Origin of the sequence: Paenibacillus sp. J2TS4 (genome assembly GCF_018403245.1) — a bacterium.
Classification (GTDB): domain Bacteria; phylum Bacillota; class Bacilli; order Paenibacillales; family NBRC-103111; genus Paenibacillus_L.
The window spans coordinates 1-57,671 of the sequence record NZ_BOSH01000022.1; the positions used below are offsets into that span (position 1 = coordinate 1).

Sequence of the window (57,671 nt, forward strand, 5' to 3'; positions counted from 1 at the left end):
TACTGAAAGTAGCAGGCATCCGCCTCGCCGCTTTCTTACAGAAACAAAGGCGAAAAAAAGTTGGACGGAAAACGTGCCTGTTTTCCGCCCAACTTTTTATTTTAGGGACTTATTGGACAGCCCCTTTGTCTTTTAATCCGCTGGAGACCGCACTTCCTTGACCTAAGCCAAATAAATTTGGGCTGTATAAATCGCAGCGGCTCTCCATATATTGCTTTACAAACCGCTATTTTGAAAATTTTGGGGAGTGCTGCTTTGTGGCGGAGGACTGCCCCCCGGGGTGATATCTTTCGGAACCTGGGGCATAATCCGTCCGATAATATCTCCCAGCTCTTCGGCAAAGCCGGCGATGGGTCGTCCCATTTGAATATCGTTGCGAATTTCCCGGATTCTCTGTCCCATATCCAGATCTGCGGTTACGAGTGCATTAACACCGTGTTTGTCCTTCTTTAACGCTTCTGCTGCAGAATATTTAATCGAGTCTACGCGTGCGCGATCCAGTTCGGGCTTCACATTGATGCCAACGATGGCTGTATTCCCGAGGACTACACATGTAGCATCCTCTACCTGAGGAATCGATTTGACTATGTTCTCGAGGTGAGAAGCGACTGCGTTTCTGTCCGTAATGGGCTCCTTGGCTGGGGCAGCCTGTCGAGTCTGGACAGTATGCTGTCCAGTCCCTGGAGCGGCGCCCTTCTGGCCTGTATTGCAACCCGAAAGCATGACAAGAACTAATGCAAGAAACGTAAATGTGATGGTTTTCATCTTGTAATCGTCCTTTCCTGGGTAGTCAGATTACCGATAGTTTGTCCTTACATTTTTTTTCTTATGTATTCCGCTTGAAAACCGAAAACGTGGAGGGATTCCTTATGAAAAAAATTTATGTACTGGACACTAATGTGTTGTTGCAGGATCCTAACGCTGTCTTTGCCTTCCAGGATAATGAGGTGATTATTCCCGCGACTGTATTGGAAGAGATGGATTCGAAGAAAAGATTGGCGGATGAAATTGGCCGTAACGCTCGATACGTTTCCCGGCTGTTAGACGGCTTCCGCAGTCAGGGAAGACTTCACGACGGGGTTTCATTAGATAACGGAGGAAGCCTGAAGGTGGAGCTTAATCACCGCAGCTTTCTAAAAATGCAGGATGTTTTCGGGGAAATGACTAACGATAACCGGATATTGGCAGTTGCCATGAATTATTGGACCGAGGAACAGAGCAAGCCTGAGCCGAGACCCGTTATTCTTGTCAGCAAAGACTCGCTTGTCCGAATTAAAGCGGACGTGCTCGGATTAATTGCAGAGGATTATTTATCTGATCGGGTCGTCTCCTTATCAGAAATGTATACAGGATGGGTCACCTTAAGAGTTCATCCGGCCATTATTGATGAGTTTTACTCTTACCGAAGATTAAATCTAAGCAGTCTGCAGCAGCCGTCAACATTGCGGCCTCATGAGTTTGTCATTCTCAAGGATGAGATGGGCTCTGCCAAATCGGCGCTTCTCAAAGTGAGTGCGGACGGCCGTCAATTGGAGCCTTTACATCTGAGCAATGATCCGGTATGGGGAATAACCGCACGCAACGCTCAGCAGCGAATGGCTTTGGAATTACTGTTGAATGACGACATTCCTCTGGTTACCCTGACAGGGAAGGCCGGGACTGGCAAAACGCTGCTTACTCTCGCGGCCGGTTTATTAAAAGCTGAGGACGAGAATAAATATAAAAAGCTGTTGATTGCCCGACCGGTAGTGCCTATGGGAAAGGATATCGGGTATTTACCCGGCGAAAAAGAAGAGAAGCTGCGTCCCTGGATGCAGCCGATTTATGATAATCTGGAGTATTTGTTCGATACGAAAAAGACGGGGGATATCGATAAAATTTTAGCCGGTCTTGGTAGCATTCAGGTAGAGGCGCTGACGTATATACGCGGACGTTCAATTCCGGGGCAATTTATTATTATTGACGAAGCCCAAAACTTATCGCGGCATGAAGTGAAAACGATCGTTTCGCGTGTTGGAGAAGGGAGCAAAATCGTTCTGCTGGGAGACCCGGAGCAGATCGACCATCCTTACCTCGACTCTTCCAGCAACGGGTTGACTTATGTTGTAGAAAGGTTTAAAAATGAGAAGCTGAGCGGGCACATCACTTTGGAGCGCGGAGAAAGATCGCGGCTGGCTCAACTGGCGGCCGATCTCTTATAACCTTTTATCGTATGGAATCCTCTGCATGCGTTCACCTTCTTAAAATTGTTTGATAACCGTTCATCATGAAATCCACGACGGGTGGAGGAAGGGGAGATCCGTAAAGAAGCCCCTTTCTCGCCCGTTGTGACGTTTCCATACTTGCGCCGTGCAGTCCATTAGTTATATGATTACAAAACAGGAAGCGATGACAGTGGCAGGGTCGGAAGGCCCCGAAAAATTGGGAGGAATCGGACCTTGATTTTTGTTATTATTGAACAATAGATAGAATGGCAAGCAGTCCAAATTAAGAAATGCGGGAGAAGGAGAATTTTGAAGTGACCAGGAAAAAAAGCCTAATCGTGCTATTTATAATCCTTGGATTATCGATATTGCTTATCTCTAAAGTGATGGGCCCCGGAGGGAGTCCGCGAGCCGGCTCTAACTTCGGTAAAGATACCTTTGCCAAAACCTCGGATGGGTTGGCGGACAACGAGGAGCGTCTTATTCATCTGGCGGTTTGCATGAAGCCGGAGGAATATGAGGCGCTGAAGCAATGGACGGAACAATATTCGGCTGCCAAGACAGGAATTAAGGTCGAGCTGACCAACCTGCCTTTGAACGAAGCCTATGATATTTTAAAGAAAGCAAGCCAGCTTGGAGAAGCTCCTGACTTGATGCTGTTAAATAACGACTGGGTGAACGAATTTGCCGCTCTCGGTTATCTGCAGCCCATGGATGAATGGCTTAGCAATGACCAGCAGGCGCAAAGACTGCCGGAGCTCATGGATCAGGTGAAATGGAATGGTTACCTGTGGGGGATTCCCAAGGATGTGGACCCCTACATTTTAGCCTGGAATAAGCAGAAGGCAGAAGAGCTGCAGGTCGATCATGCGCCTTTAACCGCCGAAGAGCTTTTGCAATGGAATGAAAAGTTTATGAATCCTGAAGAAAAGCAGTATGGAGTTTATTATCACCCGGATGATCCTTACTCCCTTCTATCTTTGTTATCTGCTCTGGGCGTACCTTTCTCCGAAGGGGTTAACCCGCTAGCCAAGCTGGATGATCCGGAGACGATGCATTCGCTGGAATCGTTCTTTAACCCTAAGGAAAAGAGCTGGGATCCGAAGGTGTTCCAGACCAATTTCCCGCTGCCCACGAAAGATTGGGATCCTTGGGAGCAATTATCATCAGGGAATATTGCAGCTATGATCACAACAATTTCCGATTATAAGCTGCATGAGAACGATAAGATCGCCCTAAGTGCACTGCCTATGGTAACTGAAGGCGCGGGACAAACAGGTACCTGGCTTAAAGGAAGGAGTTATGCGATTTCCTCCCGGGCGGGCCAGGAAGAGGCGGTTATCGAGCTGCTCCAGGAGCTGACCTCTCTGGGTACGGAGATGAAGCTGTGGGGAGAGGCGAAGACGCTGCCGGCGTATGTTTCCGCGTTTATGACGGAGGAGCTGCGGAATGATCCGTCCTTCAAATCCTATACATGGCTAGTAGAGCAAGGCTATATGCTGCCGGTGCAAATCGACTCTGCGAAGAAGCTCCATGCTTTGGCCGCCGAGATGGAAGCATTGCGTCAAGGAGAGCAGGATTTTAGCGCATTCACGGACAAGGCTGCCAGCCTGTGGAAAAAGGAATAAAGCTACAAAAAAGCTGAAGCTATTTAAGCTTCAGCTTTAATTTTAGTGTGAGCAGCCCGTCTTCTGTTGTGACCTCATAGGCGTTAATGAACGGAACGAAGCTTTCTGGAGAAAATCCAAGCGGGAATTCCTGCTCCAATGCCCGGTTCGTCGTATCCGGCAGCACGAAGCCGTTGAAAGTCAATTGCTCCACCCGAAACAGAAGGTGGTTTTTCGGCTTTTGCTGGATGATGTATTTTCCTTGAATGCTTACCTCCACGTCGTCTTCCTTCCCGGAAGCAGTAAAAACACCATCCTCAAAAGCAAATTCAATGTTGTCGAACAAAGGATTTTTATTACGAAAATAATCAATCAGTTCCTGGTCGCTAATTTGAAAGGTCAGCCCATTCAAATACTTATTGGTTCCCCCATTATTGAATAAATCCGATATATCATTCATCTCGTCAGCGATGGCTTGAAAATAAGTTCTGAACACAGGCAGCCCTTTATCCTTCCAGGCAGCAGTCAAGTCTACCATTTGCTTGAACACCTCTGCCGCTTCCTCAGACGCCGCCAACTGTTCGTCCAGTTCCTGCTGCAAAGCGAGCAGCCGTTCCCGCTGAAGAAGAAATTCCGCTTTCACCTCTTTCAACTCGGCTTCGGTCTCCAGCAATTGGTTATAGGTCGCTTGCAGCTGCTGATAGGAATCGCGGTAGGCGTCCAGCTTTCTCTTGTCGTTGTCCAGAATCATGCTCAAGTATTCATAGACGGCAATCGCATCGGAGAACGAGCCGGCGCTAAACATTAACAACCATAGATTATCGCGCTGTCCCATGTAGTAGGCTCTCAATATTTTCCCCGCATGCTCGCGAGTCTGGTCAACCCGTTCCTGCTCCCTCAGGATGTTTTGTTCAGCTGAGGCGATCTGTTTGCCGATCTCCGCTTCACGTTCGGTCAGCCTGGCAATTTCCCTGTCGATTTCGTAAACCGTCAAGCTTTTTTGCAGCAATTGCCTGGTCTCGTCCAGGGAAGGCTCGGCTTCGGCCAATATAAAGGGGGTCCCATATAAACAAACGATAAGGCAGAGGCATACCAAGAACGATTTGCGAATAAGCTTGGCCATGACATACCCCTTCATGTTCACATTCTTTCTCTAAATTTTATAAGAATCGATGTAAAATGATGCCAAAAACTTCCCGGTTCAGGGAAGTTTAATGGTTTGAGGCGGGAAGTTCGCCTTTTATTTCGAGCCTTTGATTAGCAGCTTGAGGATATCATCCAGAGGCTTCGTTACTTCCGGAATGTCTTGGGTGAAGGCGGGTGTTTCATTGATCCGGTCATAGGATTGTTGGGCACTCACTAGATGCGCTTTGCGCTCTCCTCCGGTAACCGTCGATAATTCGATATGTATCGATAAATCGCGAACGAAGCCCTCGCTGTCAACAGCAACAGCAAATCGGCCTAACTCCAGGCTGCTTTCGCTGCCGGCTTGCTTCCAGTCGGAAGCCTGTTCGTCGGTCAGCAGGCCGCTCTCTCCTAAGTAATCGATAATCGAAGGCCATTGTTCCCTCAGAGCGTTGGTGATTTCGGTTGAGTTGTCATCTGTAATCCGCACTTCGATGAGGGTAAACTCGCTTCCTTCCGGTGATTCCGCTTGAGCGAACCATTTCTCGTCCATCGCTTCGAATAATTTGGTAGACAAGGTAGCCATGACTTCCATAGCGCTCTGCAGTCTTTCGGTGGAAAAGGTAGAGGCATCTCCCGACAATTCCGACAAGCCTGCCAAATCAAGAGAAAAATATTCGTCCTTCTGATTGATCAATGGTATATTAACATACAAATGATTATTATTGATCAAAAACGGCAGCTCAACAACAGTAGACGAGTCGGCGGACTTGCTCTGAAGAACGGCTTCCAAACGCAAAGGCTCGATGGAGGCGGTGCCGGACCAGCTCAATTTGCCATTGGATAACATTGGAGAAAAGGACTTCGTAATCGGGTTAGTCAAGCTGTCTTCCTGGAAATCTCCCCATTTGAGTCTTGCTTCTCCGGCGAAAGAATAGCTTTTTATTTCTTGCTGCTTAGCTAAGGCGGAAAGCGCTTGTTCTTTCCACGGAGGAGTCGATGGACCGCAGCCAGCAAGCACTAGCAAGGCAGGCAGGAGCGCGATCAGCGCCATCCATTTGTAAATACGCATTACAGTAGGGTCTCTCCTTTATCTGATAAGATTGTTCAAAAAGCTTTTGAAAAGTTGGTCTTTTTGAATCTAATAAAAAACATATTGTTCATTATACCGTTTTATATGGAAAATGTCTTTACGAATCAAATCATGGTTTAAGGATTCGCAGGAGATGAGGAAAAGGAGGTTATGGACATGCAGAATGGGAACCTTCGGCTGATCGATTGGATTCGGAGCCGGATGTCAGAAGGCCCGCATAAGGCAATATCCTTCAAAGATTATATGAAGGAATGTCTCTATCATCCTGAGTACGGATATTATATGAGCGACAAAGCGAAGATAGGCAAGGATGGAGATTTTTATACAAGCGCTTCGGTAGGAGGAATTATGGGCATTATGATGGCCCGTTTGCTGAGCAAGCTATCTCGGCAATGGCAAGGAAGACCTATCGATTGGGTCGAGTGGGGAGGAGGAGAGGGACAATTAGCCAAGCAGATATTAGATGAAGTTCAGCAGTCTAATCCGGGCCTGTACAAGCAACTTACCTATATCGTGGTTGAAAAGAGCCGAAATCATTCGCAGAGTCAAAAAGAACGGTTGGCTCCGCATTCCTCGGTTGTCCGTTTTATGGATGAAGAACAATGGTGGAGAGAAGGTAGCCGAAAGCAAACGATTATTTTGTCCAACGAGCTGCTGGATGCCTTTCCGGTCCATCGCGTTCGCAGGTTTAACGGGAGGGTAGAGGAGCAATGGGTCTATTGGGACGAAGGGCAAGAACGGTTGGCCAGCTGCTGGCAGCCGGCAGCCGATCCAAGGCTGGTCCGCTATTTGAAGCGGGAGAACATACACCTGTCCGATGGACAAACGGCAGAAATCAATCTCGAAGCGGACGATTGGATCCGCCTTCAGGCCGCCCGGCTAGAGGAAGGAAGCCTGGTCACGGTTGATTATGGAGATCTCGCGGAGGAGCTTTATTCCCCGCATCGGATGAACGGCACTCTGATGTGTTATCGGAATCATGCGGCTATGGATCAGCCATTGGAGTATCCGGGAGAGCAGGATTTGACCGCTCATGTTAATTTCACAGCCTGCATCAGGGCCGGGGTGGAAGAGGGAATAGAGGAATGGAATCTGATGACTCAGAAGCAATTTTTAGTGGAGCAGGGCATTCTGGAGCTCCTGCAGAATCATTCCGGCAGCGATCCGTTTGGTCCGGAGGCGAGGCGGAATCGCGCTGTCCGTCAGCTGCTGCTCAGTGATCAGATGAGCGAGCTGTTCAAGGTGCTGATCCAAACGAAAAAAGGCGACCGTAACTAAAACGGCCGCCTTTATGTTTTATAGACGTTATTAACCGGTTTACAGCTCCATTCGGAAGAAGGACCAGTACGTAAAGCCGGTGAAGGAGATGAGCATGTACCCCCAAAACATAAGTATGTAGGTACGCTCGGAAAGATTCATATAGCCTAATAATACGAATAAAGCGGTTTGGAAAAAGAAAATTAAAGCCATCGGGACCATGCCGCCAGCGAGAGCCATTAGTCCGATTGCGAGTGTCCAAAAGCCAAGAACGCGATACATGCGTGCCATCTTGACATCCTCCTCTCTAATTGCAACGTTCGTTATCACTCATCTCATTATACAGCCCAACGCAGTAGGTGTAAACGGGAAACCGTGACGAATTCGTAAACTTTTACGGCAGCCCTGTGGGCTTAGTTTAACCTTTTCTTTCGGAAAACATGTATGGACCGCAAAAAAAATGGAAATAGCTTTAGTATCAAATAGATTCTATGAACTCTAGTATGGGCATAGAGATAAATTAACGGGAAGACCGCATAGATGGGTCACGATGCTTTTTTGGTTTGATTCCACTCTTGCAATATCTTTTTTACTATTGGTTGGGAGGTATTTAGATGTCGGCAGTTAGACAAGACGCTTGGAGCGAAGAAGATGATTTGATTCTTGCGGAGGTGACCTTACGGCATATTCGCGATGGCAGCACACAATTGACCGCTTTTGAGGAAGTAGGCGAAAAAATTGGTCGAACCGCTGCGGCCTGCGGCTTTCGATGGAACAGCTGCGTCCGTAAAAAATACGAGGCGGCTATTCAAATAGCCAAAGCCCAACGGCAAAAGCGAAACCAAATGAAGAAGCAGTCAGCCGTTCCGGTATCCAGCGTATCCTCTGTAGCTGTTTTGGAAGGGGAAGCCGGGCTGAAAGGCGATCTTCTGACCGAGGATACAATCTCTATCGACGCTGTGATCCGTTTTCTGAAGCATTGGAAAATGAACTACCAGGAAATGTCGCGGCAAACGAAGTCTATGGAAAGAGAGCTTAACGAACTCCATGAGGAAATGGATCGGTTGAGACGCCACAATGATCAGCTGAGTAAACAGGTGAACGAGGTGCAAACCGATTATCAGGTAGTCAATGATGACTATCGCGCGCTAATCCAAATTATGGACCGTGCCCGCAAATTAGCTTTTTTGGTGGAAGAAGAGGACGACAAGAAATCAAGATTCAAAATGGATGCCAACGGCAATCTGGAAAGAATCGAATAGTTTTGCCGTTTGCCAAAAGATCCGGCGTTCCTATCAGAGGGACTGCGGGATCTTTTTTACATCCGCACCCTGACAGGGGTCGGCGTCTAAACCATCCTCTAAACGCGGTCTATCTTCCTGATCTTGCTTCGATAGAGGTTTATACATTACTTTTCGGGGACCCCGTCTATCTGTTGTAATTAATCAATCAAATGAGTACAATATGGATATGCAAGAACGCATGTTCCTAATCTCGCAGGCTGTTCAAAACAGAAATGGACTGCGAACGTTTAGCCATGCAAGAATCCCACCGTCGCACGGTAATGTGCAGGGCTTCCGGCTCTAGCCGTGGGAGTCTCAATATGAGAGGATGTACTTGTCTATAATTGGGGATAGAAAAGCTATTCAGCAAAGGGGAAAGCTCTATGAACATATATATTGTTGGAGGAGGCTCCATCGGGCTGCTTCTTGCCGGAAGGCTGACAGAGGCGGCAGAAAACATACATCAGGTGAAAATGATTTGTCGGAAGGCTGCTCAAGCTTCCGAAATCCTCCGTAGCGGGATAACCGTTAATTACTCAGAGGAAGGAGAGCACTTCACGGTATTTCCAGCAGCTGCATCCTTTGAAGGTTGGGAAAAGCATCGAGAAGCGGAAAAACCGGATTGGATTCTGCTTGCCGTCAAGCAAAAGGATATTGATGACGATCTTGCGGCATGGCTAGCCCATTGGTCAGGAAGCCATACGGGGATCGTTTGTTTTCAGAACGGACTGGGACATGAGGAACGGCTGGCATTGCATCTGCCCCGCTCATCGATTTATATGGCGGTGACTACCGAAGGAGCTCGCAAAAGCTCTCCGACCGAGGTCAGGCATACAGGTAAAGGAATAACTCGAATTGGCAGGGCGTATGGGTTCCCAAAAGCGTGTGCCGGACATGCGGCCGGCCACGGGGATCGGGAGCAGGCTTTGCTCCAATTCCTTTGTCAAGCAGGATTTGATGCGAGATGGACGGATCATATTCATCGTTATGGCTGGAATAAGCTCGTTATCAATTCAATCATCAATCCGCTGACCGCACTGACCGGAATTCCGAACGGAGAATTGATACGGAATCAGCATTTGCTTCAGCTGGCACAATCTTTGTTTGCGGAGGCCAAGGAAGTGGCGGGGAGGCGGGGAATTGAGCTTGACGCTCATTTGTGGGAGCAGGTCTTCGACGTATGCGAAAGGACAGCGGCTAATGAGTCCTCTATGCTGCAGGACATTTATTCCGGACGTACAACAGAAATTGACTGGATCAATGGAAGCCTTGTTCGAATAGCAGAAGAGGAGGGATTGGAATTACCGACTCATCAAACTCTCTACCATCTGATCAAGTCAATGGAGAACGGAAGAAATAGTCGTTAAGCTTTTGGACGCGTCATTTCAGTCATATGGGGTGAGGCGGCCAAAAAACAGCGAACTAAATACTCGGCAATAAGGATTTTACTGTTTTGACTAAAATAACAACGATGTGTACAATCAAATTGAACCTTAAACCTATATACATACCTTATGACGAGGGGGCCGTTCGATGAAGTTGGAGCCTTATGAACGGAGTACCGGCCAGTCGTTGGCCGAGGATTACAAGCATCGATTCGAACGGGTACGGGATTTATACGTATATAACGTATGGGATGAGACTTGCTGGGAGGAAAGAGCAGCCTGGCTCGATCAATCCCGATTTTCCGCTAACCGGACCGAATTGGTACACAGCCTTATCCGTTATAATGATAGACTTGGGAATGATCCGGAAAGCTTCGAGGCGCTGGAACAGCTTCGCCGACCTGAGACGCTTGTCATTGTAGGAGGCCAGCAGGCCGGATTGTTCACCGGACCGCTGCTTGTCATCTACAAGGCAGCGACAATCATTCAAGCGGCGAGACAGGCTTCCGAGCAATTAAAGCGCCCGGTCGTTCCGGTGTTTTGGATTGCGGGGGAGGATCATGATTTTGAAGAGGTCAATCATGCGTACACTCTGACTCCGCAGCTGCAGGTTGAGAAGCTGAAGCTGGAGCTGGAGCGCCCCATGGGAACACGCACTTCCATCAGCCGGCTGACGATTGATAATTGGGAAGACGCTTTAAATCAGCTGGATAACAGTCTTCTGGATACGGAATTTAAAGCCCCTCTTCTAGAGAAGCTGATGGATGCCGCTGGCAAGTCGAAGACATTGACCGAATTTTTCGGCCGAATGATGGCGTGGTTGTTCGGCAAGCATGGGCTCATATTATTGGATTCGGACGATGCTGGCATTCGCAAGCTTGAAGGCCCGATGTTTACCCGGCTTCTTGAGCATCGCCACGAAGTAAATCATGCGGTGCTGAGCGGCTGGGAGCAAGTTAAACGGCTTGGCTACTCTCCCCAGGCGGAAGCCCATCCGGACAGCGCCAATCTGTTTATATTCGAGGATGATGGAGAGCGAGTGCTGCTCTACCGCGATGGCGAGTCTTTGACGGACCGCAAGAAGGAACGGCGCTATGATCCGCAGCAGCTTTTGGAGTGGGTCTCGCATCAACCGGAAAGATTTAGCAACAATGTTATGACCCGCCCGGTTATGCAGGACTACTTGCTTCCGGTGCTTGGCGCAGTGCTGGGACCGGGGGAAATCGCTTATTGGGGAATGACCCGCTCCGTGTTTGAAGTCCTGGGGATGCAAATGCCGATTCTTCTTCCGCGTCGAGAGCTTACCCTAATGGAGGGGACCGTTCAGAAGCATATGGAGAAATTCGGATGGACGATCGAGGATGTCCTGTATCGGTTCGACGAGAAGAAGAACCAATGGCTTAGGGAGCAGGATCAGCTCAAGTTAGAGGAACGATTCGCCGAAGTAAAGGAGCAATTTCTCGAGCTGTATAGGCCTATCCTGGAGACCGTTGCATCCATTAACCCGGGGATGAGCAAATTAGGCAAGGCCAATGAGCAAAAAATTATCGAGCAAATCGAATTTCTGGAAACCCGTTCGACGGAAGCGAATCAAGCCCAGCATGAAGCAGCCTTAAGGCAGTTGGAGAGAATCCGCCTTTCCTTGCTTCCACTCGGCCGAGATCAGGAGCGGGTCTATAATGTCTTTTCCTACTTGAATAAATACGGCACAGATTGGGTGGACGAATTGGTGAGTCAGCCCTTATCGCTTCAACCGGTTCATTCGATTGTCTATATGTAGAACTTTTAATCAGGACAGGAGGATATTCATGAACACTAAAGTAAAAAGTATCATCGCCGATCCGTCTTTGGCAGCGGAAGGACATTTAAAGATTGATTGGGCAGATGCTCACATGCCGGTCTTGAACCGGATCAAAGCGCAGTTTGAGAAAGAAAAGCCATTTCAAGGATTAAAGGTGGCCATCTCTTTGCATCTGGAAGCCAAAACAGCCTACCTTGCCAAGGTTGTACAAGCGGGAGGCGCGGAAGTGGCGATTACCGGCAGCAATCCTTTGTCGACCCAGGATGATGTGTGCGCCGCTTTGGTGGAGGACGGGATTACCGTGTTCGCCAAATATAATCCGGATCCGAAGGAATATAAAGAATTGATGATCAAAACGTTGGAAACCGAACCGGATTTATTGATTGATGACGGGGGCGATCTCGTCTCGATTCTTCATTCGGAACGCAGGGACTTGTTGAAAAAAGTTCGCGGTGGAGCTGAAGAAACGACAACAGGCATTCTCCGCCTCAAGGCGATGGATAAGGAAGGTCAGCTGCAGTTCCCGATGGTGGCTGTCAATGACGCCTTCTGCAAATATTTGTTTGACAATCGCTATGGTACCGGACAATCCGTCTGGGACGGAATCAACCGGACAACCAATCTGGTAGTTGCCGGCAAAACAGTTGTGGTCGTTGGCTACGGCTGGTGCGGCAAAGGGGTAGCTAAACGTGCTCAAGGATTGGGGGCCAATGTGGTCGTCACGGAAGTGGATGCCATCAAAGCGGTAGAAGCCTACATGGACGGTTTTCAGGTTATGCCGATGCGGGATGCGGCCCGGATTGGAGACTTCTTCGTTACTGTCACCGGCAACCGGGATGTGATTCGCGGCGAGCATTATGAGGTGATGAAGGATGGAGCCATTCTTTCCAATGCCGGACATTTCGATATCGAAGTGAACAAGCCGGAGCTCGACGCGCTTTCCGTTTCCAAACGGACCGTGCGCCGCAACATCGAAGAATACAAGCTGAAGGACGGACGCAAATTTTATTTGCTGGCTGAAGGCCGTCTGGTCAATCTAGCTGCGGGTGACGGGCATCCTGCGGAAATCATGGATATGACCTTTGCCCTGCAAGCTATGTCTCTTAAGCATGTTAACGAGCAATACAAGCAAATCGGGAACAGGGTCGTTAACGTTCCTTATGAGCTGGATGAGCAAGTCGCCCGCTTTAAGCTCGAATCGCTCGGAATAGCTATTGATCAGCTGTCGCAGGAGCAAATTCAATATTTGGACAGCTGGGCAGAACACTAAAACGCGGGTGATCTAAGGCTAAGGCTTCACTAAATTCACGTTAGGGCATGAGACTGTCTCTTTTAGATTAAACGATCTAAAGGGCAGTCTCTTTTTTGTTGAACTGGACAAATAGTTAGTTTCTTGTATAAGCGAGAATTATTGCTTAGCCCTTGCCTATTCACTTCACGGAGCACCTTCTGGCAGGCTGTCCCATTGAATTTGGTGTATCACATCCTCAACAAATAGTCTTTTATTCCTATTCATTTTCCGTTTTTTATCAGAATGTAATAGGAAAGACCTATTTATCATGCAGCTTTAAAAACTTTTCGGATATCCTGCTTGGTTTAGCAGGATTTTTTGCTATAATAGAGAATATTTATTTCTGAGTGGGGCAAAGTGGGGCAAAGTGGTGGAAAGGGGGGCTAACTCATGTTTATGGGGGAATACCAGCACAGCATAGATGAGAAGGGGCGAATGATTATTCCCGCCAAATTCCGTGAAGCCCTCGGTTCCTCCTTTGTCGTTACCCGCGGACTGGACAATTGTTTGTTCGTCTATCCCATGCAGGAATGGGCAGTATTGGAAAGTAAGCTCAAATCGCTGCCCTTGATGAAATCCGATGCCCGGGCGTTTACTCGTTTTTTCTTTTCTGGAGCAACCGAATGCGAGCTCGATAAACAGGGAAGGGTAAACTTGCCAAACACGCTGGTGGATTATGCCAAGCTTAAGAAGGACTGCGTAGTACTGGGCGTATCTAACCGTGTGGAGATTTGGAGCAAGGATCTTTGGGAAAACTACTTCCAGCAGTCGGAAGAATCGTTTAATGAGATCGCCGAAAAGCTTGTGGATTTTAATTTCGATTTGTAAGCGAAATGGAGGATGGCGGCTCAACCTAAGGCTTTGCATCTAAATAAAAGACCCGGGAGGATACAGAAGGTGTTTCATCACATAACTGTTTTGTTGGAAGAAGCTGTGGAAGGATTACATATCAAGCCAGATGGGATCTATGTGGATTGCACTTTGGGCGGGGCGGGGCATAGCGAACGAATCGCTTCCCAACTCGGGCCTGAAGGCAGATTAATTGCTTTGGATCAGGATGAGCAAGCCATACTGCATGCTGCTCGAAAGTTGGAGCGCTATAGCGACAAGGTGACTATTGTGAAGAGTAATTTCCGTCATTTGAGACAAGCGCTCAGCGAGCTTTCTCTTCCGATGGTTGAGGAAATACCGCAGGTCGATGGGATATTGTTCGATTTGGGTGTTTCATCTCCGCAATTGGACGATGCCGAGCGCGGCTTTAGCTATAACCAGGAGGCAGAGCTCGATATGAGGATGGATCCTTCATCCGATCTTACGGCTAAAGACATAGTTAACGGCTGGAGTGAATCTGATCTCGCCCGCATTTTGTTTGAATATGGAGAAGAGAAATTTTCCCGTCGGATCGCGGCCCGTATTGTGCAGAGACGTGAGAAGGAGCCCCTTAGCACAACCTTGCAACTAGCGGAGCTGATCAAAGAGGCGATTCCGGCGGCCGCCCGGCGAACGGGGCCGCATCCGGCCAAGCGCAGCTTCCAGGCGCTGCGGATTGCGGTTAACGATGAACTGGGAGCGCTGCGCGATGCCTTGGAGCAGGCGGTAGATTGTCTCGCTCCCGGCGGCAGAATATCTGTCATTACGTTTCATTCCTTGGAAGACCGCATATGCAAGCAATGGTTTGCCGAACAGTTGAATCGCTGTACTTGCCCTCCGGACCTGCCGGTGTGTGTATGTCATAAAGAGCCTGTGCTGCGTCTGGTACACCGTAAGCCGATAATGCCGTCGGAAGAAGAACTGACCCGTAATCCCCGGGCTCGATCCGCAAAGCTAAGAGTGGCGGAAAAGCTTTAGCCCGTACAAGAAGGAGGAGGAACGATTGGCATCCTATATGCACGGAAGCTCGGCGCTGAAGCAAAAGCAAGAGAACCAGGTCAGAACTAAAGAAAATCGCAAAGTCGTTTATCGTGCTAAAGCGATCCCCATAAAAGAAAAATTATTTTATTTATTTATCATTACTCTGGTCGTAACCGTTGCAGGAATCGTATTATGGCGTTACGCCTTGCTCTATCAATTAAATAGCGATATTCATAAAATGGAATCTCAGATTAAGCAGCTGGAAATTTCCAATAACAGCTTGAAACAGCAGATTGATAAAATGAACGATTTAACCCGTATAAAGCTGGAAGCAGACAAGAGCGGCTTGACCCCGCCAAAGCCGGAGCAAATTGTGCGAGTGCCGGTAACGACGCCGGTGACCTCAGGTCAAGACGATAACCAGCCAGGCCAGCCGTAAACGAGGACAAGCTATGACAAAACAAGTGAAAATTAGATCCTTGCTGATTGGACTGGTTTTTTCGCTGCTGTTTATCGCTCTGATCGGCAGAGTTTATTGGATTCAAGTTGTAGAAGCATCCTGGCTGCAAAGCGAGGCGGAAGTCCGCTGGAAGGCAAGCGAGGTTCTGCGGGCCAAACGGGGAATGATTATGGACCGCAACGGCAAACCATTAGCCGAGGATAGCGCCGCTTATAACGTGACGGTCAATCCGCAAATTATTAACGAGCGGGGTATCGCGCGGGAAGTAGCCGGAGGCCTTGCAAAGCTGCTGAACGCTTCTGAGAAAGAAGGCAGCCTGACCAAGCTGGAAGAGAAGATATACGGTCTGGTGACTAAGAAAAACAGTAAAGGCACCGCCTACCTCCAAGAGGTTGAAATCCGCAATGAAGGCTATAGAGTGGATGCAGACAAGAAGGAAGAACTGGAAGCCTTCATTGAGGAAATGAAGAAATTGACGGATAAGAACAGTGTCGGCATCTATTTAAGGGAGACACAGAAGCGATATTATCCGAATAACCGCTTAGCCTCGCACATCCTCGGTTATATCGATCTGGAAGGAGAAGCCAAGGGCGGAATCGAGGTTATGTTCAATGAGCAGCTCATGGGGCAGGATGGCGATATTACCCGTAAAAGAGATCGTACCGGAGTAGAGCTCCCCGATGGGAAGGTGTCTTACACACCGCCTTTAAACGGTAAAAATCTGCGACTGACCATTGATCAGAACATCCAGTTCTATACAGAAAGCGCCATGCGCAGCGCGTATGATAAATGGAAGCCGGAGAACATGACGGCGATCGCCGTGGATCCGAAAACGATGGAAATTCTGGCCATGGCCAGTCTTCCCGATTTCAATCCAAACCGATATTGGGAAATTGACAGTCAGAAAGATTTGATCAATCATGCCATCTCCTCCCAGTTTGAACCGGGCTCCACCTTTAAGCTGGTGACGCTGGCCGGGGCTATTGAGGAAGGAATGTTCAACCCGAATGATTGGTTTAAATCAGGTACGCTGTCCGTTCCGGGAAATCCGGTGCATGATCATAACCGTGTAGGATGGGGGACAATTACTTATTTAGAAGGACTGCTGCGGTCCAGTAACGTTCTATTTGCGAAGCTGGGCTATGAAAAGCTGCAGAAAGAGAAGCTTCAGCAATATATTGATGTGTTTGGCTTCGGCGCCAAAACCGGAATCGAGCTGCCTAATGAAGTTTCCGGTGGAATTCAGATGAAGTACCCTTCGGATATTGCGCGCGTTACCTTTGGACAAGGAACGATTACCGCTACCGCCTTGCAGCAGACGGCTGCCTATGCAGCCATCGCCAATCGCGGAATTCTGATGAAGCCTATTCTCGTCAAGGAAATCGTGGATCCGGTGAGCGGTGAGGTCGTTGAATCGTTTGGGCCTCAGGAAATTGGACGGGTAGTGAGCGAAGAGACTGCCCTGAAAACAGGAGAATTATTGGAACAAACGGTTTCCAACAAGGCCATGGGCTCGGGGCGCAACGCTTATATCGAAGGTTATCCGGTGGCCGGAAAGACGGGAACGGCGAACATTGTTCCAGAAGGTCAGCATAAATATTCAACCGATACATGGCTTATTTCTTTTGTTGGATATGCACCGCTGGATGATCCTCAAATTCTAATAACGGTTCTCGTCAATCAACCGAACCTTAAAGGGGACTATCGACTGGGCGGTGAGGTGGCAACGACCGTCTTCAAGGAGATTGCTACCCAAACACTCCATTATTTGAATGTTCCCGCTAATTCGACGGCGACATCCAATGCCGGCGGAGCTTCCTCCCAGATCGTGCCCAATGTAATTGGACGATCAGAGGCGGATGCTAAATCGACGATGGGGCTGGCCGGGCTTCAAGTGGAGGTGCTCGGAAGCGGGGGAACGGTCATTAAACAATTTCCAGAGGCTGGCTCGGAAATATCCCCTTCTCAGAATGTTTACTTGGCGATGAAGGACGTTAAGGGGCTGCCAGTTCCTGATCTCACAGGTAAATCAGCGAGGGAGGCGATGGAAATCTGCACTTTCCTCGAAGCGAGCTGTACCTTCAAAGGACAGGGCTACGTCGTCTCCCAGTCCGCAGGGGACAGCGGCGGCAAATCCGTTAATCTGGAGCTGAAGCCGTTAAATCCTAGGGCTGACGTAGAAGAGGAGAATGAGGAGCAGGAAGAGCAAGAGGAAAATAAAGAAGACGCAGACGCCGCTAAGGATCAGGATAGCTCGGCGGACCGGAATTCCTCCGGGGTTGGCGGAGACGATGAGAAGGACGATAAGAAGTCGGACCAGGAACGCCAGAGCGAATCGGATGAAGATCGGGAAAAGGATAATTCCAAGGAACAAAAGAATGACCCGGATCCCGGAACTAAACCTCCAGCCAAGAAAGACTAATAGTGAATGTTCAAAAAGTCAACTTTTCAGCACCGAGAAGATTGTGCGAAGCTGAAGAAGGAGGAGCGGAGTGTAGGCAGACCTACATGAGCACCGGACTTCGAGGGTGAGTGCAAGGTTCGATGTCGAATTCGCTTCTTGGTATCCTTCGTGATCAAAAGGGGACTTTTTGAACAACCTCTAATATGGTTGGATAATAGAAAGACAAGTTGTTCTAACCCCTGGTTGTCCCGAATAGTCTGGATATGAAAGATCTTGACGGGACAAGGGGGTTATTTCGTCCATGCGAGTTTCCAATGTAACCGTAAGGCGAAGGCTATGGACAGCGATGCTTGCCGGAATATTGATTTTTTCAGCATTAGTGGTACGATTGGCATATGTCCAGCTGTGGAAAGGCTCGGAATTAGCCCAAATGGCCGAGGATTCATGGAGAAGGAACATTCCCTTTGCCGCCAAGCGCGGTGAAATTTGGGACCGTAACGGGGTCAGATTGACCTATAACGTCAGCTCCCCTTCGGTCATGGCTATTCCCGCCCAAGTTAAGGACCCGAAGACGACGGCTTCTAAGCTGGCCGCGGCTTTACAAGGGTCGGAGGAAAAGATTTACCAGCAAATTACGAAGAGGCAGTCTATTCAAAAAATTCAGCCGGCCGGCAGGAAAATTACCGAGGAAAAGGCGCAGGAAATCCGCGCGATGAATCTGCCGGGTATTGTCGTTGCAGAAGATAATAAGCGCTACTACCCGTTTGGTTCGTTGGCAGCCCATATTCTCGGGATTGCCGGAATCGACAACCAGGGCTTGACCGGTCTGGAGGCTCAGTATGACCGGCTTCTTAGCGGGCAGAGCGGCAGCATATCGTATCTATCCGATGCCGCAGGCCGGGAGATGCCCAACACATCGGACGAATTTACTAATCCGCGAGACGGACTTAATCTGCAGTTGACTATTGACAGCTACCTGCAATCCGTTCTGGAGCGGGAGCTGGATCAGGCGATGCTGCAGTTTCAGGCGGACCATATCATCGGCCTGATGATGGATCCGAATAACGGGGAGATATTAGCGATGTCCGGTCGGCCTACCTATGAGCCCGATCAGTTTCGCGAATACCCGTCGGAGGTTTATAATCGCAATCTTCCGATCTGGATGACCTACGAGCCGGGGTCTACCTTTAAGATCATCACCCTTGCTGCAGCTCTGGAGGAAGGGAAGGTCGATCTTCATAACGAGCATTTTTTTGACCCGGGGTTTATTGAGGTCTCGGGCTCTCGGCTGAGATGCTGGAAGCGGGGAGGACATGGCAGCGAAACGTTCCTCGACGTAGTGGAAAATTCCTGCAACCCGGGCTTTGTCGTTATGGGACAGCGGCTGGGGAAGGATTTGCTTTTTGACTACATCAAGCGATTCGGCTTTGGCACGAAGACGGGGATCGATCTGAGCGGTGAAGAAAACGGGATTTTGTTTAAACCATCCCGGGTGGGACCGGTTGAGCTGGCCACGACGTCGTTCGGGCAAGGGGTTTCGGTCACTCCGATCCAACAGGTGGCGGCTGTTTCTGCCGCGATAAACGGAGGGAAGCTTTATAAGCCTCATCTGGCCAGAGCTTGGTACAACCCGGAAACGGGAGAGAAAGTAGAGACCGTGCAGCCTGAACTGGTTAACACGGTCATCTCCGAGAATACGTCCAAGCAGGTCAGAGAAGCTTTGGAAAGCGTGGTGGCCAAAGGGACCGGGCGCAACGCGTTCGTAGAAGGTTACCGAGTGGGCGGCAAGACGGGGACGGCGCAGAAGGTCGTTAACGGCCGTTACTCTCCTAATGAGCATATCGTATCCTTTGTTGGCTTCGCCCCGGCAGACGATCCCAAAGTTGTTGTCTATGTCGCCGTTGATAATCCCCAGGGGATCCAGTTTGGAGGTTTGATCGCCGCGCCGATTGTCAAAAATATTATGGGGGACGCGCTTCGCTACATGCAAGTCGAACCGCGCAAGGACCAGATTGAAAAAGAGTATCGCTACGGAGATCCCCGGATGGTCGAAGTACCCAATATGGTAGGAGCTACCGTACAAGATATTTACGAAGATATTCGCTCCGATTTGACTATTGCCAAATCAGGCAACGGGCAATATGTTATCAGCCAAGCCCCCAAACCGGGGACAAAGGTGGATCTTGGAGCTACGGTCAGAATCTTCTTGTCCGATCAAGATCCCGGAGCCGGAGAAGAAAAGTAATCGTAAAATCCAGGAACGTTTGATATATATGTAATCAGGGCAACATTCGATGGCGGCGCTTTGCTAGATCATGGAGAGGAGAAAGAAAGATGCTTCCAGGGCGAGTTTTGGCTTTGTATTCCTACCATCCGAAGGCCCATCCTAAAAATAAGGAATACAAAACAAGATGTTTGAAGCTTCGGAGGCACTTTCCTTCGGAACGGAATGATCCCTTTCTTTAGTGCCACATATATAGTCATAATCGAGGAGGAAATTCGATGCAGCTTAAAGAACTTGCATCACTCATCGTCACCTCTCGTTTATCGGGGGATGGGGAAGTCACAGTAACCGGTATCCAGACGGATTCGCGCAAGGTCCAGCCCGGGGACTTGTTCATTTGTTTGCCTGGAACGATTCAGGATGGTCATCAGTATGCCGCAGAGGCACTGGCCAAGGGTGCGGCCGGTTTGGTGGCGGAACGGGCATTGGATGTAGAAGCGCCTGTACTGACGGTCAATGATTCGCGGGCTGCCATGGCCATCCTTGCGGATCACTTCTATAATTATCCTAGTCACGAAATGAAGTTGATAGGCATTACTGGAACGAACGGGAAAACAACGACGACCTTTATCATCGATAAAATTTTGACCGATTACGGCAAGAAGACGGGCCTGCTAGGTACGATCGGGATCAAAATCGGCCAAGAAATTGTCCCCACGCAAAATACGACGCCGGACGCTGCTTTATTGCAGGCCAGCTTTAGACGGATGCGCGAGGTTAATACAGATTACTGTGTTATGGAAGTGTCGAGCCATGCGCTGGATATGGGCAGAGTGAAAGGCTGCCGGTTCCGCACGGCTCTGTTTACCAATCTGACGCAGGATCATCTGGACTATCATCGGACGATGGACCGCTATTTGGCGGCCAAAGGTTTGTTCTTCTCCAGGCTGGGCAATCATTATTCTCCGCTCGAATCCGAAAGGCAGTACGCCATTCTCAATGCGGATGACCCGGCGTCAGCCCAACTGGCGCATATGACATCCGCGCAGATTGTCACTTATGGCATCGAAGAGGAGGCCGACGTTCGCGCGAGCGATATTCGGATAACTTCCGCCGGAACCTCCTTTAATCTATCCACCTTCTGCGGAGAAGCCTCCATTCAATTGAAGCTGATAGGCAAATTCAATGTCTATAACGCTCTGGGGGCGATTGCCGCAACTTTGGTGGAAGGGGTACCGCTGAACCAATTGAAGAATAGCTTAGAAGAGATGGAAATTGTTCAGGGCAGAATGGAATCGATCCATGAAGGGCAGGACTTCCTTGTTCTGGTGGATTTCGCCCACACGCCCGACGGCTTGGAGAATGCGCTGACTACGATAAGTGAATTCGTGGAGGGGCGGATCATTACCGTCTTCGGATGCGGCGGGGATCGGGATCGCGCCAAGCGCCCGGTAATGGGGGGCATTGCCGCCCGATACAGCGATTATGTGATCGCTACGTCGGACAATCCGCGTTCGGAGGAACCGGAGCGCATTCTGGATGACATTGAGCCGGGGATGCTGGATGCCGGATTCACCTCTTCCGAATATAGTAAAATAGCGGACCGCCGGGAGGCTATTCACATGGCGATAGCCATGGCCCAGCCCAATGATGTCGTTCTTATAGCCGGTAAAGGGCATGAAACCTATCAAATCATCAACGGGACCACCCTGCATTTTGATGACCGGGAGGTCGCTCGTGAAGCAATAAGGGGATTACACCGTGATTAATCGTTCATTCTTACAAATAAATCAAATGGCTGAAGGAATAGCGGTTACCGGAGGTTCGGATTCATTGCGAATCCAAGGGGTCTCGACGGACAGTCGTTCCATACAGCCAGGTAACTTATTTGTTCCGATCGTAGGAGAGAAATATAACGGTCACCTCTATGTGGAGGAAGCATTCAGCAGAGGCGCGGCCGCCGCATTATGGCAGCAGGATCAAGGGGAGCCCCCGGCCGGCCGGCCGGTCATTCAAGTCGACGATACGATAGCGGCGCTTCAGCGTCTGGCCCAAGCTTATCGCCGCGAACTGCCTGTTCGCATTGTCGGCATTACAGGCAGCAACGGGAAGACGACGACGAAGGATCTGACCGCTGCTATTCTGTCCACAACATATCGTGTGCACAAAACGAAAGGGAATTTGAACAATCATATCGGAATGCCGATCACTTTGCTGCAAATTGCTGAGGACACCGAAATGGCGGTGCTGGAAATGGGAATGAGCGGACGGGGAGAGATTGAGCTCTTGTCCAGACTGGCTTCCCCGGAAGCCGTTATCATTACCAATATCGGAGATGCGCATCTGCTGCAGCTTGGAACAAGGGAAGAAATCGCCAGAGCAAAAACTGAAATTTTGAGTGGACTCAGAGCGGACGGTTTCTTTGTCTATAACGGGGATGAGCCGTTGATCGAGCGTATTTATCCGGAAGTTCCTCACCCGGCTTCGATGCTCCGGTATAGGTTTGGAATGTCCGAGAGCAATGATATTTATCCTACCGCCATACTGCAGGATACCGATGGAATGCACTTTCATATCAATTGGCCGGAATCCCCGGGCTACTATATTCCATTGCTTGGCGAACATAACGTCATTAACTCGCTGGCGGCGATTGCAGTATCCAAATATATGGGAGTTCAGGACAAAGACATCATCGAGGGCTTGAAGAAGCTGGAAATGTCGGGGATGCGAATCGAAACTGTGCGTCTCGCTTCGGGAGCATTGCTGTTGAATGACGCCTACAATGCCAATCCTGCTGCCATGAAAGCGGCCATTCGGCTTCTGCATTCCTTAAAAGGCCACCGACGCAAAATTATCGTGCTTGGGGATATGCTGGAGCTGGGGCCGGAAGAGGAAGAATACCACAGAGAGGTAGGCCGCCTGCTGGACCCCGAGGAGATCGATGAACTGTTCGCCTTCGGTCCTCTGTCCTATTATATTGCCGATGAAGCGGAACGGACGCTGGGCACCAGTCGGGTCAGATGGTTTAATGATCGGCAGCGGCTCAGCGAAGAGCTCGCCGCGTTCATCCGGCCGGGAGATGCTGTCCTGTTCAAGGCATCGAGAGGAATGAAGCTGGAGGAAATCATTCAAGCCGTCCAAAAAAACAACCGGCAAACCTAGCATTGTCCTAATTGATACAAACGAATATAATCGAAACGCAAACCTATTTTTCACTAGAATATATCCGTCTTATAGTTGAACAGAACAACGGTGGTCCTTTAGGACGCAAAACTGTTAATTATCGGGGATTGGATTCAGGAGGGTTTATCGTGATTGATTTCAAAGAAATAATGTTTCCACTAGGCGCCGCCTTCTTGCTGGCTTTATTGGCTGGCCCGCTGCTGATTCCACTGCTGCGGGCATTGAAATTCGGCCAACAAATCCGTAAAGAAGGTCCACAGGCTCATCAGAAAAAAGCGGGAACTCCCACTATGGGAGGAACGATCATTCTGCTTTCTCTTACTCTGGCCGCGCTTCGTTTTGCCGATAAAACCCCTGAACTTGTTATCCTGCTGGTTGCCACTCTGGGCTTTGGCCTGGTCGGTTTTTTGGATGATTATATTAAAATCGTCTTCAAACGATCACTAGGGTTAACTGCGAGGCAAAAGCTCGCTGGTCAGTTGATCGTGTCAGGAATCGTTTGCTTTTTGCTCTATCGGCTCGATCATCCGACGGACGTGCAAATTCCGTTTTTCGATGCGGCGATTCCGCTGGGGTGGTTTTATTATATTTTCGTCATCCTCTTGATGATGGGCATGTCCAATGCCGTCAACTTTACCGATGGGTTGGATGGCTTGCTCTCCGGTACCAGCGCGATCGCTTTTGGCGCATTTGTCATTATCGCCATGAAGCTGCATAGCCCGGATACGGCCATCTTCAGCGCAGCGATGGTCGGAGCGGTGCTCGGTTTTCTGGTCTACAATGCACATCCGGCGAAGGTGTTCATGGGCGATACCGGATCTCTCGGCATTGGCGGGGGATTAGTGGCCGCGGCCGTCCTGACACATTCCGAGTTGTTGCTGATCATCATCGGGGGCGTGTTTGTCGTCGAGATTTTGTCGGTCATCATTCAAGTCATTTCTTTCAAAACGACGGGGAAACGGGTATTCAAAATGAGCCCGATTCATCATCATTTCGAATTGGTCGGCTGGTCTGAATGGAGAGTCGTTACGACGTTCTGGACGGCCGGATTTTTGCTTGCTGTTATCGGACTTTATTTAAACGAGGTGTTCTAGCACATGAAGCATCCCAGAGAATATGCAGACGAAGAAGTGATCGTGCTCGGAATGGCCAGAAGCGGCGTGGCCGCAGCCATACGATTTCACGAGCTTGGAGCGAAGGTGACGGTCAATGACCGTAAAGAGCGAGAGCTATGCCCGGAGGCCGACGAATTGGAGGCGCTGGGTATTTCTGTTGTTTGCGGCGGCCATCCGTCAGGCTTGATTCATGAAGGCGTGGCGCTGCTTGTCAAAAATCCGGGCATCCCTTATCAGGCGGAGCCGATTGTCCGTGCCCGGGAGCTCGGGATTGAGGTCGTGACCGAGGTGGAGGTTGCGTATTGGCTGTCCGATGCTCCGATTATTGGAATAACCGGCTCTAACGGAAAGACCACCACCACGACTTGGGTGGGCCAAATGCTGGACAAGGCCGGAATGCAGCCGATTGTGGCCGGGAACATTGGCCGAGCTCTGTGCGATGCTGCTCACAGCGCGACCAGCGACCATTGGCTCGTCGCGGAATTAAGCAGCTTCCAATTAAAGGGAATCGACAAATTTCGCCCGCGGATCGCTTGTTTGCTTAATGTTTATGAAACGCACCTGGATTATCATGGGACGATGTCGGATTATACCGCCTCTAAAGCGAAGTTATTTACGAATCAATGTGAAGAGGATATTGCGGTTTTGAATTGGGACGACACGGAATGCCGTCTTCTTTCGACCAAGGTCAAGGCGCGAGTGCTCCCCTTCTCAATGAAGGAAGAGCTGAGTGAAGGCGTCTATTTGCGCAGGCATGCCGAAACCGGTCGGTTGGAGAGGGATGTCGTCTATCGGGATCAGGACGGAACCGTTCATCTGATCGTCCGTTCTGCAGATATAGGCATACCTGAAGAGTACAACGTCGAGAACGCTTTGGCGGCAACAGCTATAGCGATCGCGGCAGGGGCGCCTATCTCTGACATTGCGGAATCCCTTCGTCAATTCAAGGGAGTGGAGCACCGTCTCGAGTTTGTTGCGACCCGCAACGAAATTACTTATTACAACAACTCCAAGGCGACGAATCCGGCAGCGACCATTAAGGCGTTGGATGCTTTTCAACAGCCCGTCGTGCTGATTGCCGGAGGGCAGGACCGGCAAGGAACGGATAAGGAGATGGACTACCGCGAGCTGGAGCCTTATTTAAGGGAGAAGGTCAAGGCGGTCGTATTGCTGGGAGAGACACGCGACAAGCTGGCTAAAGTTGCAGAATCGGCAGGGTTGACCCGCATCCAATTGGTCGATAATGGGAATAGCGCCGCGGAAACATTGGACCAAGCCGTTCGCTATGCGCAGCAACTGGCGGAGCCGGGGGAGATTGTTCTCCTGTCACCGGCTTGTGCCAGCTGGGACATGTTCGAATCATTCGAGCAGCGGGGACGAATGTTTAAAGAGTCCGTGCATAACCTTTAACAAGGGATAACCAAGCCTTGGCTGTCCCCACGTTGATGGTGAGAGGTGTGAGGACATGGGAAAAGCACGGTCCGCCCCGGATGCGCTGATGATGCTGGCGACTTTGCTGCTGCTGGCCATCGGAGTGGTCATGGTATATAGTGCGAGCTCCGTACTATCATTTCATGATTTCGGCGATTCGTATTACTATGTCAAGAGACAGCTTCTTTTTGCTGTCCTTGGTGTTCTGGCTATGCTAACGATGATGAACATCGATTACTGGGTGTGGAAAAAATACGCTAAAATCGGTTTGCTCATCTGTTTTGTCTTATTACTAATCGTACTGATTCCGGGGATTGGAGTAGTTCGCGGCGGCGCCAGAAGCTGGCTCGGGATAGGCTCGTTTGGGATTCAGCCCTCCGAATTTATGAAGATCGGCATGATTATTTTTATGGCCAAGCTGCTGGCGGAGGAGCAGAATAAAATTACTCAGTTTACCAAAGGGTTGCTGCCTCCGCTGCTCATTATGGGTACGGCGTTCGGACTGATTATGCTGCAGCCCGATTTAGGTACGGGAGCAGTTCTGATTGGGGCGTCCTTGCTGGTCATCTATACAGCGGGAGCCCGCCTCCTGCATTTGTCCTTGCTGGCTCTGATCGGCTTGGTCGGGTTTATCGGCCTCATTCTGGCTGCCCCCTATCGGTTGCAGAGAATCACCGCATTCCTGGACCCTTGGCAGGATCCGCTGGGAGCCGGTTATCAGTCGATCCAATCGATGTACGCCATCGGCCCGGGAAGGCTGAGCGGTCTCGGTTATGGAAACAGCCTGCAAAAGTACAACTATTTGCCGGAGCCGCAAACCGACTTTATTTTTTCGATCATCGGGGAGGAGTTAGGCTTTATCGGCGGCGCAACTATCCTCATTCTATTCGCCATCCTGGTGTGGCGCGGACTGAGAACCGCGATTGCCGCGCCGGATACGTTCGGCAGCCTGCTCGCCGTAGGAGTGGCCGGAATGATAGCTGTCCAGGTTATTATCAATATCGGTGTCGTGATCGGAATGATGCCGGTTACGGGAATCACACTTCCTTTAATCAGCTACGGCGGCTCCTCTTTAACCTTGATGCTCACTTCCATTGGAATCTTGCTGAATATATCCCGTTATTCCCGATAGTTTACCAACCTGCAAAGTGTGGGAAAAAAGAGTGGAGTGACAGTTTGGGGAAGGTTGGAGAACAGCTTAAGTATCTGTCCTTCCGTTCTTTTTTTCACCACTTCTTCTCAAAAGCGAGCTCAATATTTACGTTATTTAGGACAAGCGTATGGGGAATTCAACCACTAACCTGATGTAAGTTTAGATAAGAGGCACTTTCCTTCGGAACGGAATGGACGCTTATCTTCATTGCCGCATCTATAGTCTGCGATTAAAAATATTTGGTCAAAATACGGTTCGTCAACGGGAGAAGCAATGGTTGGGCTGTTGTCACACTCTTTGTAAATTTACATAGTATACACTATAACCGTGACAAACGCCCGGACCAGTCGGCGGCGAGAGCGGCCCACATCGTATCCGCCGTCTGGTTATTGCCCGTGATGTTGTGAAGGAGGTTTATCCTAGTGCTACAGGTCATATCTGAATTACAGGCTGCCGGAGTCAACGATATTAAACGCGAGGAACCTATGGCACCTCATACCTACTGGAAGATCGGCGGTCCTGCCGACGTGTTCGTCGTTCCGCAAACCAAGCAGCAATTGCTCGAAACGATCCGAATCGTGCGTGAACACAATTTGCCATGGTTCGTGCTAGGCAAAGGCTCCAACTTGCTGGTTACCGATAAAGGCATACGCGGGGTCGTTATCAAATTGGGAGAAGCGTTAAACTATGCCCGCTTTGAAGATAACCTCATTTATGCGGGAGCGGCCTTCTCCCTCATCAAGCTGTCTGTCATGGCGGGAAGGCAAGGGTTGGCCGGACTCGAATTTGCGGGAGGAATACCGGGTAGCATTGGAGGAGCCGTCTACATGAATGCAGGGGCTCACGGGTCGGAAATGTCACGCATTCTCAAGCAAGCTGAAGTGCTGTTCGATAACGGGGAATTGGTTACTATGCAGAAGGAAGAGTTTCAGTACGCCTACCGAACCTCTATTCTACACACAAAACGAGGAATCGTCACCGAAGCGGTTCTCGAGCTTCAAGCGGGGGATCGCGCTGAACTGGCAACCACCCAAGCCGCACATAAAGAACGGCGGCTCCGGACACAACCGCTGCAATTAGCCGTTGCCGGGAGTGTCTTCCGCAATCCCGAGAACCGCTTCGCGGCCAAATTGATCGAGGAGGCCGGCCTCAAAGGGATGCGCGTGGGGGGAGCTGAAATATCAACTCTACATGCCAATTTTATCGTTAATACGGGGCAGGCAACAGCTGAAGACGTGCTCACCCTCATTGAAAAGATTAAAGCCATAGTTGGGGAAAAATACAAAGTGGAGCTGGTTCCTGAAGTTATGGTGGTGGGTGAACGGTAATTCGGAGGTGAAACATTGGAAAAGTTGGTGATCGAAGGCGGGAAACCTCTCTCGGGAACCATACGAATTCACGGCGCGAAAAACGCAGCATTGCCCGTTCTTGCCGCAAGCATCATGGCAGAAGGAACACATACCATTGAGAACGTACCTGATCTGTTGGATATCCATGTTATGCTGGACATTTTACGCGCCCTGGGTTGTAGGGCGGAGCTTAAGGGCGACAGAGTGACCGTAGATACGTCGCCCGTTCATTCTTCTCATATCCCGGAAGAATTGATGAGTCAAATGAGATCGTCTGTTTTTCTTATGGGGCCCTTGCTGGCAAGGTTCGGCAAGGTTCAGATTTATCAGCCGGGGGGCTGTGCCATCGGCGAACGGAAAATCAATCTCCATCTTCAGGGACTGCAAGCTCTGGGAGCGGTCGTGGAGGAGTCGGGCCATACGATCGTTTGCTGGGCCAAACGATTAAAAGGGGCGGACATTGTGCTCGATTTGCCCAGTGTTGGAGCTACGGAGAATATTATGATGGCAGCCTCTATGGCAGAAGGAATTACGACGATTTACAATGCGGCCAGGGAGCCGGAAATTGTCGATTTGCAGAATTATTTGATTCGCATGGGGGCCAAAATGATTGGTGCCGGAACCGATACGATCACTATCGAAGGGGTGCCGGAGCTCAAGGCCGCATCTTACCGTGTCATTCCGGATCGAATCGTGACGGGAACGATCATGATGGCGACGGCCGCAACCAAAGGGAATGTTACGATGGAAAACGTTAACCCCGCTCACTTGACATCGGTCATTCATGCACTTAAGCGGGCAGGTATCCAAGTGACATCGGACGATGATATAATAAACGTAACTTGCCATACTAGGCCAAAGGCAGTCGAACGCGTGGTGACGGCACCCCATCCAGGGTTTCCCACCGACCTGCAACCCCAGATGATGGTGCTGCTCTCCTTGGCCGAAGGCATCAGTATAATTAAAGAAACTATATTCGATGGAAGGTTCAAGCATGTCGATGAATTGTCTCGAATGGGAGCCGATATTAGCACGGATTTGAATTCCGCCTTTATTCGCGGCGTTCCCCGGCTGTATGGAGCCACTGTCGAATCGACCGACCTGAGAGCGGGGGCCGCCCTTGTTATAGCGGGGTTGGCAGCTCATGGCACGACGGTGGTCGAGCAGGTGCATCATATTGATAGAGGGTATGATAGAATAGAGCTGATGCTGGGTCAGTTAGGGGCCCGAATAAGCCGATATTCCGCCGTTCCTCGCAAGTCGATTTTGTCTTGACAAATAAAGGCTGTTCCGAGTCCCTTCCTGCAGAGGAAGGGATTAGGGACGTTTAGTAGCCGGAGAACCAGGAAGGTGTTAGTTTGTCAATGCAGGTTAAAGTTCCAGCAATCAAGCCCGAGAGACCTAGTAAAAAAGGAAGCCGCAAGGTCATTCTGCTGCTGGTTGTTTTTTTTCTGACGGTGCTTGCCATCCTTTTTTTTCAATCTTCTATCAGTAAAATAACAGTTATCGAGATTACCGGAAACGAAATGGTAGATTCCGAACAAATTGGACAAGCCTCGAATATCCGGGTCGGTGACAGCTTCTTCCTGATAGATGCTCGTAAATCAGCGGACAGCATAGGGGAATTGAGAATGATTGAATCGGTTCAGATTACAAAGCGCTTTCCCGGTCAGGTTACGATTACCGTGCAGGAGCATAAACGGGTTGCCTTTCAAATAAATGCGGCTGGAGAGAGGGAAGTGCTGCTGGCAGATGGCAGTTCTCACCCTGCTAAAGATGAATCCATTCCGCTCGATAAGCCCATCATGACCGGCTGGATGGATGACAATCCGATGAAAGCCAAGCTGTGCTCCATATTGGCGGATATTGCGGATCCCATGCTCGCCGATATTTCGGAAATCGTTCCGGACCCATCCGCTGCCTATGAGGATAAAATAAGGATCTATACCAAGTCTCAATATGAAGTCTCTACCCGGATAGAATTTTTGCAGGAAAAGCTTCAATATCTGGACGTTATGATCGCCGAATGGAAGGAGCAGAACATCCATTCCGGAGAGCTGATTCTGATGGAGCAGGATCGGGGGATTCCTTTCGAAATCGATAGTAAAAAGGATATTTCCAAAGATTCCGGCAAACAGGGAGAAGCGAAAAAAAGATAAAAATAGACTACTCTTTACTATTCAATAATGATAAAATTGTTATTATGGTATTTCTGTGACAATAGGAATTATTTACTATATAAAAAAACGCTAAAAAAAGAGGGAATATAAGAACCATGTTGAATATGTACAGAGATCGAAATAGACTGCAATACGGACAAGCAACAGGAGGTGCCTAGGATTGAGCAACAATGACGTCATAGTCAGTTTGGACATTGGTACTTCCAAGGTTCGAGTCATCATCGGGGAAGTAGCGAATGGCTCGATCAACATCATTGGAGTAGGCTCCTCGGAATCCGAAGGCATTCGCAAGGGAGCTATCGTTGATATTGATCAAACGGTACAATCGATACGCAATGCCGTTGACCATGCGGAGCGCATGGTTGGCATCCAAATATCTGAGGTATATGTCGGTATTTCCGGCAATCATATCGGTTTACAAACGAGCCATGGTGTCGTAGCCGTAAGCAATGAAGACCGGGAGATCGGCGAGGAAGACATCGAGCGTGTGCTCCAGGCAGCCAGAGTGATCGCACTGCCTCCTGAAAGGGAGATTGTCGGAGTAGTTCCGCAGCAGTATTTGGTCGACGGGCTGGAGGGCATTCAGGACCCCCGGGGAATGATCGGTGTACGCCTGGAAGTGGAAGCAACCATCATAACCGGTGCCAAAACCGCTATACATAATCTGCGGCGTGTCGTGGAGAAAGCTGGACTTCAGGTCGCCGATTTGGTATTAATGTCCTTGGGAGCAGGAACGATGACGCTCTCCAAGGATGAGAAGATGATAGGGACGGTGCTGGCTGATATTGGAGCAGGAGCAACCACTATTTCCGTTTTTGAGAACGGTACGCTGGCTGTCACTTCCACGCTTCCTATCGGTGGGGAATTCATATCGAATGATATTTCCATCGGACTCCACACTCAACTGGAGAATGCGGAGAAGATCAAACTCAAGTTCTCCTGTGCCTCGGTCGCCGATTCGGCTTCCGATCAGGTATTCAAGGTGCCGAGAATCGGCAGCAATGTGGAGAAGGAATTTTCGCAAGTCGATCTTGCCAATATTATTGAGCCAAGAGTCCGGGAAATGATCCAGTTGATTCGCGCCGAAGCGGCTCGCATGGGTTACAGCGATCCTCTCGGCGGATTTGTGCTCACCGGCGGAACGATGTCGATGCCGGGAATGTTGTCGGTAGCCCAGGAGGAGTTGGCCACATCGGTAAGAATTGCCGCACCCGATTATATTGGCGTGCGCGATCCATCCTACACTAGCGGCGTCGGCATTATTATATTCCTCACTAAATCGTTTCGTACCCGAAGTGCGGCAGCTCCTAAGAAAACAGTTGCCAAGAAAGCCCAGTCCAAACAATCGGGTTGGTTTGAAAGATTTAAAAACTGGTTAAGTGAACTAATCTAGAGGTTCACCATAACAAATTTGTTTATTTAACGCCTTTAATGAACTACCTCTGGAAGATCACAGCAACTTAAGTCATGCTCTATCCGAGTGATCAACAGTATGGGTGAGGAGGATAATAATCGCTATGTTTGAATTTGATTTGGAATTGGATCAAATGGCCACTATTAAAGTAATCGGAGTTGGCGGCGGAGGAAGCAATGCTGTCAATCGAATGATAGAAAACGGAATTCAAGGAGTTGAATTTATAACCGTTAATACGGATGCGCAGGCGCTAAATCTGGCTAAATCCGAATCTAAGCTTAAGATTGGGGAAAAATTGACCCGAGGCTTGGGAGCGGGAGCGAATCCGGAAGTAGGAAAGAAAGCGGCGGAAGAGTCGCGTGAAGCGATTACCCAAGTATTAAAAGGCGCCGATCTCGTATTCGTCACCGCAGGAATGGGTGGGGGAACGGGAACCGGGGCGGCTCCGGTCATTGCCGAGATCGCCAAGGAATGCGGTGCGCTGACGGTAGGCGTAGTGACTCGCCCGTTTACGTTCGAAGGACGCAAACGCCAGGCTCAGGCCGAGCTTGGAATTACAGCATTGAAGGAAAAAGTAGACACACTGATCGTTATTCCTAACGATCGATTGCTTGAAATGGTAGACAAGAAGACTCCGATGATCGAGGCATTCCGTGAAGCGGACAATGTTCTCCGTCAAGGGGTACAAGGGATTTCAGACTTGATTATGGTACCAGGCCTAATCAATCTGGATTTTGCCGACGTTAAGACGATCATGACCGAGAGAGGCTCCGCCTTAATGGGAATCGGCATGGGGACAGGCGAGAACCGGGCTGCGGAAGCCGCTAAGAAAGCGATTATGAGTCCGTTGCTCGAAACGTCGATTGAGGGTGCCCGCGGAGTAATCATGAACATTACAGGCGGCTCCAATCTTAGCTTGTATGAAGTCAACGAAGCTGCCGAGATTGTGTTTGCTGCTTCCGATCCCGAAGTGAACGTTATCTTTGGAGCCATTATTGATGAGAATTATAAAGAAGAAATTAAAGTAACCGTTATTGCGACGGGCTTCGAAACGAAGCCGCCTAGTTCTCAGCGTAAACAACCGGGACAACTGGGACAATCGGAGCCTGCGGCGGAACCGAGGACGCCGAATATTCGTCCTTTTGGCAGTCAGCCTAGCAGCGACCATCTCGATATCCCGACTTTTTTGCGCAACCGCGGCAAGAACAATATGGATTAATAACCTTGATATAAAGCCTCTATGGTTTCTTCGGAAACTGTAGAGGCTTTATTTGCATGTAACCATTTTGTCTTTTGTGCGATGATTTTTTATTTGGCTTGGGTTATTTCCCCGCATTTTTCGCATATACTTTTCTAACTTCGACAAAAAAACAGTCGATTGAGCATCACAGTTAGACAGACTTTGGAAAAGGAAAGCTTTATACTGAGGTCATCCGTCGCAACAAGGTAGGAGGATAGGAGAGTGGTAGTTTATCTGGATCTTATTTTCCTATTCAATTTTATTATTGACGGGGCTCTGCTCCTGACGACAGCTTGGACACGAAAGCTGGAAATCCGGTGGCTTCGGGTGGCCGCATCGGCCGCCATCGGAGCTTCTTATACCGTCTTTATGCTGATCCCCGAACTTTCCGTGCTTTATACGTTTGTGGCCAAGCTTTTTTTTTCCGTATCGATGATGGTTACCGCTTTCCCCTACCGCGGTCTAATCCCGCTCGTTCGGAACCTGGGGACGTTCTACGTCGTCAATTTCGTCGCAGCCGGAGGAATCTATGGGTTGCATTATTTCTTCCTCTCTTCATTGGACGTCATGAACGGGATTATGCTGACTCAGTCGGGCGGTATCATGTTCCCTTTTCAAATCCGTTTATGGCTGGTCGGTCTGAGTGCGGCCTTCATTCTCTTCTTCTATTTGCGGATTTTCCGCAGCGCCAAGAAGAATGAGGAGCTGACTTCATTCCTTGCGGAGGTTATCATCACAATCGACGATTTTACGATTACCTGCAAAGGGCTGATCGATACGGGAAACCGGTTGTACGAACCGCTGACCAAAACCCCGGTTATGGTAGTGGAAGCCTCCTTATGGGGAGACCGTCTGCCGGAGAGCTGGATTCGGCAGATTCGCAGCTTCGAGGTTGATCAAATCGTGTCAACGATGCGAGAGGATGAATTTGAGTGGCAGGATCGTCTAAGGTTGGTTCCTTACCGTGGAATAAACAATGCGACGCAATTTATGCTGGCCATTAAACCGGATGAGGTGTCGGTCGGCTATCACGATACAAATTTGGCCACAAGAAAAGTACTGATTGGCTTGGACGCGGGCAAGCTTAGCGCAGACGGATCATATGAGGCAATAATCCATCCCGATCTTATCGCAGCCGAGGAAGAGGGCAGGCGAACCGGGGAACAGGAGCGGGCAAGCCGGGAATATGGCAGCCCAACCGTGAATAGGACGAATGGGAACTTGGCGACGCAAGCGGATACTAAGAAGCCGTTAAATCTGCCGATGGATTAAGGAAGCGAGTGATGGAGGAGGATGAGCTCAATGCTTTACAAATGGAAGCTGACGCTGCAACTTTATTATTATCGGCTGCTGCTCATGATCGGTTTGAAAGGCGATGAAATTTATTACATTGGCGGCAGTGAAGCTCTGCCCCCACCGTTAACCCGGGAAGAGGAAGAATTTCTGCTGCAGAAGCTTTCGACAGGCGATGCCGCTATTCGGGCGATGCTGATTGAACGCAACCTGCGTCTTGTCGTCTACATTGCAAGGAAGTTTGAAAACACCGGAATAAATATTGAAGACCTGGTCTCCATTGGAGCCATCGGATTAATCAAAGCGGTCAACACCTTCGACCCGGAGAAAAAAATCAAGCTGGCCACCTACGCATCCCGATGTATTGAAAATGAAATATTGATGTATCTTCGCCGCAACAGCAAGATCCGCACCGAGGTCTCGTTCGACGAACCGTTAAATATCGATTGGGATGGGAACGAGCTGCTTTTATCTGACGTGCTGGGCACGGAGAACGATACTATTTACCGCAATATTGAGGAGCAGGTGGATCGCAAGCTGCTACATAAAGCGTTGGACAAATTATCCGAAAGGGAAAGGGTTATCATGGAGCTGCGTTTCGGTCTGCAGGATGGAGAGGAAAAAACACAAAAAGATGTGGCCGATCTGCTGGGCATTTCCCAGTCCTATATTTCCCGCTTGGAAAAACGAATTATCAAACGACTGCGCAAAGAATTTAATAAAATGGTTTAATGCTTATAAACGGCTCCGTTGGGCCGTTTTTGGTTTGCTGCGAAAGAGGGCCATGCCCATTATGCGGGTCCTTCATACGCGCATAAAAAATCATCTCGAGGAGATAATTAACATTAATGCTGCTCCTTGGGAGGTAAACACGGTGACACGAAACAAAGTCGAAATCTGTGGTGTAGATACGTCCAAACTTCCTGTGCTTACAAATACGGAGATGCGGGGGCTGTTTGTCCAACTGCAAACCGATCATGATCATTCTGCCAGAGAAAAATTGGTCAACGGCAATTTAAGATTAGTGTTAAGCGTCATTCAAAGATTTAACAATCGCGGGGAATTTGTGGATGATCTGTTTCAAGTAGGATGCATCGGACTTATGAAAGCCATCGATAATTTCGATTTGAGCCAGAATGTCAAATTTTCCACTTATGCTGTTCCGATGATCATCGGCGAGATCAGACGCTATCTTCGGGATAACAACCCCATCCGGGTGTCGCGTTCGCTCCGGGATATCGCTTATAAAGCATTGCAGGTTCGCGATAATTTAACAAACATGAATTCGCGGGAACCGACGATCTACGAAATATCGGAAGCATTGAACGTGCCTAAGGAGGATGTGGTCTTTGCTCTGGATGCGATCCAGGATCCGGTTTCCTTGTTCGAGCCGATCTATCAGGACGGCGGCGACCCGATCTATGTTATGGATCAAATTAGCGATGATCGTAACAAGGACGTTTCCTGGATCGAAGGAATTGCTCTGCGGGAAGGAATGCGGAAATTAAACGACCGGGAAAAAATGATTTTGTCCATGAGATTTTATGATGGCAAAACCCAGATGGAGGTAGCCGAAGAAATCGGCATATCCCAGGCACAAGTATCCCGGCTGGAAAAATCCGCGATATCGCAAATGCAAAAGCATGTCAAAACTTGACGCGTTTGTTTAATACCAAGCTGGCCTTTTCACGAAGGCCGGCTTTTTTAAATATTAATTATAAGTTCCGGGGCTCCCCGCAAAGTAATGTATTTGTGGGGCTGTTTTAGTCCGATGAATCGACAATTGGACTGGCTTTCCCGTTATTTTGCAGCAAACAGGACATTTTCCCTATAAAGTACATATATTTATAAGAGTGCAACTAGGCGAAAGAGGACTTGTTGGAAAATCTTCTATATACTCGGCGCTAAAGATCCATAGCTCATGAAGAGGAGAAAGAAAGATGCTTCCAGGGCGAGTTTTGGCTTTGTATTCCAACCATCCGAAGGTCCATCTATGTAAAAGGGGCCTACTGGTTTGATCGGAGTCCCCGCAAAGTAATGTATAAACCTCTATCGAAGCAAGAACAGGACGATAGACCGCATTAGAGGATGGTTTAGTCGCCGACCCTGTCAGGGTGCGGATGGAAAATCACTACGAAGCTTATTTTCACTTTTTGGGGAAGGAGTATGATGTTTGAAGCTTCGGAGGCATTTTCCTTCGGAACGGAATGATAGCTCTCTTTAGTGCCACATATATAGTTAATGGCTAGGGGAGTTTCAATCCAGACCATAAAACTATAGGGATCGTGGTGATGCCAACGTGAAAATATCTGACTTTCAATCCAAAGATGTCATCAACATTGTGGACGGTAAAAAGCTGGGGGTCATTAGCGATCTGGAGCTCGATCTCCGGCAGGGAAGAATCGAATCGATCGTCGTTCCGAACAGCAGCAAGTTTTTCGGGTTATTCGGCGGGGGAACGGATGTGGTTATCCCATGGAGGAATATCGTCAAAATTGGCATGGATGTCGTCTTGGTCAAATTGGATGAAAGCCGATCGTACCGGGCTGTGGAAGAAGGAGATCCGCAGGCGGAGTATCGGCCTGTTTACAGGGAAAGATAGGCGGAGCGAGCGAACGCCCTGGAGAAAGATGCGAGAGGATTTCTTCGGGGCTTCGTTCCTGACGAAACCTGTGTTACTATGAATATATAGATTCCTTGTCCAGACAGGAGGAAGGTTATGGAGCCTTTTCGGAAGGTTGGAGGAGAGCGGGACAAGCCGCTGCTGTGGCAAATCGGCTCTTGGTCGGATCGTTACCCGGAACTGACGGCCGGCTTTACGTCCCGACTCGGCGGCGTTAGCGGAGGAAGCTTCACTTCTCTGAATTGCGGACTGCATGTAGCGGATCGGCCGGAGGATGTTATACATAATCGCAATAGAGTGGCGGCTGCCGTAGGAATTCCACTGGATGATTGGACCTATGGGGAACAAATTCATGGCGTTGACGTTGCAGCTGTAACGAATCAAGATAGAGGAAAGGGAACGGCCGACAGACAAAGTGCTTTGCAAGGCAAAGATGCGTTTATTACTAATCAACAGGGCCTAGTTATGGCAGCTTTGTTCGCGGATTGTGTCCCTCTATACTTCTATGATCCCGTCAATCAGGCGGCGGGACTGGCTCACGCCGGCTGGAAAGGAACCGTCGGCCGGATCGCCTGGAACACCGTGAAGCGGATGGAGGAGGCCTATGGGAGCCGGCCTGAGCAAATTCTTGCATGTATTGGGCCGTCTATCCAGTCGTGCTGCTATGAAGTCGACGAGCGGGTCGCTGAGCGGGTCCGGGAGCTTCTCCCCTGGTTGAATAATAACGAAGAAGGCACAGCTGCCGTTCAGGAAAATCACTTTATGACTCCCCAAGGACAGGATAAATTTATGTTGGACTTGCAACAAATCAACCGACAAATTATGATAAAAGCAGGAATCTTGCCATCTTGTATCGAAATATCTAAGTTATGTACCAGCTGCCGGTGCGATACTTTCTTCTCCCATCGTAAGGAACAGGGGCAGACCGGCAGGATGATCGCTTGGATCGGATTAAGATGAGATAGAAACAGAGGTGAGTCCCATATGAATCTGCAGGAAAGGGCCGGGGAGGTCCGTTCCCGGATTGCCGAAGCTTGCAAGAGAAGCGGGCGGGACAGAGACAGCGTGGAAATCATAGCCGTGACGAAATACGTGTCTTTGGAAACGGCTCGTGACGTCGTAGATCTTGGATATAACAAGATCGGAGAAAATCGGTGGCAGGATGTTAAGCCCAAATGGGAAGCACTCGGCTCCCGAGTGGAGTGGCACTTTATAGGACATCTGCAGACGAACAAGGTGAAGGACGTCATCGGCAAATTTAGCTATATTCACTCGTTGGACAGGCTGTCACTCGCGAAAGAAATCAATAAGCGGGCGGAGGCTCTGGGAACGGCCGTCCATTGCTTGATTCAATTAAACATTTCCGGCGAGGAAAGCAAGTATGGTTTGGAGCCGGAGCAATTTTTCCCTTTTGTGGAGCAAGTCAGGAACTTCCCCTATATCCGCATTGCAGGATTAATGACGATGGCGCCCTATGAGAGCGAGCCGGAACAGACCCGTCCGATATTCCGTGCCTTGCGCCAATTGAGGGATGAATGCAATAAGCGAGCGCTGTTGGACTATGAAATTCATCATTTGTCCATGGGGATGTCGAATGATTTTGAAGTAGCGGTGGAAGAGGGAGCGACTTGGGTTCGTTTAGGCTCAATCCTGGTAGGTAAAGAATAGCTCAAACCAAGGAGGGATTATCGGTGGGAGTCATGAACAAATTTCTTAACTTTATTGGACTGCAGGAGGAGGAAGAGATTATTGAGAAGGAGCGGGTGGTCGAGCCTGCTTCGGAATCTGATGCCAACGCGTTCGACGGTCGCAAGAATAAAGGGAATATCGTCAGCATTCATTCGCAAAAAAATGTGCGTGTTGTCTTGAGCGAGCCTCGTTCCTATGATGAAACTCAGGATATTGCGGATCATCTCCGCTCGCGCCGGCCAGTCGTCGTCAATTTACAAAGAGTTCGGCCGGATCAAGCGATGAGAATTGTAGACTTTTTGAGTGGTACGGTCTACGCTCTGAATGGTTCGATATCGAAGATCGGTTCGAATATTTTTCTATGCACTCCGGACACGGTTGAAATTCAAGGGTCGATCAAGGATACTTTGGATGAAGAGGCGGATTACAACAAATAGAGGTGAACAGTTTGAATTTGTCAGATATCTATGGGCTAATTAATACACTAATGACGATCTACACCTATTTAATCATCGCATACGTTCTGCTGTCCTGGCTTCCTAACGCGCGAGAGAGCTTCATTGGAGAATTGCTTGGCAAGGTGGTTGAGCCCTACCTGTCGATTTTCCGCAAGTTTATTCCTCCTATCGGCGGAATGCTGGATCTATCTCCGATTATTGCCCTTATTGCGCTCAGATTTGTCGGGATGGGGATTATCGCCATCATCGAAATGATTGTCGGAATGGTCTAGCGGATCGATGAATAATTCATTGTTCGACCATTTTCATCCGGATGAGCACCCGTTCGTAGACAAGGCGTGGGAATGGGTTCAGAAGGCGGACAGCCGCCATGAAACCCGATTGACCGATTTCCTCGATCCTAGACAAGCCTATATACTGCAGACGCTGGTGAACCGGGTGGGTCATACGTCTCTTCACCTGGATGGGGGCAGTGAAGGAGCCGAGCGTGCACGGGCGGTCATCGCTCCGGATTACTTGTTCGTAGAGCAAGAGGAGTTCAGGCTGGCTGTCCTGTCCGTGGATGCTGGCAAAGGTGCCGAGCAATTGGAGCACGGGGACTACATGGGGGCGATTCTCGGCCTTGGAATCAAGCGGGACAAGGTCGGAGACATCCATGTTCACGCAAACGGCTGTCACTGTGTAGTAGCAGAAGAAATCAGTGATTATATGCGGCTGCATCTCCAACAAGTTCATCGTGTCCATGTTCAGACAGAGGTTATTCCGGTCCGTCAACTGAGACCCACCCGAATAGTCCTGGACGAAATGGATTTCACGGTGGCTTCTTTACGTTTGGACGGAATAGCGGGAGATGTTTTCCGGTTAAGCCGCGCCAAAGCGCTGGTTCCGATTAAAGCCGGCCGCTGTCGGGTCAACTGGAAGGTCGAAGAGGACCCCAGCAAACAGCTGCAAGCGGGAGATGTCGTTTCTATGCAAGGCTTCGGGCGATTTCGAGTGATGGAAATCGAAGGGGTGACCAAAAAAGGAAGAATTCGGCTTAAAATAGGCAAGTATCGATAATTTTTTCGTTTTATGCAGGATTTCTTCCGGTTCTGTCGAATAGTGTACGGTACAATGAGGTTTCCGTATGTACATATTGTGGAGGTGCATCCATGCCATTAACGCCTTTGGATATACATAACAAGGAATTCAAGAGAACTTTCCGAGGATATGACGAGGATGAAGTGAATGAATTTCTGGACCAGGTCATTAAAGATTATGAATCGCTCATTCGCGATAACAAGGAGCTGACCCAGCAGGTCCAAGCTTTGCAAGAAAGGTTGGATCACTTCTCCAATATTGAAGAATCTCTCAGCAAAACGATTATTGTCGCACAGGAAGCGGCGGATGAAGTCAAGACGAACTCGAAGAAAGAGGCGGAGCTCATTATTCGCGAAGCCCAGAAGAATGCCGATCGGATTATTAATGAATCTTTGGTTAAATCGGGGAAAGTTGCTTTGGAAATCGAAGAGCTTAAGAAGCAAGCTGCTGTGTACCGGACCAGATTCCGCACTTTGCTGGAGGCTCAGCTGGAATTGCTTAACGCCGACAGCTGGGACGTCCTGGAAGGGAAGACAGGAACCGAGCAATAATACGGTATCCAAGTTGACGGCCTTTTGGAATTTCGATATACTCCATAATAAATAATGAATGTTCAAAACGATGATTGGAACGAGTACGGCGCAGGAGCGGATTCAGCGAATTAGGGAGTGGTGGAAGCCTAATGTTCGTAAAGCGCCGGAAAATCCTCCAGGAGTATTCTCTTGAACTGGAAGTAGAGAGCGTCGGGTGATTCCGTTATCCATCCTTGAGTGAGCATTCCACAGGATTAGACTGTTTAGTCTGAGTTCCTGAATTGTTCTGTGGAGCTTAGGAGGGTGGTACCGCGAGCGTCTCTCGTCCCTTTGGGGATGAGAGTTTTTTTGTTTCTAATAGTAAAGATAATTACGTTAAGGAGTGCGCAAAGACTATGGATTATGGCAAAACATTAAATTTACCCAAAACTGATTTTCCAATGCGAGGCAATTTGCCGCAGGCGGAACCGAAGGTTCAGCAATGGTGGGATGAAATAGACATTTATACTAAGGTCCAGGAGCAAGCCAAAGGCAAACCGAAATTTATTCTTCATGACGGCCCTCCTTATGCTAACGGGGATATTCATATCGGGCACGCCTTGAACAAGATTTTGAAGGATATCATTGTCCGTTATAAATCGCTTCGGGGATTTGATGCTCCCTATGTACCGGGATGGGACACCCATGGGCTGCCGATTGAACAAGCGATTGCTAACAGCGGGAAGGCGGACCGCAAGAAGATGACGGTGGCCGAATTCCGGGAGGCCTGCAAAGAATACGCTTTGAGCTGGGTGGATAAGCAACGGGCGCAGTTTAAGAGATTAGGAGTTCGTGGGGATTGGAGCCATCCTTATATTACCCTGCAGCCCGAATATGAGGCCGAGCAAATTCGCGTTTTTGGAGAGATGGTTCGCAAGGGGTACGTCTATAAAGGATTGCGGCCTGTCTACTGGTCTCCTTCTTCAGAAAGCGCGCTGGCGGAAGCCGAAATTGAATATCGGGAAAAGACTTCTCCTTCCATCTATGTCGCTTTTCCGGTTAGGGATGGCAAAGGCAAGCTGCCCGCTGAGGCGGAAATCGTCATCTGGACGACAACTCCCTGGACGCTGCCGGCTAACCTTGGAATTAGCGTCCATCCTGAATTTGACTATGTGCTTGTCCAAGTTGGCGAGCATCAATTTGTACTCGCGGAAGGCTTGTTGGAGTCCGCTGCCAAAGAGATAGGCTGGGCGGAATACCAAGTTATGAGCACCTTTAAAGGAGCGGATCTGGAGCACGTGACTTGCTCTCACCCGTTCTACGATCGGGAATCGCTTGTCATGACTGGAGAGCATGTAACGCTAGAAGCCGGTACCGGCTGCGTTCATACAGCTCCGGGGCATGGAGAGGATGATTTCCAGATTTCCCAGCGCTACGGACTCGGGGTGCTTTGCCCTATTGACGATCAAGGGAAATTTACGGCGGAAGCTCCTGGATACGAAGGGATGTTCTATGAGAAAGCGAACGAGCCTATTATGGAGCGGCTTAAAGAGAAGGGAAGCTTGCTGAAGCAAGCCTCGCTTCAACACCAGTACGCTCATGACTGGCGGACGAAGAAGCCGGTCATTTATCGCGCGACCGAGCAATGGTTTGCCTCGATTGACGGATTTCGCGAGCAAATGCTGGAAGAAATTAAAAATATTCGCTGGACGCCGAATTGGGGAGAGATCCGCCTTCACAATATGATTGCGGACCGTGGAGACTGGTGTATTTCCCGTCAGAGAACATGGGGAGTGCCGATTCCGATTGTATATTGCCGCAGCTGTAATCACCCTCTGGTTAACGAAAATACAATCGAATATATCGCCCGTATTTTCGAGCAGGAAGGGTCCAATGCCTGGTTTGAAAAGAGTGAGAAAGAGCTGCTGCCGGAAGGCACCGTTTGTCCGCAATGTGGACACGCTGAATTCCGCAAAGAAATGGACATTATGGACGTGTGGTTTGATTCCGGCTCCAGTCACGCCGCCGTTCTGGATTCCCGGCCCGAGCTTCAATGGCCTGCCGATTTATACTTGGAAGGCTCGGATCAATACCGCGGCTGGTACAACTCTTCCCTGATCACTTCTACGGCGGTTAAAGGCAACGCTCCTTATAAAGGAATCCTTAGCCACGGATTTACGCTGGACGGTGAAGGGAGAAAAATGTCCAAATCGCTCGGGAACACCGTTGATCCGAAAAAAGTCTGTGACCGGCTAGGTGCAGATATTCTTAGGTTATGGGTATCGTCTGTCGATTATCAGGCAGACGTGCGAATTTCTGATAACATCCTCTCACAAATTACAGAGGTGTATCGTAAAATCCGGAATACACTCCGTTTCTTTCTGGGGAATTTGGACGGATTCGATCCGAGTCGGGATCAGGTGAATGCCGAGGATATGAATGAGCTCGACCGATTTGCGCTTATTCACTTAAACCGTCTGACGGATAAGGTCATCCGCGCCTATGATCAATATGATTTTCATATCGTTTATCAATCGGTGCATCACTTCTGCGCGGTGGAGATGAGCTCGTTCTACCTCGATATTGTTAAAGACCGTCTATATGTTAGCGCACCGGACGACTGCGGCAGAAGAGCGGCTCAAACCGTATTATATAAAGCATTATCGGTAATAACTAAATTGATCGCCCCTATCTTGCCGCATACGGCAGACGAAGTATGGAAGCACATTCCGGGGGCAGAGGAAGAGAGCGTTCAGCTGTCCGCTATTCCGGAACCCGATACTTCGCTATTCGATGCTTCTCTGGAAGCCAAATGGTCGGCATTTATGGAAGTTCGGGACGAAGTTTTTAAAGCGTTGGAAGAGGCGAGAAATAATAAGGTGATCGGTAATTCTTTGGGAGCTTCCCTGCATCTGTATCCAAGCGAGGATACCGCCAAGCTGCTGTCTCAATTCGACCGTCTCGATCAATTGTTTATCGTATCGGATGTTCAGCTTCACAGCACTGATCGTATTCCGGAAGATGCGGCCTCATTCGGTCATCTGGCTGTCCGGGTAGTTCCAGCGGAAGGGGATAAATGCGAGCGCTGCTGGATGGTCACCCCTGAGGTAGGGAGCAACGAGAATCATCCGTCTCTTTGTCCACGCTGTTCGGAAGTGGTGGAGAATCACTTCTAAGTCGTTCATCGCATAAGGAGAGATACGGAATGTCCCATCTGGGCGAGGAACAGAATCATGCGAATGAGGATATCCGAAAGCTGAGTGAGCGGGTCGAACAATTGGCTTTTAACATGGAAAAGGCCAGATTCGCAGAATATGTGCAATTGCTCGAGAAGCCGAGAAAGCTGCTGTGGAATCATCTCCTCGGGGGAATAGCCCGAGGGGTGGGGATAGCCATTGGATTCACATTGCTAACTTCCACTCTGCTGTATTTTCTTCAAGCTCTAGGTGCTTTGGATTTGCCCATCATTGGGGATTATATTGCTGAAATAGTCAGACATGTGCAGGCGCGGCTGGAAGGAAGAACCTATTAGTGCCAGCAAGGAACCGAACGGCCTTGGTTAGCTGTTACCGCTAATCTGAGTTAGCTGATGATATCGTTCGTTAGATTGGTTAGCTGCCGGGCGGTTCGGTTCAATTTGCCGGTTATTGATCCATCTCGGATTCCGGTTCGTCCTCCAGCAAAGACTCGCCTTCTCCTTGTTGCATGTAATGACGATAAGCTTTATTCCGTATTATGCTCACATGCTTGCCGTATAAGTCGGTAGCCACGAAGCTCTCGTAATCTTCGACATAGCCATCGTTCTCGTCAGCTTCGACTTCCATTTCATCATAGCTGCTGATCTCAGGATCTTCCGCCATGGCGGGAGTGTTGGAGGTTCCCCAGCTTTCGACGATTTGCCAGGCATCTTCGCCGTCAAACTGGTTTTGTTCGGATAGCTCGTCCAAGCTGGTTCGGCCAAATGGCGGATTGAGGATTTCTTCCTCAATGGGCCTGCGATTGTTAATTGAAGTCTCGGGGGTATGTTCCTTGCAGTATAAAGTAGCAGGAACCGCCAACAGCCGTTCATAAGGTATCTGGGCATGACAGGTAACACAATGCCCATATTCGCCGGCGTTCAATCGTTCCAATGCATCGCGAACGTCAGCCAGCTGTTTTTCGGCTTTATCATTCAAAGCGATGTCCTTCCCGCGTTCGAATACTTCCGTTCCCATGTCGGCGGGGTGGTTGTCGTAGGTGGACAGCTCACCCGTGGAATCACCAAGGGATGAGTTCATTCCGTAGTGGGAATTAGCGGAAAGCTGTTTCTCCAACTCGCGTAGTTCTTGTTCCAGCAGCTCTTTAATATGTTGTTTCTGTTCTGCCGTTAAAGCTTGCATTTCGGCTCCGACTCCCTTCGAGGTGTTCTGCCCTATTGTATGCGTAAACGGATAGTTTTAACGGAGGTAATTCCTTGAACGCAAGGAAATCATGGGTTAGGGGTTGAGCATTTGATCTATTACTTCATTGCTTTAATAGTGCTTGCGTTGGACCATCTGACCAAGTGGCTCGTGGTGACCAATATGAAGATAGGGGAATCCCGCTCCGTTATCGGGGAGTTTTTTCAATTTACGTCTCACCGTAATAAAGGGGCGGCTTTTGGGATTTTGCAGAATCAACGGTGGTTTTTCCTTATTATTACGACGGTAGTAGTCATTGGTATTATCATCTACATGAGAAAGGTTCTTCGGGAGAACAAGAAGCTTATGCCTTTTGCGCTCAGTTTATTGCTCGGGGGAGCGGTCGGCAATTTCATCGATCGGGCTTTGACTGGGGAAGTGGTCGACTTTCTCGACTTTACCTTTAGCTTTAACTGGTTTGGACAAGCGATTATCTACCCTTTTCCTATATTTAATATTGCCGATTCTGCCATCGTGATTGGCGTTTCGCTAATTCTGCTGGACTCCCTGCTCGAGTGGAGGAAAGAAAAGAAAGGAAAGATCGATGAAGTTCAACAATAATGACTCTGTCCATTCAGAAAAATCAGAAATGAGAATGATAGGAGATAATCAGACAGATCGTGAGGCGGCTCCCGCGGAAACGTACTTATTGAGCTCTGTCAAGGAGTCTCATGATACGGAAACGGAGGACACGGATACAGAGCGGTTTGAATGGCTGATCGAAGGCGAGGAAGCCGGAATAAGGATTGACAAATTCGTTGCGGATTCGATGGATGAAGAAATTTCTCGCTCTCAAGTTCAGCAGTGGATCCAGAACGGAGATGTCCGGGTGAACGGCCAGACCGTAAAAGCCAATTATAAGCTGCAAACGAAAGACGAGCTTGTCGTTACCATTCCGCAGGCAGAAGAGACTTCTATCCAGCCGGAAGAAATTCCGCTGACGGTCGTCTACGAAGATTCTGATGTAATAGTCATTAACAAGCCGAGAGGCATGGTGGTCCATCCGGCCGCCGGTCATGCTTCGGGGACGCTAGTTAATGCGCTCTTGGCCCATTGTCATGATTTATCGGGAATTAACGGAGTGATGCGGCCGGGGATCGTCCATCGAATCGACAAAGACACCTCCGGTTTGTTGATGGCGGCCAAAAACGATCTGGCCCATATTTCCTTGTCGAAGCAGCTGAAGGATCATTCGGTTGTCCGCAAATATGTGGCGCTCGTCCATGGACGGGTTCCGCACGATCATGGAACTATTGATGCACCCATTGGCCGTGATCCTCACAATCGAAAGCAGTTTATGGTAACCAACCGCAATAGTAAACATGCGGTAACTCATTTTGCCGTTGTCGAACGGATCGGTTCATTTACATTGCTTGAATTGAAGCTGGAGACCGGCAGAACTCATCAAATCCGGGTTCATATGAAGTATATAGGACACCCTCTCGTCGGCGATCCGGTATACAGTAAGAGCAAAAGAGCCGGGATTGACGGCCAAGCGCTTCATGCAGCAGTTCTGGGCTTTGTCCATCCGCGAACGGGAGAGGCCCTTCAGTTTGAAGCGGCTTTGCCTGACGATATGAACCGGCTGCTGGAGCGGGTCCGTCTTTTATAAGTTCGTTATGAGTTTGTGAGTGTTGAAAAAAGCGGATTTATCCCTCCACAATTATCTCTTGACTTCTTTTGTCGAAAGTGGGATAATTCTTTTAGTTGAATAGCGCCTTTAAAAACAGTCCCGTGAGGCTGGCAAGGTGATCGTTACTAGTCATTCAGAGTTCAGGAGATGTCTCTGTGTTCCTTTGGGAACCCTAATATCGGTGTGTACTTCACCGATGGACGTTTGCTGTCTAACCCTTGCCTTCGGGCAAGGGTTTTTTTAATGACTACTTTGGGACAGCCGTATTCTCCTCTAATGGATTTTGTTAAATCCGGAGCGAGTCGGCAAGTCGAAGTAACGGGGCGCGGAACAAGGAGGTCAGGAGAAAGTGCTTAGCCAGGATAAACGAGTTCTTCTGGATGAAGTCGCGATACGCCGGGCGTTAACCCGGATAGCTCACGAAATATTGGAAAGAAACAAGGGAGTCGACGACATCGTGCTTGTCGGGATTCGCACGAGAGGGATATACTTGGCGGAACGCATCGCCAAGAGAATCATGGAAATCGAGAACGTCCCCGTGCAGGCGGCGGAAATCGATGTGACCCAGTATCGGGATGATGTAGCCCGGCAGAGCAGAAGAGACGATACGATGGCGAATAAGGTGGAACCTGAGCTTGACGTCCATAATAAAAAAATCATATTGTTTGACGACGTTTTATATACCGGGCGTACCGTCCGGGCGGCCATGGACGCACTAATGGACAGAGGACGTCCCCAAATGATCCAGTTGGCGGTCCTCATCGATCGGGGGCACAGGGAGCTGCCGATCCGGCCGGATTATATCGGCAAGAACGTTCCCACTTCCAAGCTGGAGGAAATTGTGGTTCATCTGGAGGAAGCAGACGGGCAAGACGAGGTCATCCTATTCCATAAAGGGAGCTGAAAACCGTGATGCAAACAAAAACTTACACCGAAAGACACATGCTGGGATTAAAAGGAATGAGTGAGCCGGAGTTGGCTTCCATTCTGGATAGAGCGGCTTATTGGGAGCAGTTCCCGCAGAAGGTTAGCCAGCAGCTGCCTGGAAAATTTGTCGCCAATATGTTCTTCGAGAACAGTACGCGCACCCGGTTTTCTTTTGAAGTGGCAGAAAAAAGATTGGGCATGGAAGTGTTGAACTTCACAGCAGCTGCATCCAGTGTGCAAAAGGGAGAATCGATTTACGACACGGTCAAAACGTTGGAATCGATGGGGATTGACGCTGGAGTCATCCGGCTAAAGCCAAACGGGATACTGGAGGAGCTGTCACAGCATGTGCGGATTCCGTTGATCAATGCCGGCGATGGCAACAATGAGCATCCGACTCAGGCTCTGCTCGATCTGTATACGATCCGCAAGCATTTTGGAGCGATTCGCGGCTTAACCGTATCGATCATCGGCGATATTAAGCACAGCCGGGTGGCTCGCTCGAATCTGTGGGCGCTCAGCACGATGGGGGCCAACGTACAGTTCTGCGCCCCGGAAACAATGAGAGCTTCCGAGCTGGAGCCGTACGCTCCATACGTCTCGATGGATAAAGCTATACAGGCGGATGTAGTCATGATGCTCCGTGTACAGCTGGAAAGACATGGGGAAGGAATGCTCGACTCGGCGGAGCAATATCGTGAGCAGTACGGCTTAACCGTAGAACGGGAACAGAAGATGAAGGATCACGCCATAATCATGCATCCGGCTCCGGTTAACCGGAATGTAGAAATTGACGATGAACTGGTAGAGCATCCGCGGTCGAAAATTTTTACCCAAATGAGCCATGGGGTGCCGATCCGAATGGCTGTTGTCGAGCGGGCGGTCTCGTAGGACCAAGCAGTTTGCCGGACTAATAGATAGCCGTACTTGGCAGACAAGATGAATGTACGGCTTGCAAAAATAAAGCATCGGACAGGAGGAGCTTATGGGAACTTGGATTGTTAACGGACAGATCCTGGATGGGGAAAATAACAGAGTGGCCAAAAGCGTTTTTATCGAGAATGGCCGCATTGCCAAGATCGTGGATGGGGAAGTTGCAGTAAAAGATACAGAAGGCCATGAGTTAATAGATGCGGCGGGTCAACTTATCGCACCGGGACTTATAGACATGCATGTTCACCTGCGGGAGCCTGGGTTCGAGCATAAAGAAACGATTGCTACGGGAACCCGTTCAGCGGCCAGGGGAGGGTTTACAACGATTGCCTGTATGCCGAATACCCGTCCCGTTATCGATACTCCTGAAACGGTCAAGTATGTACTAGATAAAGCAGAATCGGAAGGAATCGTCCGGGTGCTTCCTTACGGATGCATAACGGATAATCAACTGGGCCGGGAACTAACGGATTTTGCAGCGTTGAAGGAAGCGGGTGTGTTCGCCTTTACCGACGACGGTGTAGGCGTGCAGAGCGCACAGATGATGAAAGACGCGATGACTAAAGCGGCGGCACTCGGAATGCCGGTTGTAGCTCATTGTGAAGACAATACGCTGGTTGTCGGAGCGGCGGTGACCGAGGGGGCTTTTGCCCGCAAGCATGGGCTTAAAGGAATTCCGAACGAATCGGAAGCGATTCATGTGGGCAGAGATATTTTGCTGGCGGAAGCGACCGGTGTTCACTACCATGTCTGTCATGTCAGCACCGAACAGTCCGTCCGGCTGATCCGCCAAGCGAAACAGCTTGGGATTAAGGTAACGGCGGAAGTTTGCCCCCATCATTTGCTCCTATCGGATGAAGATATCCCGGGAATGGACGCCAATTGGAAAATGAATCCTCCTCTTCGCACTCCGAAAGACGTGAAGGCTTGTATCGAAGGGCTTGAAGACGGAACGATTGATATCGTAGTAACCGATCATGCCCCGCACAGCGAGGAGGAAAAGGCCAAAGGAATGGAGGCGGCACCGTTCGGGATCGTCGGGTTTGAGACGGCTTTTCCGCTCCTTTACACCAAGTTTGTGCTAACCGGTCAATGGACGCTGCAATTTCTTCTGGACCGGATGACGGTCAAGCCGGCGGAAGTGTTTGAACTGGATTGGGGCACACTGAAGGTTGGAGCGGCCGCAGATATCGTATTGATCGATTTGGAGGCAGAGAAGGAAGTGGATCCTTCGGAATTTTTGAGCAAAGGACGCAACACGCCTTTTACAGGCTGGAAGCTCAAGGGCTGGCCGACCCAAACGATGGTGGCGGGGCGAGTGGTCTGGTCTGAGGCCTGATTATATGGCGGTTATTATAATAATAAATCATTGAAAATCAGTATCATACATGGATGATGATAGAGCTTCGGCGGTACTTATGCAGGAGCGGGAATGGAATTCTGTATGCTTGAGTCTATGGCAAGGAAAAGCTTATTAAAGCAATAGCATGGGCACCAAGGAAGAAGCAAAAGGAGTGATAAGGATGCAGGCTAGATTATTACTAGAGGATGGAACTTTGTTTACAGGAAAAGCATTTGGCAGTGAGGGCGAATCGACTGGCGAAGTCGTATTTAATACAGGTATTACAGGCTATCAGGAGGTGCTGTCCGATCCGTCATACTGCGGTCAAATTGTAACGATGACTTACCCGTTGATCGGGAATTACGGAATTACCAGGGATGATTTTGAATTTATTCGCCCCTTCATCCATGGTTTTGTTGTACGCCAGCACGAGGAGGCGCCCAGCAACTGGAGAGCGCAGTATACTTTGGACAGCTTAATGAAGGAGTACGGGATTATCGGGATTAGCGAAGTGGATACGCGGATGCTCACTCGCCTCATTCGACGTCACGGAACGTTAAAAGGGATATTGACGACCTCCGGCAAATCAGTGGAAGAATTGAAGGAGCAGCTGGATGCGATGGTGGTTATGAATGATCAGGTGGACCGGGTTTCGACCAAAAGACGTTACCACCTTCCCGGACCGGGAGAGTCGGTTGTAGTCGTCGACTTCGGGTCCAAGGACGGAATTGCCCGCGATTTGTCGAAGCGCGGCTTCGATGTCATTGTAGTCCCTCATGATACGACAGCTGAGCAGATTCGTCGTATTCACCCCGACGGAATTATTCTCTCCAACGGCCCCGGGAATCCGAAGGATGTTCCCCACGCGATCGAAATGATCCGCTCTCTGTTAGGCGAATATCCGATCTTCGGCATTTGCCTCGGTCATCAATTGTTCGCTCTCGCCTCCGGCGCGGATACGGCCAAAATGAAATTTGGCCATCGGGGAGGAAATCACCCGGTCAAGGACCTGGCAACTAACCGCTGCTATATTACGTCTCAAAATCACGGCTATACGGTTGTTGCAGATTCTTTGAAAGGAACCGAGCTGGAAGTGACCCACATCAACAACAACGATGGGACAGTAGAAGGGATTAAGCATACCAAGTATCCTGCCTTCTCCGTCCAGTACCATCCGGAAGCGGCGCCAGGGCCGTTTGACTCCAGCTATTTATTTGATGATTTCCAATCGATGATTCATCAATTCAAGCAAAGCCTGCCAAACATTCCGCAGCAGTCCAAAATGCTAGCTGCTGCCAAATCTAGAGCCGAAGCGAAAGGAGAATGAGAAGGATGCCTAAAAATAATGAACTCAAAAAAATTCTCGTTATCGGCTCCGGTCCCATTGTCATCGGACAAGCCGCAGAATTTGACTATGCCGGCACTCAAGCTTGCCAAGCATTGAAAGAGGAAGGCTACGAGGTTGTGCTGATCAACAGCAATCCGGCCACGATCATGACGGACACGAATATGGCAGACAAAGTGTATATTGAACCGATTACACTCGAATTTGTCACCCAAATTATTCGGCAAGAACGTCCGGACGGATTGCTGCCTACCTTGGGCGGACAAACCGGGCTGAATATGGCGGTGGAGCTGGCTCGTCATGGCATTCTGGAGAAAGAAAATGTGAAGCTGCTCGGGACTCAGTTAACCGCCATTGAGAAGGCGGAGGACCGCGATTTATTCCGCGATCTGATGAGAGAGCTGGAGCAGCCGGTTCCGGAAAGTACGATCGTGACGACCGTAGAGGAAGCGGTCGATTTTGCCGAGGAGATCGGTTATCCGATCATTGTTCGTCCGGCATATACGCTAGGAGGCACAGGAGGCGGGATTGTTTCGGATAAGGAAGAGCTGATCGAAACGGTTCAATCGGGAATCCGCTACAGTCCGATCGGCCAATGTCTGATCGAAAAAAGCATCGCCGGCATGAAGGAAATTGAATACGAAGTGATGCGTGACAGCAACGACAACTGCATCGTAGTCTGCAACATGGAAAACTTCGATCCGGTAGGTGTTCATACAGGGGACAGCATCGTCGTTGCCCCAAGCCAGACATTATCTGACCGCGAATACCAAATGCTGCGTTCCGCATCTTTGAAAATCATCAGAGCTCTTAATATAGAAGGCGGATGTAATGTACAGTTTGCTCTAGATCCTCAGAGCTATCAATATTATGTCATTGAAGTGAATCCCCGGGTCAGCCGTTCCTCGGCGCTGGCATCCAAGGCGACGGGTTACCCGATTGCGAAGATGGCCGCCAAAATCGCGATTGGCTACACGCTGGATGAGATTGTCAATCCGGTTACCGGCCAGACCTACGCTTGTTTTGAACCAACGATCGACTATGTCGTCTCCAAAATCCCCCGCTGGCCGTTCGATAAATTTACAGCGGCTAACCGGAAGCTCGGAACGCAGATGAAAGCGACCGGCGAAGTGATGGCCATCGGCCGCACCTTTGAAGAATCGATTCATAAAGCGATTCGCTCCCTTGAAATCGGGGCTCACCGTCTTTATTTGAAGGAAGCCGAATTAATTGACGGAGAAAGATTGGAAGAGCGGCTCATTAAACCAGACGATGAACGCATTTTCTTGATCGCCGAAGCTTTCCGCAGAGACTATACCGTTGAGAAAATTCACGATTTAACGCAGATTGACTGGTGGTTCCTGAGCAAGCTGGAAGGACTGATCCGCTTCGAGCACCAGCTGCAGCAGCCTGAATTAACGGCTGAGACTTTGTTGGAGGCGAAGAGGAAAGGCTTCACGGATCGGGCGATTGCGGAGATTCGTCGATCGGCGAATGTCCAGTTCGATAACACGCTGGAAGCCGAGGTGCGCGCTTACCGGTTGGGCAAGGGCATCAAGCCGGTCTACAAAATGGTAGACACCTGCGCCGCAGAGTTCGAAGCGACGTCCCCTTATTATTACTCGACCTATGAAGTGGAGGACGAGGTCCAGGAATCGAAGAAAGAAAACGTCATTGTGCTTGGCTCCGGTCCGATTCGGATCGGGCAGGGGATTGAATTTGACTACTCGACGGTGCACGCCGTATGGGCGATCCAGGAGGCGGGCTACGAGGCCGTCATTATTAACAACAATCCGGAGACGGTTTCTACCGACTTTAATACCTCTGACCGACTGTATTTTGAACCGCTCTTCTTCGAGGATGTCATGAATGTCATCGAGAGGGAGAAGCCGATCGGCGTCATCGTTCAGTTCGGCGGCCAAACTGCTATCAATCTGGCTGCACCGTTGGCTAAAGCCGGTGTCCAAATTTTAGGAACCGACCTGGAAAATATCGATGCAGCCGAGGATCGCAAAAAATTCGAAGCACTGCTCCGCAAGCTGGAGGTTGCCCAACCGCCGGGAGGAACCGTCACTTCCGTAGACGAAGCGGTCGGCACGGCTGCCCAATTCGGTTATCCGGTTCTTGTCCGCCCTTCCTACGTACTTGGAGGCCGGGCGATGGAAATCGTATATTCCGATGCGGAATTGTTGAACTACATGGAATATGCCGTCAAGATCAATCCGGAGCATCCGGTGCTTATTGACCGGTATATGCTCGGCAAGGAAGTGGAAGTTGACGCCATCTGCGATAAGGAGACCGTCCTTATTCCCGGAATTATGGAGCACGTAGAAAGGGCTGGTGTTCACTCGGGGGATTCGATCGCAGTATACCCTCCTCAATCGTTGTCCGACAATATCAAGCAACAGATTGTGGAAATTACGACGAAAATTGCTAAAGGGCTCGAAGTGGTCGGCCTTGTCAACATCCAGTTTGTTATCTATCAAGAGCAGGTATACGTCATTGAAGTGAATCCTCGTTCTTCACGTACCGTGCCTTTCTTGAGCAAAGTGACCAATATTCCGATGGCAAATGTTGCGACCCAATTAATTATGGGGAAAAAGCTGGCCGAGATTGGATACAAAGGCGGGTTATGGCCCGAGGATAACCATGTATCGGTCAAGGTGCCTGTCTTCTCCTTCGCCAAGCTGAGAAGAGTGGATACGACACTCGGTCCGGAGATGAAATCGACCGGCGAAGTGATGGGCCGCGACGTAAGCTATGCCAAAGCGTTGTTTAAAGGATTGATTGGCTCGGGTATGAAAATTCCGATGACCGGCTCAGTCATTGCGACAGTCGCGGATAAAGATAAGGAAGAAGCGATTGAAATTTTGCGCGGCTTCTCTCAGATGGGCTATAAGATTGTGGCGACCGGAGGCACCGCCAAAGCTCTGCAGGCAGCGGGTCTGCAAGTGAATACGGTGAAGAAGCTGAGCGAAGGCTCGCCTAACATTCTGGATCTGATTCGCCAAGGGGAAGCCCACTTTGTGGTGAATACTCTCACGAAAGGGAAGACTCCCGAGCGGGATGGATTCCGCATCCGCCGTGAAGCGGTAGAGAACGGAATTGTATGTATGACCTCTCTGGATACGGTCCGAGCTTTGCTGCGCATGCTGGAGAAGATCAATTTCTCCTCCCGTCCGATGCCAGTTTCGCAAACTACGTTACCCTAAGGAGGATTAGTCTGTGAGCTTAAGGACGAATGTTGCAAGCAAAATTATGGTGGCCCTTGACTACCCGGATGAAAGGGAAGCCGCTCAATTGCTGCAAAGCTTGCAAGGAATTCCTTGCTATATGAAAGTAGGCATGCAGCTGTTCTATTCGGCGGGACCGCAATTTGTTGCCGGATTGAAAGAGCAAGGGTATAAGGTGTTTCTTGATCTGAAGCTCCACGACATCCCTAATACCGTTAAAGGCGCGGCTGCAAGCATTGCCCGCCTTGGCGTGGACATGTTCAACGTTCACGCCGCGGGAGGCGTGCGGATGATGGAGGCCGCTCTGGAAGGCGTGGATCGAGCTTCTGGAGCAAGTCCCGTCGTCATCGGCGTCACTCAATTGACGAGTACGGATGAGCGAATGCTGCAGGAGGAAATCGGGATCCACGGAACGATTGAAGAGACCGTTGTCCGTTATGCCCGCCTTGCCGGTCAGGCCGGCCTGCACGGGGTCGTGGCATCCCCTCGGGAGGTCGGGAGAATAAAGGAAGCGCTGGGCAGCTCCTTTATTACCGTGACCCCGGGGATACGGCCTCAAGGCTCGGAGATCGGAGATCAAGCGAGAGTGATGACTCCGGCGGAGGCCTTCAGAGAGGGCACAGACTATGTCGTCATCGGCCGCCCGATAACGGCTCAAGCCGATCCGCGCCAAGCGCTTGAAACTATTATGGAGGAGTTGATTTAGATGAATCTGATCACCCATAACTTGCCTCAGGAAATTGCGGAAGCTTTGCTTCAAATCGGTGCGGTCGCTCTTCGGCCCCACGAGCCATTCACCTGGACGTCGGGAATCCGCTCGCCTATTTATTGCGATAATCGGCTGATCATGTCTTATCCATCTATTCGCAATAAAGTAGCCGAAGGATTCGCCGCCATCATTCGTGAGCGGTATCCCGAAGCGGAGGTCATTGCCGGAACGGCTACCGGAGGCATCGCTCATGCGGCTTGGGTGGCTGATAGGCTGAACCTACCGATGGTATACGTTCGCGGAAAGGCCAAAGGACACGGCAAGCAGAATCTGGTGGAAGGTGTGCTTAATCCCGGCAGCAAAGTGGTGGTCATCGAGGATTTGATTTCCACCGGCGGCAGCTCGCTCAAAGCAGCTCTGGCCGTTAAAGAGGCAGGGGGCGACATTCTCTCCGTGCTTTCGATCTTCACTTACCAATTTGATCAGGCGAAAGAAGCTTTTGGAGAGCAGCAGATCGTCATCGAATCGCTGTCTGATTACACCGCTCTGCTGGAAACCGCTGTTCGGCTAGGCCAAATTGAAGAGCAAGATATCGCTCTTCTACAGTCATGGAGAAAGAATCCGCAATCGTTTGGCAATAATTAATTTATAATTAAAGCGGCACGTAGAGAAAAAGCAATAAGCCTGTTCAGTCCTTGGGGGATTGAACAGGCTTATTGGGCTGCTCACAGAATTGGAGCCGCATTACGAAAGTGTCAAGGGAATTAACTCCATATCCATTGCCCCTGGAGATTAATGGTCATGCATAGATAAGCCGATTATTCCTATATGGTTAATAGAGTTATAGCATAGTGATTGGGTCTATTCATCTATTTTAGAACTTATTTGCTGCCGGAGGCATTTTATAAACTAAGCTAATAATAGTGGTCTACTCTTGAGAAAGATCTTGACCGATGGAGCATTGGCAATGCCAGCCGAGGCGTTAGGGCGCAGATACGTATCGAAGCAAGGCCAGGGAAGAGGCCCGTAGGGCGCCTGTCTCCCTGCACAGCCGAAGCGGTGTAAGGACCTGCCTGAGGCTGCTAATCTAAGTGCAGGGAAATTACCTGGGACAATTATTTCTGAAGCAGGAAGGTTTGGTATACGGTCCAGGCTTGATTTTCTGTCTGATAAAGTAAATGAAATCGATCCACTAGAAATTCCAGGTTAACTTCTACGAGACGGACACTGGAAAGCACGTCGTGGAACTCTTCGGTTCCCAGATTCTGACCAATCGTTAAATGAGGATTATAACGATAAGCTTTTTGCGGTTCTTCCAGCAATCCTTGACATATCTCGGTATGACAGCGAATGAAGGGTTCGGGATCTTCCAGAGCTAAATAAATGACATTGCTTACTGGAAGGAAGGATGAAAATCGGTTGAGCTTAGCTGTGAAGGCAGGCAACCGGTTAGCGGCCGCATCGAGCTGAGACACCGCTTCTTCCAGCTTGCTTTCATCCCATACTTCCGCTTCCCTAATCGTGAAGTGAGGCTGGATCAGACGGTAATGCGGGTCATACCTTTTGCGGTAGCTGTTGGCAAAATCTTGGACATCCTTTGGGGGAAACACTGCAATTCCGTATTTCATGGAAAATCCTCCTCTCATCACTTGCAATTATTTTCTACCTATTATAACGTATTCTTAATTATCTTAACACTGAAAGCCGCCCTCCGCCAAGATTAATAATATTAAGAAAAAAGGTGATCTTATGATTCGCAAAGTACACAGCAATGAAGTTAGAAGCGCCGTTATGCAGAAGCTTGAGGAGCGCGGAGTTCCCATTGAAGAAATAGCTAAGATTGTATATGAGATGCAGGCCCCTTATAATAAAGGACTGACTCTTGAAGACTGTATCGATAGCGTTCAGGCTGTATTAAAAAAGAGAGAAGTACAGCATGCGCTTTTAGTGGGCATTGAACTGGATGTGCTGGCTGAGCAAAAGCAGTTATCCGAACCTCTGCAGTCTTTGGTTGAAACGGATGAGGGACTGTTTGGCTGCGATGAGACGTTGGCTCTTGGCTCGGTGCTTGGCTATGGCAGTATTGCCGTAACGACCTTTGGTCATCTCGATAAGCATAAGATAGGAATAATTAAACGGCTGGATACCAAAATCGGCAAAGGTGTTCATACTTTTCTGGATGACCTGGTCGCTAGCATCGCTGCATCGGCTTCCAGCCGCATAGCTCATAGACTGAGAGATTTGGAGGAACAGGAAGAAGAGTTGGCGAGCCGTAAGGAAGCAACTCGCGAAGAAAATGCAAGCTGATTGAAATGAATTCTTTGAATCCATAATTCCCCTGCCCTGCTGAAACAAATGATTACAAACGGGTTATGCTAGTAGTAATAAAGCTGATGGAAGCAGGA

At 49.5% G+C, this 57,671-nt stretch carries 50 protein-coding genes and 1 other annotated feature; of the genes, 44 read left to right on the forward strand and 6 right to left on the reverse strand.

Annotation, left to right across the window (positions count from 1 at the left end):
• Nucleotides 1-216: 216 nt before the first annotated feature.
• Nucleotides 217-765, reverse strand: a complete 549-nt coding sequence (locus KJS69_RS27560; RefSeq protein ID WP_213587183.1) for a YhcN/YlaJ family sporulation lipoprotein — start codon at nucleotides 763-765, stop codon at nucleotides 217-219.
• A gap of 104 nt (nucleotides 766-869) precedes the next feature.
• On the opposite strand from KJS69_RS27560, the gene KJS69_RS27565 reads away from it, so the two are divergent.
• Complete coding sequence (locus KJS69_RS27565; RefSeq protein ID WP_213587185.1) at nucleotides 870-2,201, forward strand: PhoH family protein; 1,332 nt, start codon at nucleotides 870-872, stop codon at nucleotides 2,199-2,201.
• Between the two features lie 317 nt (nucleotides 2,202-2,518).
• Nucleotides 2,519-3,832 carry an extracellular solute-binding protein gene (locus KJS69_RS27570; protein ID WP_213587187.1) on the forward strand — a complete coding sequence of 438 codons (1,314 nt, stop codon included), beginning with the start codon at nucleotides 2,519-2,521 and terminating at the stop codon, nucleotides 3,830-3,832.
• A 19-nt stretch (nucleotides 3,833-3,851) separates the two neighbouring features.
• Here the strand turns inward: KJS69_RS27570 and KJS69_RS27575 are convergent, their stop codons facing one another.
• Nucleotides 3,852-4,934 carry a coiled-coil domain-containing protein gene (locus tag KJS69_RS27575; protein WP_213587189.1) on the reverse strand — a complete coding sequence of 361 codons (1,083 nt, stop codon included), beginning with the start codon at nucleotides 4,932-4,934 and terminating at the stop codon, nucleotides 3,852-3,854.
• Between the two features lie 117 nt (nucleotides 4,935-5,051).
• Nucleotides 5,052-6,008, reverse strand: coding sequence for a hypothetical protein (locus KJS69_RS27580; protein WP_213587191.1), 957 nt, complete (start codon nucleotides 6,006-6,008; stop codon nucleotides 5,052-5,054).
• A gap of 177 nt (nucleotides 6,009-6,185) precedes the next feature.
• On the opposite strand from KJS69_RS27580, the gene KJS69_RS27585 reads away from it, so the two are divergent.
• Complete coding sequence (locus tag KJS69_RS27585; RefSeq protein WP_249730735.1) at nucleotides 6,186-7,307, forward strand: class I SAM-dependent methyltransferase; 1,122 nt, start codon at nucleotides 6,186-6,188, stop codon at nucleotides 7,305-7,307.
• A 39-nt stretch (nucleotides 7,308-7,346) separates the two neighbouring features.
• On the opposite strand, the gene KJS69_RS27590 is transcribed toward KJS69_RS27585, so the two are convergent.
• Nucleotides 7,347-7,577 (reverse strand): DUF2626 domain-containing protein, encoded by a 231-nt coding sequence (locus tag KJS69_RS27590; RefSeq protein ID WP_213587193.1) that lies wholly within the window; start codon nucleotides 7,575-7,577, stop codon nucleotides 7,347-7,349.
• Between the two features lie 323 nt (nucleotides 7,578-7,900).
• On the opposite strand from KJS69_RS27590, the gene KJS69_RS27595 reads away from it, so the two are divergent.
• The 31 genes from KJS69_RS27595 (at nucleotide 7,901) to KJS69_RS27745 (ending at nucleotide 44,237) form a co-directional block, all read left to right on the forward strand.
• A complete protein-coding gene (locus KJS69_RS27595) occupies nucleotides 7,901-8,548 on the forward strand; it encodes an RsfA family transcriptional regulator (RefSeq protein ID WP_213587195.1) in 648 nt (215 codons plus the stop codon).
• A 404-nt stretch (nucleotides 8,549-8,952) separates the two neighbouring features.
• Nucleotides 8,953-9,936, forward strand: a complete 984-nt coding sequence (locus KJS69_RS27600; RefSeq protein ID WP_213587197.1) for a ketopantoate reductase family protein — start codon at nucleotides 8,953-8,955, stop codon at nucleotides 9,934-9,936.
• 166 nt (nucleotides 9,937-10,102) lie between these two features.
• On the forward strand, nucleotides 10,103-11,734 hold the full coding sequence (gene bshC / locus KJS69_RS27605) for a bacillithiol biosynthesis cysteine-adding enzyme BshC (RefSeq protein WP_213587199.1): 1,632 nt from the start codon (nucleotides 10,103-10,105) through the stop codon (nucleotides 11,732-11,734).
• Nucleotides 11,735-11,762: 28 nt separating this feature from the next.
• Entirely contained in the window at nucleotides 11,763-13,025 is a 1,263-nt protein-coding gene (locus KJS69_RS27610; protein WP_213587201.1) for an adenosylhomocysteinase, read from the forward strand.
• A 411-nt stretch (nucleotides 13,026-13,436) separates the two neighbouring features.
• The gene (gene mraZ / locus KJS69_RS27615) at nucleotides 13,437-13,874 is read left to right on the forward strand and encodes a division/cell wall cluster transcriptional repressor MraZ (protein WP_213587203.1); all 438 of its coding nucleotides are present in this window, start codon (nucleotides 13,437-13,439) and stop codon (nucleotides 13,872-13,874) included.
• A gap of 69 nt (nucleotides 13,875-13,943) precedes the next feature.
• Nucleotides 13,944-14,894, forward strand: a complete 951-nt coding sequence (gene rsmH / locus KJS69_RS27620) for a 16S rRNA (cytosine(1402)-N(4))-methyltransferase RsmH (protein ID WP_213587205.1) — start codon at nucleotides 13,944-13,946, stop codon at nucleotides 14,892-14,894.
• Between the two features lie 25 nt (nucleotides 14,895-14,919).
• The gene (ftsL, locus tag KJS69_RS27625) at nucleotides 14,920-15,336 is read left to right on the forward strand and encodes a cell division protein FtsL (RefSeq protein WP_213587207.1); all 417 of its coding nucleotides are present in this window, start codon (nucleotides 14,920-14,922) and stop codon (nucleotides 15,334-15,336) included.
• A 13-nt stretch (nucleotides 15,337-15,349) separates the two neighbouring features.
• Nucleotides 15,350-17,779, forward strand: a complete 2,430-nt coding sequence (locus KJS69_RS27630; protein WP_213587209.1) for a penicillin-binding transpeptidase domain-containing protein — start codon at nucleotides 15,350-15,352, stop codon at nucleotides 17,777-17,779.
• Between the two features lie 283 nt (nucleotides 17,780-18,062).
• Entirely contained in the window at nucleotides 18,063-20,006 is a 1,944-nt protein-coding gene (locus tag KJS69_RS27635; RefSeq protein ID WP_213587211.1) for a stage V sporulation protein D, read from the forward strand.
• A gap of 257 nt (nucleotides 20,007-20,263) precedes the next feature.
• The gene (locus KJS69_RS27640) at nucleotides 20,264-21,754 is read left to right on the forward strand and encodes a UDP-N-acetylmuramoyl-L-alanyl-D-glutamate--2,6-diaminopimelate ligase (protein WP_213587213.1); all 1,491 of its coding nucleotides are present in this window, start codon (nucleotides 20,264-20,266) and stop codon (nucleotides 21,752-21,754) included.
• Nucleotides 21,747-23,147 carry a UDP-N-acetylmuramoyl-tripeptide--D-alanyl-D-alanine ligase gene (locus KJS69_RS27645; protein ID WP_213587215.1) on the forward strand — a complete coding sequence of 467 codons (1,401 nt, stop codon included), beginning with the start codon at nucleotides 21,747-21,749 and terminating at the stop codon, nucleotides 23,145-23,147. The genes KJS69_RS27640 and KJS69_RS27645 overlap by 8 nt, the downstream gene beginning before the upstream one ends.
• A 152-nt stretch (nucleotides 23,148-23,299) precedes the next feature.
• Nucleotides 23,300-24,262: a phospho-N-acetylmuramoyl-pentapeptide-transferase gene (gene mraY / locus KJS69_RS27650; protein WP_213587281.1), complete on the forward strand. Its 963-nt coding sequence runs from the start codon at nucleotides 23,300-23,302 to the stop codon at nucleotides 24,260-24,262.
• A gap of 3 nt (nucleotides 24,263-24,265) precedes the next feature.
• Nucleotides 24,266-25,693, forward strand: coding sequence for a UDP-N-acetylmuramoyl-L-alanine--D-glutamate ligase (gene murD / locus KJS69_RS27655; protein ID WP_213587216.1), 1,428 nt, complete (start codon nucleotides 24,266-24,268; stop codon nucleotides 25,691-25,693).
• 55 nt (nucleotides 25,694-25,748) lie between these two features.
• Complete coding sequence (gene spoVE, locus KJS69_RS27660; protein WP_213587218.1) at nucleotides 25,749-26,846, forward strand: stage V sporulation protein E; 1,098 nt, start codon at nucleotides 25,749-25,751, stop codon at nucleotides 26,844-26,846.
• Between the two features lie 443 nt (nucleotides 26,847-27,289).
• On the forward strand, nucleotides 27,290-28,195 hold the full coding sequence (gene murB, locus KJS69_RS27665) for a UDP-N-acetylmuramate dehydrogenase (RefSeq protein ID WP_213587220.1): 906 nt from the start codon (nucleotides 27,290-27,292) through the stop codon (nucleotides 28,193-28,195).
• A gap of 15 nt (nucleotides 28,196-28,210) precedes the next feature.
• Nucleotides 28,211-29,491, forward strand: coding sequence for a UDP-N-acetylglucosamine 1-carboxyvinyltransferase (gene murA / locus KJS69_RS27670; protein ID WP_213587222.1), 1,281 nt, complete (start codon nucleotides 28,211-28,213; stop codon nucleotides 29,489-29,491).
• 89 nt (nucleotides 29,492-29,580) lie between these two features.
• Nucleotides 29,581-30,375, forward strand: a complete 795-nt coding sequence (locus KJS69_RS27675; RefSeq protein ID WP_213587224.1) for a cell division protein FtsQ/DivIB — start codon at nucleotides 29,581-29,583, stop codon at nucleotides 30,373-30,375.
• A gap of 181 nt (nucleotides 30,376-30,556) precedes the next feature.
• Entirely contained in the window at nucleotides 30,557-31,789 is a 1,233-nt protein-coding gene (gene ftsA, locus KJS69_RS27680) for a cell division protein FtsA (protein WP_213587226.1), read from the forward strand.
• A 124-nt stretch (nucleotides 31,790-31,913) separates the two neighbouring features.
• Nucleotides 31,914-33,029 (forward strand): cell division protein FtsZ, encoded by a 1,116-nt coding sequence (gene ftsZ / locus KJS69_RS27685; RefSeq protein ID WP_213587228.1) that lies wholly within the window; start codon nucleotides 31,914-31,916, stop codon nucleotides 33,027-33,029.
• 243 nt (nucleotides 33,030-33,272) lie between these two features.
• Nucleotides 33,273-34,322 (forward strand): sigma-E processing peptidase SpoIIGA, encoded by a 1,050-nt coding sequence (gene spoIIGA / locus KJS69_RS27690; RefSeq protein WP_213587230.1) that lies wholly within the window; start codon nucleotides 33,273-33,275, stop codon nucleotides 34,320-34,322.
• 30 nt (nucleotides 34,323-34,352) lie between these two features.
• Nucleotides 34,353-35,075: an RNA polymerase sporulation sigma factor SigE gene (gene sigE, locus KJS69_RS27695; protein ID WP_213587231.1), complete on the forward strand. Its 723-nt coding sequence runs from the start codon at nucleotides 34,353-34,355 to the stop codon at nucleotides 35,073-35,075.
• Nucleotides 35,076-35,217: 142 nt separating this feature from the next.
• Nucleotides 35,218-36,000, forward strand: a complete 783-nt coding sequence (gene sigG, locus KJS69_RS27700) for an RNA polymerase sporulation sigma factor SigG (RefSeq protein ID WP_213587233.1) — start codon at nucleotides 35,218-35,220, stop codon at nucleotides 35,998-36,000.
• Nucleotides 36,001-36,642: 642 nt separating this feature from the next.
• Nucleotides 36,643-36,945 (forward strand): YlmC/YmxH family sporulation protein, encoded by a 303-nt coding sequence (locus KJS69_RS27705; RefSeq protein ID WP_213587235.1) that lies wholly within the window; start codon nucleotides 36,643-36,645, stop codon nucleotides 36,943-36,945.
• A gap of 117 nt (nucleotides 36,946-37,062) precedes the next feature.
• Entirely contained in the window at nucleotides 37,063-37,926 is an 864-nt protein-coding gene (gene pgeF, locus KJS69_RS27710; protein ID WP_213587237.1) for a peptidoglycan editing factor PgeF, read from the forward strand.
• Between the two features lie 24 nt (nucleotides 37,927-37,950).
• Nucleotides 37,951-38,634, forward strand: a complete 684-nt coding sequence (locus tag KJS69_RS27715; RefSeq protein WP_213587239.1) for a YggS family pyridoxal phosphate-dependent enzyme — start codon at nucleotides 37,951-37,953, stop codon at nucleotides 38,632-38,634.
• A 23-nt stretch (nucleotides 38,635-38,657) separates the two neighbouring features.
• A complete protein-coding gene (locus KJS69_RS27720; RefSeq protein WP_213587240.1) occupies nucleotides 38,658-39,092 on the forward strand; it encodes a cell division protein SepF in 435 nt (144 codons plus the stop codon).
• A 50-nt stretch (nucleotides 39,093-39,142) separates the two neighbouring features.
• The gene (locus KJS69_RS27725; RefSeq protein ID WP_213587283.1) at nucleotides 39,143-39,385 is read left to right on the forward strand and encodes a YggT family protein; all 243 of its coding nucleotides are present in this window, start codon (nucleotides 39,143-39,145) and stop codon (nucleotides 39,383-39,385) included.
• Nucleotides 39,386-39,392: 7 nt separating this feature from the next.
• The gene (locus KJS69_RS27730) at nucleotides 39,393-40,172 is read left to right on the forward strand and encodes a YlmH family RNA-binding protein (protein ID WP_213587242.1); all 780 of its coding nucleotides are present in this window, start codon (nucleotides 39,393-39,395) and stop codon (nucleotides 40,170-40,172) included.
• Nucleotides 40,173-40,264: 92 nt separating this feature from the next.
• The gene (locus KJS69_RS27735; RefSeq protein WP_213587244.1) at nucleotides 40,265-40,744 is read left to right on the forward strand and encodes a DivIVA domain-containing protein; all 480 of its coding nucleotides are present in this window, start codon (nucleotides 40,265-40,267) and stop codon (nucleotides 40,742-40,744) included.
• Between the two features lie 61 nt (nucleotides 40,745-40,805).
• Nucleotides 40,806-41,059: a binding site (T-box leader), on the forward strand.
• Nucleotides 41,060-41,121: 62 nt separating this feature from the next.
• Complete coding sequence (ileS, locus tag KJS69_RS27740) at nucleotides 41,122-43,881, forward strand: isoleucine--tRNA ligase (RefSeq protein ID WP_213587246.1); 2,760 nt, start codon at nucleotides 41,122-41,124, stop codon at nucleotides 43,879-43,881.
• A gap of 29 nt (nucleotides 43,882-43,910) precedes the next feature.
• Nucleotides 43,911-44,237 (forward strand): DUF5665 domain-containing protein, encoded by a 327-nt coding sequence (locus tag KJS69_RS27745; protein ID WP_213587248.1) that lies wholly within the window; start codon nucleotides 43,911-43,913, stop codon nucleotides 44,235-44,237.
• A gap of 112 nt (nucleotides 44,238-44,349) precedes the next feature.
• Here the strand turns inward: KJS69_RS27745 and KJS69_RS27750 are convergent, their stop codons facing one another.
• Entirely contained in the window at nucleotides 44,350-45,084 is a 735-nt protein-coding gene (locus tag KJS69_RS27750) for a TraR/DksA C4-type zinc finger protein (RefSeq protein ID WP_213587250.1), read from the reverse strand.
• 111 nt (nucleotides 45,085-45,195) lie between these two features.
• Between KJS69_RS27750 and lspA the strand changes: the two genes are divergently transcribed.
• From lspA to pyrE, 9 genes are all read left to right on the forward strand, one after another.
• A complete protein-coding gene (lspA, locus tag KJS69_RS27755) occupies nucleotides 45,196-45,705 on the forward strand; it encodes a signal peptidase II (RefSeq protein WP_213587252.1) in 510 nt (169 codons plus the stop codon).
• Nucleotides 45,689-46,756 (forward strand): RluA family pseudouridine synthase, encoded by a 1,068-nt coding sequence (locus tag KJS69_RS27760; RefSeq protein ID WP_249730736.1) that lies wholly within the window; start codon nucleotides 45,689-45,691, stop codon nucleotides 46,754-46,756. Before lspA ends, KJS69_RS27760 begins: the two co-directional genes overlap by 17 nt.
• Nucleotides 46,757-47,126: 370 nt before the next feature.
• Entirely contained in the window at nucleotides 47,127-47,681 is a 555-nt protein-coding gene (pyrR, locus tag KJS69_RS27765; RefSeq protein WP_213587254.1) for a bifunctional pyr operon transcriptional regulator/uracil phosphoribosyltransferase PyrR, read from the forward strand.
• Between the two features lie 8 nt (nucleotides 47,682-47,689).
• Complete coding sequence (locus KJS69_RS27770) at nucleotides 47,690-48,595, forward strand: aspartate carbamoyltransferase catalytic subunit (protein ID WP_213587287.1); 906 nt, start codon at nucleotides 47,690-47,692, stop codon at nucleotides 48,593-48,595.
• A gap of 94 nt (nucleotides 48,596-48,689) precedes the next feature.
• The gene (locus tag KJS69_RS27775) at nucleotides 48,690-49,976 is read left to right on the forward strand and encodes a dihydroorotase (protein ID WP_213587257.1); all 1,287 of its coding nucleotides are present in this window, start codon (nucleotides 48,690-48,692) and stop codon (nucleotides 49,974-49,976) included.
• A gap of 184 nt (nucleotides 49,977-50,160) precedes the next feature.
• Nucleotides 50,161-51,306, forward strand: a complete 1,146-nt coding sequence (gene carA / locus KJS69_RS27780; protein WP_213587259.1) for a glutamine-hydrolyzing carbamoyl-phosphate synthase small subunit — start codon at nucleotides 50,161-50,163, stop codon at nucleotides 51,304-51,306.
• 5 nt (nucleotides 51,307-51,311) lie between these two features.
• On the forward strand, nucleotides 51,312-54,536 hold the full coding sequence (gene carB, locus KJS69_RS27785) for a carbamoyl-phosphate synthase large subunit (RefSeq protein ID WP_213587261.1): 3,225 nt from the start codon (nucleotides 51,312-51,314) through the stop codon (nucleotides 54,534-54,536).
• Nucleotides 54,537-54,582: 46 nt separating this feature from the next.
• On the forward strand, nucleotides 54,583-55,263 hold the full coding sequence (pyrF, locus tag KJS69_RS27790; protein ID WP_213587291.1) for an orotidine-5'-phosphate decarboxylase: 681 nt from the start codon (nucleotides 54,583-54,585) through the stop codon (nucleotides 55,261-55,263).
• Nucleotides 55,264-55,911 carry an orotate phosphoribosyltransferase gene (gene pyrE, locus KJS69_RS27795; protein ID WP_283777491.1) on the forward strand — a complete coding sequence of 216 codons (648 nt, stop codon included), beginning with the start codon at nucleotides 55,264-55,266 and terminating at the stop codon, nucleotides 55,909-55,911. It begins immediately after the preceding gene.
• A 470-nt stretch (nucleotides 55,912-56,381) separates the two neighbouring features.
• Here pyrE and KJS69_RS27800 read toward each other — a convergent pair whose 3' ends face one another.
• The gene (locus KJS69_RS27800; RefSeq protein WP_213587263.1) at nucleotides 56,382-56,894 is read right to left on the reverse strand and encodes a 2'-5' RNA ligase family protein; all 513 of its coding nucleotides are present in this window, start codon (nucleotides 56,892-56,894) and stop codon (nucleotides 56,382-56,384) included.
• Nucleotides 56,895-57,015: 121 nt separating this feature from the next.
• Between KJS69_RS27800 and KJS69_RS27805 the strand changes: the two genes are divergently transcribed.
• The gene (locus KJS69_RS27805) at nucleotides 57,016-57,573 is read left to right on the forward strand and encodes a phosphatidylglycerophosphatase A family protein (RefSeq protein WP_213587265.1); all 558 of its coding nucleotides are present in this window, start codon (nucleotides 57,016-57,018) and stop codon (nucleotides 57,571-57,573) included.
• Nucleotides 57,574-57,671: the final 98 nt, after the last annotated feature.

Coding starts and splice junctions, on each gene's coding strand:
- KJS69_RS27560 (WP_213587183.1), bottom strand. CDS start 765: ATGAAAACCATCACATTTACGTTTCTTGCATTAGTTCTTGTCATGCTT.
- KJS69_RS27565 (WP_213587185.1), top strand. CDS start 870: ATGAAAAAAATTTATGTACTGGACACTAATGTGTTGTTGCAGGATCCT.
- KJS69_RS27575 (WP_213587189.1), bottom strand. CDS start 4,934: ATGGCCAAGCTTATTCGCAAATCGTTCTTGGTATGCCTCTGCCTTATC.
- KJS69_RS27580 (WP_213587191.1), bottom strand. CDS start 6,008: ATGCGTATTTACAAATGGATGGCGCTGATCGCGCTCCTGCCTGCCTTG.
- KJS69_RS27585 (WP_249730735.1), top strand. CDS start 6,186: ATGCAGAATGGGAACCTTCGGCTGATCGATTGGATTCGGAGCCGGATG.
- KJS69_RS27590 (WP_213587193.1), bottom strand. CDS start 7,577: ATGGCACGCATGTATCGCGTTCTTGGCTTTTGGACACTCGCAATCGGA.
- KJS69_RS27595 (WP_213587195.1), top strand. CDS start 7,901: ATGTCGGCAGTTAGACAAGACGCTTGGAGCGAAGAAGATGATTTGATT.
- KJS69_RS27600 (WP_213587197.1), top strand. CDS start 8,953: ATGAACATATATATTGTTGGAGGAGGCTCCATCGGGCTGCTTCTTGCC.
- bshC (WP_213587199.1), top strand. CDS start 10,103: ATGAAGTTGGAGCCTTATGAACGGAGTACCGGCCAGTCGTTGGCCGAG.
- KJS69_RS27610 (WP_213587201.1), top strand. CDS start 11,763: ATGAACACTAAAGTAAAAAGTATCATCGCCGATCCGTCTTTGGCAGCG.
- mraZ (WP_213587203.1), top strand. CDS start 13,437: ATGTTTATGGGGGAATACCAGCACAGCATAGATGAGAAGGGGCGAATG.
- KJS69_RS27630 (WP_213587209.1), top strand. CDS start 15,350: ATGACAAAACAAGTGAAAATTAGATCCTTGCTGATTGGACTGGTTTTT.
- KJS69_RS27635 (WP_213587211.1), top strand. CDS start 18,063: ATGCGAGTTTCCAATGTAACCGTAAGGCGAAGGCTATGGACAGCGATG.
- KJS69_RS27640 (WP_213587213.1), top strand. CDS start 20,264: ATGCAGCTTAAAGAACTTGCATCACTCATCGTCACCTCTCGTTTATCG.
- murD (WP_213587216.1), top strand. CDS start 24,266: ATGAAGCATCCCAGAGAATATGCAGACGAAGAAGTGATCGTGCTCGGA.
- spoVE (WP_213587218.1), top strand. CDS start 25,749: ATGGGAAAAGCACGGTCCGCCCCGGATGCGCTGATGATGCTGGCGACT.
- KJS69_RS27675 (WP_213587224.1), top strand. CDS start 29,581: ATGCAGGTTAAAGTTCCAGCAATCAAGCCCGAGAGACCTAGTAAAAAA.
- ftsZ (WP_213587228.1), top strand. CDS start 31,914: ATGTTTGAATTTGATTTGGAATTGGATCAAATGGCCACTATTAAAGTA.
- sigE (WP_213587231.1), top strand. CDS start 34,353: ATGCTTTACAAATGGAAGCTGACGCTGCAACTTTATTATTATCGGCTG.
- pgeF (WP_213587237.1), top strand. CDS start 37,063: ATGGAGCCTTTTCGGAAGGTTGGAGGAGAGCGGGACAAGCCGCTGCTG.
- KJS69_RS27715 (WP_213587239.1), top strand. CDS start 37,951: ATGAATCTGCAGGAAAGGGCCGGGGAGGTCCGTTCCCGGATTGCCGAA.
- KJS69_RS27725 (WP_213587283.1), top strand. CDS start 39,143: ATGACGATCTACACCTATTTAATCATCGCATACGTTCTGCTGTCCTGG.
- KJS69_RS27730 (WP_213587242.1), top strand. CDS start 39,393: ATGAATAATTCATTGTTCGACCATTTTCATCCGGATGAGCACCCGTTC.
- KJS69_RS27735 (WP_213587244.1), top strand. CDS start 40,265: ATGCCATTAACGCCTTTGGATATACATAACAAGGAATTCAAGAGAACT.
- ileS (WP_213587246.1), top strand. CDS start 41,122: ATGGATTATGGCAAAACATTAAATTTACCCAAAACTGATTTTCCAATG.
- KJS69_RS27745 (WP_213587248.1), top strand. CDS start 43,911: ATGTCCCATCTGGGCGAGGAACAGAATCATGCGAATGAGGATATCCGA.
- KJS69_RS27750 (WP_213587250.1), bottom strand. CDS start 45,084: ATGCAAGCTTTAACGGCAGAACAGAAACAACATATTAAAGAGCTGCTG.
- KJS69_RS27760 (WP_249730736.1), top strand. CDS start 45,689: ATGAAGTTCAACAATAATGACTCTGTCCATTCAGAAAAATCAGAAATG.
- KJS69_RS27770 (WP_213587287.1), top strand. CDS start 47,690: ATGCAAACAAAAACTTACACCGAAAGACACATGCTGGGATTAAAAGGA.
- KJS69_RS27775 (WP_213587257.1), top strand. CDS start 48,690: ATGGGAACTTGGATTGTTAACGGACAGATCCTGGATGGGGAAAATAAC.
- carA (WP_213587259.1), top strand. CDS start 50,161: ATGCAGGCTAGATTATTACTAGAGGATGGAACTTTGTTTACAGGAAAA.
- carB (WP_213587261.1), top strand. CDS start 51,312: ATGCCTAAAAATAATGAACTCAAAAAAATTCTCGTTATCGGCTCCGGT.
- pyrF (WP_213587291.1), top strand. CDS start 54,583: ATGGTGGCCCTTGACTACCCGGATGAAAGGGAAGCCGCTCAATTGCTG.
- pyrE (WP_283777491.1), top strand. CDS start 55,264: ATGAATCTGATCACCCATAACTTGCCTCAGGAAATTGCGGAAGCTTTG.
- KJS69_RS27800 (WP_213587263.1), bottom strand. CDS start 56,894: ATGAAATACGGAATTGCAGTGTTTCCCCCAAAGGATGTCCAAGATTTT.
- KJS69_RS27805 (WP_213587265.1), top strand. CDS start 57,016: ATGATTCGCAAAGTACACAGCAATGAAGTTAGAAGCGCCGTTATGCAG.